This window comes from Pseudomonas parasichuanensis (assembly GCF_021601385.1).
Lineage (GTDB): Bacteria > Pseudomonadota > Gammaproteobacteria > Pseudomonadales > Pseudomonadaceae > Aquipseudomonas > Aquipseudomonas parasichuanensis.
Map to the genome: position 1 here is coordinate 1 of NZ_BQHO01000037.1, position 52110 is coordinate 52110.

Annotated in this window: 43 protein-coding genes; 17 read left to right on the forward strand and 26 right to left on the reverse strand. The window is 64.7% G+C overall.

The features are described 5' to 3' along the window. Both L6D77_RS23035 and L6D77_RS23040 read right to left on the reverse strand, forming a co-directional pair. A partial coding sequence (locus L6D77_RS23035; RefSeq protein WP_236170174.1) for a Zn-dependent hydrolase occupies nucleotides 1-1194 on the reverse strand: 1194 nt, incomplete at its 3' end. Between the two features lie 53 nt (nucleotides 1195-1247). Then, on the reverse strand, nucleotides 1248-2738 hold the full coding sequence (locus tag L6D77_RS23040) for an NCS1 family nucleobase:cation symporter-1 (protein WP_232885119.1): 1491 nt from the start codon (nucleotides 2736-2738) through the stop codon (nucleotides 1248-1250). A gap of 604 nt (nucleotides 2739-3342) precedes the next feature. Between L6D77_RS23040 and hydA the strand changes: the two genes are divergently transcribed. From hydA to preA, 3 genes are all read left to right on the forward strand, one after another. Further along, entirely contained in the window at nucleotides 3343-4782 is a 1440-nt protein-coding gene (gene hydA, locus L6D77_RS23045) for a dihydropyrimidinase (RefSeq protein WP_232885118.1), read from the forward strand. A gap of 183 nt (nucleotides 4783-4965) precedes the next feature. After that, the gene (locus L6D77_RS23050; RefSeq protein WP_232885117.1) at nucleotides 4966-6333 is read left to right on the forward strand and encodes an NAD(P)-dependent oxidoreductase; all 1368 of its coding nucleotides are present in this window, start codon (nucleotides 4966-4968) and stop codon (nucleotides 6331-6333) included. After that, nucleotides 6334-7608 (forward strand): NAD-dependent dihydropyrimidine dehydrogenase subunit PreA, encoded by a 1275-nt coding sequence (preA, locus tag L6D77_RS23055; RefSeq protein ID WP_232885116.1) that lies wholly within the window; start codon nucleotides 6334-6336, stop codon nucleotides 7606-7608. 237 nt (nucleotides 7609-7845) lie between these two features. Here preA and L6D77_RS23060 read toward each other — a convergent pair whose 3' ends face one another. The 3 genes from L6D77_RS23060 to L6D77_RS23070 all read right to left on the reverse strand — a co-directional run bounded on the left by L6D77_RS23060 (nucleotide 7846) and on the right by L6D77_RS23070 (nucleotide 9277). Next, nucleotides 7846-8088, reverse strand: a complete 243-nt coding sequence (locus L6D77_RS23060; RefSeq protein WP_232885115.1) for a hypothetical protein — start codon at nucleotides 8086-8088, stop codon at nucleotides 7846-7848. Between the two features lie 94 nt (nucleotides 8089-8182). Beyond that, nucleotides 8183-8710 (reverse strand): lactoylglutathione lyase, encoded by a 528-nt coding sequence (gene gloA / locus L6D77_RS23065; RefSeq protein ID WP_232885114.1) that lies wholly within the window; start codon nucleotides 8708-8710, stop codon nucleotides 8183-8185. A 207-nt stretch (nucleotides 8711-8917) separates the two neighbouring features. Further along, nucleotides 8918-9277 (reverse strand): histone-like nucleoid-structuring protein, MvaT/MvaU family, encoded by a 360-nt coding sequence (locus tag L6D77_RS23070; protein ID WP_232885113.1) that lies wholly within the window; start codon nucleotides 9275-9277, stop codon nucleotides 8918-8920. A gap of 356 nt (nucleotides 9278-9633) precedes the next feature. Here L6D77_RS23070 and L6D77_RS23075 point away from each other — a divergent pair, with 356 nt between their 5' ends. After that, nucleotides 9634-10923 (forward strand): OprD family porin, encoded by a 1290-nt coding sequence (locus L6D77_RS23075; RefSeq protein ID WP_232885112.1) that lies wholly within the window; start codon nucleotides 9634-9636, stop codon nucleotides 10921-10923. 63 nt (nucleotides 10924-10986) lie between these two features. Beyond that, a complete protein-coding gene (cobF, locus tag L6D77_RS23080) occupies nucleotides 10987-11736 on the forward strand; it encodes a precorrin-6A synthase (deacetylating) (protein ID WP_232885123.1) in 750 nt (249 codons plus the stop codon). Nucleotides 11737-11766: 30 nt separating this feature from the next. On the opposite strand, the gene L6D77_RS23085 is transcribed toward cobF, so the two are convergent. Together L6D77_RS23085 and L6D77_RS23090 are read right to left on the reverse strand one after the other, a co-directional pair. Continuing rightward, complete coding sequence (locus L6D77_RS23085; RefSeq protein WP_232885111.1) at nucleotides 11767-12981, reverse strand: glycosyltransferase; 1215 nt, start codon at nucleotides 12979-12981, stop codon at nucleotides 11767-11769. A gap of 115 nt (nucleotides 12982-13096) precedes the next feature. Beyond that, complete coding sequence (locus L6D77_RS23090; protein WP_232885110.1) at nucleotides 13097-13447, reverse strand: response regulator; 351 nt, start codon at nucleotides 13445-13447, stop codon at nucleotides 13097-13099. Nucleotides 13448-13707: 260 nt separating this feature from the next. Here L6D77_RS23090 and L6D77_RS23095 point away from each other — a divergent pair, with 260 nt between their 5' ends. The 5 genes from L6D77_RS23095 to L6D77_RS23115 are packed head-to-tail and all read left to right on the forward strand — an operon-like array spanning nucleotide 13708 to nucleotide 20216. After that, a complete protein-coding gene (locus L6D77_RS23095) occupies nucleotides 13708-17175 on the forward strand; it encodes a response regulator (protein WP_232885109.1) in 3468 nt (1155 codons plus the stop codon). Nucleotides 17176-17179: 4 nt separating this feature from the next. Next, nucleotides 17180-18001, forward strand: coding sequence for a CheR family methyltransferase (locus L6D77_RS23100; RefSeq protein ID WP_232885108.1), 822 nt, complete (start codon nucleotides 17180-17182; stop codon nucleotides 17999-18001). Beyond that, nucleotides 17998-18573 (forward strand): chemotaxis protein CheB, encoded by a 576-nt coding sequence (locus tag L6D77_RS23105; RefSeq protein WP_232885107.1) that lies wholly within the window; start codon nucleotides 17998-18000, stop codon nucleotides 18571-18573. The genes L6D77_RS23100 and L6D77_RS23105 overlap by 4 nt, the downstream gene beginning before the upstream one ends. Further along, nucleotides 18567-19793: a hybrid sensor histidine kinase/response regulator gene (locus L6D77_RS23110; protein WP_232885106.1), complete on the forward strand. Its 1227-nt coding sequence runs from the start codon at nucleotides 18567-18569 to the stop codon at nucleotides 19791-19793. Before L6D77_RS23105 ends, L6D77_RS23110 begins: the two co-directional genes overlap by 7 nt. 45 nt (nucleotides 19794-19838) lie before the next feature. Then, a complete protein-coding gene (locus L6D77_RS23115) occupies nucleotides 19839-20216 on the forward strand; it encodes a response regulator (protein ID WP_232885105.1) in 378 nt (125 codons plus the stop codon). A 157-nt stretch (nucleotides 20217-20373) separates the two neighbouring features. On the opposite strand, the gene L6D77_RS23120 is transcribed toward L6D77_RS23115, so the two are convergent. The 5 genes from L6D77_RS23120 to L6D77_RS23140 form a co-directional block, all read right to left on the reverse strand. Then, the gene (locus tag L6D77_RS23120) at nucleotides 20374-21105 is read right to left on the reverse strand and encodes a proteasome-type protease (RefSeq protein WP_232885104.1); all 732 of its coding nucleotides are present in this window, start codon (nucleotides 21103-21105) and stop codon (nucleotides 20374-20376) included. 69 nt (nucleotides 21106-21174) lie between these two features. Beyond that, nucleotides 21175-21972 carry a transglutaminase family protein gene (locus tag L6D77_RS23125; RefSeq protein ID WP_232885103.1) on the reverse strand — a complete coding sequence of 266 codons (798 nt, stop codon included), beginning with the start codon at nucleotides 21970-21972 and terminating at the stop codon, nucleotides 21175-21177. Continuing rightward, nucleotides 21969-22919: an alpha-E domain-containing protein gene (locus tag L6D77_RS23130; protein ID WP_232885102.1), complete on the reverse strand. Its 951-nt coding sequence runs from the start codon at nucleotides 22917-22919 to the stop codon at nucleotides 21969-21971. Before L6D77_RS23130 ends, L6D77_RS23125 begins: the two co-directional genes overlap by 4 nt. A gap of 3 nt (nucleotides 22920-22922) precedes the next feature. Next, nucleotides 22923-24332, reverse strand: coding sequence for a circularly permuted type 2 ATP-grasp protein (locus L6D77_RS23135; protein ID WP_232885101.1), 1410 nt, complete (start codon nucleotides 24330-24332; stop codon nucleotides 22923-22925). A 373-nt stretch (nucleotides 24333-24705) separates the two neighbouring features. Beyond that, a complete protein-coding gene (locus L6D77_RS23140) occupies nucleotides 24706-25410 on the reverse strand; it encodes a FadR/GntR family transcriptional regulator (protein WP_232885100.1) in 705 nt (234 codons plus the stop codon). Nucleotides 25411-25684: 274 nt separating this feature from the next. Here L6D77_RS23140 and L6D77_RS23145 point away from each other — a divergent pair, with 274 nt between their 5' ends. From L6D77_RS23145 to L6D77_RS23160, 4 genes are read left to right on the forward strand one after another with little or no spacing between them, the layout of a single operon-like run. Next, nucleotides 25685-26473 (forward strand): transporter substrate-binding domain-containing protein, encoded by a 789-nt coding sequence (locus L6D77_RS23145; protein WP_373870630.1) that lies wholly within the window; start codon nucleotides 25685-25687, stop codon nucleotides 26471-26473. Between the two features lie 9 nt (nucleotides 26474-26482). Continuing rightward, a complete protein-coding gene (locus L6D77_RS23150) occupies nucleotides 26483-27148 on the forward strand; it encodes an amino acid ABC transporter permease (RefSeq protein WP_232885099.1) in 666 nt (221 codons plus the stop codon). After that, nucleotides 27145-27795: an amino acid ABC transporter permease gene (locus tag L6D77_RS23155; protein ID WP_232885121.1), complete on the forward strand. Its 651-nt coding sequence runs from the start codon at nucleotides 27145-27147 to the stop codon at nucleotides 27793-27795. The genes L6D77_RS23150 and L6D77_RS23155 overlap by 4 nt, the downstream gene beginning before the upstream one ends. After that, nucleotides 27782-28510 carry an amino acid ABC transporter ATP-binding protein gene (locus tag L6D77_RS23160; protein ID WP_232885098.1) on the forward strand — a complete coding sequence of 243 codons (729 nt, stop codon included), beginning with the start codon at nucleotides 27782-27784 and terminating at the stop codon, nucleotides 28508-28510. The genes L6D77_RS23155 and L6D77_RS23160 overlap by 14 nt, the downstream gene beginning before the upstream one ends. Nucleotides 28511-28997: 487 nt before the next feature. On the opposite strand, the gene L6D77_RS23165 is transcribed toward L6D77_RS23160, so the two are convergent. The 3 genes from L6D77_RS23165 to mexE are packed head-to-tail and all read right to left on the reverse strand — an operon-like array spanning nucleotide 28998 to nucleotide 34843. After that, nucleotides 28998-30413: an efflux transporter outer membrane subunit gene (locus tag L6D77_RS23165; protein ID WP_232885097.1), complete on the reverse strand. Its 1416-nt coding sequence runs from the start codon at nucleotides 30411-30413 to the stop codon at nucleotides 28998-29000. After that, nucleotides 30410-33589, reverse strand: a complete 3180-nt coding sequence (locus L6D77_RS23170; RefSeq protein WP_232885096.1) for an efflux RND transporter permease subunit — start codon at nucleotides 33587-33589, stop codon at nucleotides 30410-30412. The genes L6D77_RS23165 and L6D77_RS23170 overlap by 4 nt, the downstream gene beginning before the upstream one ends. Before the next feature lie 12 nt (nucleotides 33590-33601). Next, nucleotides 33602-34843, reverse strand: coding sequence for a multidrug efflux RND transporter periplasmic adaptor subunit MexE (mexE, locus tag L6D77_RS23175; RefSeq protein ID WP_232885095.1), 1242 nt, complete (start codon nucleotides 34841-34843; stop codon nucleotides 33602-33604). Nucleotides 34844-35146: 303 nt separating this feature from the next. On the opposite strand from mexE, the gene L6D77_RS23180 reads away from it, so the two are divergent. After that, on the forward strand, nucleotides 35147-36328 hold the full coding sequence (locus L6D77_RS23180; protein WP_232885094.1) for an MFS transporter: 1182 nt from the start codon (nucleotides 35147-35149) through the stop codon (nucleotides 36326-36328). A gap of 107 nt (nucleotides 36329-36435) precedes the next feature. Here L6D77_RS23180 and L6D77_RS23185 read toward each other — a convergent pair whose 3' ends face one another. From L6D77_RS23185 to ppnN, 3 genes are all read right to left on the reverse strand, one after another. Beyond that, nucleotides 36436-37824: a sensor histidine kinase gene (locus tag L6D77_RS23185; protein WP_232885093.1), complete on the reverse strand. Its 1389-nt coding sequence runs from the start codon at nucleotides 37822-37824 to the stop codon at nucleotides 36436-36438. Continuing rightward, nucleotides 37802-38482, reverse strand: a complete 681-nt coding sequence (locus L6D77_RS23190; RefSeq protein ID WP_153787671.1) for a response regulator transcription factor — start codon at nucleotides 38480-38482, stop codon at nucleotides 37802-37804. The genes L6D77_RS23185 and L6D77_RS23190 overlap by 23 nt, the downstream gene beginning before the upstream one ends. Before the next feature lie 133 nt (nucleotides 38483-38615). Then, complete coding sequence (ppnN, locus tag L6D77_RS23195) at nucleotides 38616-39989, reverse strand: nucleotide 5'-monophosphate nucleosidase PpnN (RefSeq protein WP_125463733.1); 1374 nt, start codon at nucleotides 39987-39989, stop codon at nucleotides 38616-38618. A gap of 259 nt (nucleotides 39990-40248) precedes the next feature. Between ppnN and L6D77_RS23200 the strand changes: the two genes are divergently transcribed. After that, a complete protein-coding gene (locus tag L6D77_RS23200) occupies nucleotides 40249-40995 on the forward strand; it encodes an SDR family oxidoreductase (RefSeq protein ID WP_232885092.1) in 747 nt (248 codons plus the stop codon). A 1-nt stretch (nucleotide 40996) separates the two neighbouring features. Here L6D77_RS23200 and L6D77_RS23205 read toward each other — a convergent pair whose 3' ends face one another. From L6D77_RS23205 to L6D77_RS23220, 4 genes are all read right to left on the reverse strand, one after another. Continuing rightward, nucleotides 40997-43060: a PAS domain-containing protein gene (locus L6D77_RS23205; RefSeq protein WP_232885091.1), complete on the reverse strand. Its 2064-nt coding sequence runs from the start codon at nucleotides 43058-43060 to the stop codon at nucleotides 40997-40999. 54 nt (nucleotides 43061-43114) lie between these two features. After that, nucleotides 43115-44524 carry a GntR family transcriptional regulator MpaR gene (mapR, locus tag L6D77_RS23210; RefSeq protein WP_232885090.1) on the reverse strand — a complete coding sequence of 470 codons (1410 nt, stop codon included), beginning with the start codon at nucleotides 44522-44524 and terminating at the stop codon, nucleotides 43115-43117. Between the two features lie 55 nt (nucleotides 44525-44579). Then, nucleotides 44580-45989 (reverse strand): cytochrome c oxidase accessory protein CcoG, encoded by a 1410-nt coding sequence (gene ccoG / locus L6D77_RS23215; RefSeq protein WP_232885089.1) that lies wholly within the window; start codon nucleotides 45987-45989, stop codon nucleotides 44580-44582. Between the two features lie 120 nt (nucleotides 45990-46109). Then, entirely contained in the window at nucleotides 46110-46349 is a 240-nt protein-coding gene (locus L6D77_RS23220; protein ID WP_110994600.1) for a DUF3203 family protein, read from the reverse strand. A gap of 169 nt (nucleotides 46350-46518) precedes the next feature. Here L6D77_RS23220 and L6D77_RS23225 point away from each other — a divergent pair, with 169 nt between their 5' ends. Then, nucleotides 46519-47034, forward strand: a complete 516-nt coding sequence (locus tag L6D77_RS23225) for an MgtC/SapB family protein (protein WP_232885088.1) — start codon at nucleotides 46519-46521, stop codon at nucleotides 47032-47034. Between the two features lie 552 nt (nucleotides 47035-47586). Here L6D77_RS23225 and L6D77_RS23230 read toward each other — a convergent pair. The 4 genes from L6D77_RS23230 to mrdA form a co-directional block, all read right to left on the reverse strand. After that, nucleotides 47587-48486 (reverse strand): hydroxymethylglutaryl-CoA lyase, encoded by a 900-nt coding sequence (locus tag L6D77_RS23230; RefSeq protein ID WP_232885087.1) that lies wholly within the window; start codon nucleotides 48484-48486, stop codon nucleotides 47587-47589. 20 nt (nucleotides 48487-48506) lie between these two features. After that, nucleotides 48507-48908 carry a MerR family transcriptional regulator gene (locus tag L6D77_RS23235; RefSeq protein WP_232885086.1) on the reverse strand — a complete coding sequence of 134 codons (402 nt, stop codon included), beginning with the start codon at nucleotides 48906-48908 and terminating at the stop codon, nucleotides 48507-48509. A gap of 113 nt (nucleotides 48909-49021) precedes the next feature. After that, nucleotides 49022-49975: an endonuclease gene (locus tag L6D77_RS23240; RefSeq protein WP_232885085.1), complete on the reverse strand. Its 954-nt coding sequence runs from the start codon at nucleotides 49973-49975 to the stop codon at nucleotides 49022-49024. Nucleotides 49976-50136: 161 nt separating this feature from the next. Beyond that, on the reverse strand, nucleotides 50137-52029 hold the full coding sequence (gene mrdA / locus L6D77_RS23245) for a penicillin-binding protein 2 (RefSeq protein ID WP_232885084.1): 1893 nt from the start codon (nucleotides 52027-52029) through the stop codon (nucleotides 50137-50139). Nucleotides 52030-52110 lie beyond the last annotated feature (81 nt).

The following is a 52110-nucleotide window of genomic DNA, read 5'->3' on the forward strand; positions in this document are numbered from 1 at the left end:
GGCATTCTCGATCTCGTTATGACTGATCCCCCCCTCGCAAGGCACGAAAATCATCCCCGCCGGCCCAAGCTCCGCCAGGAAAATCGCGTCATGCCCGGCCCCACTGACGATATCCATGTGCGCCAACCCCAGCGCCGCCGCCGAATCACGCACGGCATCAACGCAGACAGGGTCGAAATACAAGGCCGGAAAATCGGCCGTCGGCGTCAGTTCGTAGCGCAAACCATGCTTGGCGACCGTAGCCTCGATCACCCCACGCACCTCGCCGATCATCGCGTCCAACTGCTCACCTTCCAAGTGCCGGAAGTCCAAGGTCATGCGCACCTCTCCGGGAATCACGTTGCGTGAGCCCGGATAAGCCTGCAGGCAGCCGACCGTACCGCAGGCATGGGGCTGGTGGGCGAGGGCGGTACGGTTGACCGCCTCCACCACCGCAACGGCGCCGACCAAGGCATCTTTACGCAGGTGCATGGGGGTAGGGCCGGCGTGGGCTTCGACGCCGCGCAAGGTCAGGTCGAACCACTTCTGCCCCAGCGCACCCAGCACCACCCCGATGGTCTTGCCTTGGTCTTCGAGGATCGGCCCCTGCTCGATATGCGCTTCGAAGTAAGCGCCCACCGGGTGCCCGAGCACCGCGCGCGGGCCGGCATAGCCGATGGCGTTCAGTGCTTCGCCAACACTGATGCCCTGGGCATCGCGCTTGGCCAGGGTGTCTTCAAGGGTGAACTTACCGGCGAACACCCCCGAACCCATCATGCACGGGGCGAAGCGCGAGCCTTCTTCGTTGGTCCACACCACCACCTCCAGCGGTGCCTCGGTTTCTACGCCCAGGTCGTTGAGCGTGCGGATCACCTCCAGCCCGGCCATCACCCCGAAGCAGCCATCGAACTTGCCACCCGTGGGCTGGGTGTCGATATGGCTGCCAGTCATCACCGGCGGCAGCTTGGGATTGCGCCCGGGGCGGCGGGCAAAGATGTTACCGACACCGTCGACCGTCACCGTGCAGCCGGCCGCTTCGCACCACTGCACGAACAGGTCGCGGGCCTGGCGGTCGAGGTCGGTCAGGGCCAGGCGGCATACGCCGCCTTTTTGCGTGGCGCCGAGCTGGGCGAGGTCCATCAGCGATTGCCACAGGCGTGCGCTGTCGATGTGGCGGTCGGTGGCGTGCAAGACGTCCTTGGCGGGCGTGCTCATGGGTATCTCCTCAGGCTGTTGTCATCGTTGTGGCTTGGCCCTGGCCTCATCGTTCAGGGCAACGGCTTGGCCAGCCGCGCCGGCCCGCGCACCGCCACGCCGCCCAGGGCGAAGTAGAGCCCGCCACCCAGCAACGAACCGGTGAACCAGCCGTAGTCGTAGAACCAGCTGAAACTGCTGTTGCCGATGGCCATCACGGTCAGCGCCACCGGCACGCCGAAGGCGGCGAAACCGGCCCAGTTCCACGCCGGGTACACGTCGTCGCGGTACAGCCCGGCCAGGTCCAGTTGCTGGCGCCGCACCAGGAAGTAGTCCACCACCATGATCCCGGCGATCGGCCCGAGCAGGCTGGAATAGCCCAGCAGCCAGTTGGAGTACACGCTCTCAAGGCTCAGGTCGGAGACGATCCAGCCAAGCTTCTTGAGCAGCTCGTGGCCCATCAGCGCCAGGCCGATGAAGCCGGTCAGCCATACTGCGCGGCTACGCCCGATCAGGCGCGGGGCGATGTTCTGGAAGTCGTTGGTGGGCGAGACGATGTTGGCCGCGGTGTTGGTCGATAGCGTGGCGATGATGATCAGCGCCATGGCCAGCGCCACCCAGCCCGGGCTCTGGATATGGCCGATCAGGCTGACCGGGTCGGACACCGTCTGGCCCACCAGCGAGGCCGAGGCGGCAGTCATGATCACCCCCAGGGAGGCGAACAGGAACATGGTCAGCGGCAGGCCGAAGATCTGCCCGAGGATCTGGTCCTTCTGGCTTTTCGCGTAGCGGCTGAAGTCGGGAATGTTCAGCGACAGGGTGGCCCAGAAGCCGACCATGGCGGTAAGCCCTGCGCAGAAGTAGCCGACCACGCTGGCGCCCTCGGGGCGTTTGGGCGGTTGTGCCAGCAACTCGGTCATGGACATGTGCGGCATCGCCCAGAACAACAGGCCGATACCCACCGCCACCAGCAGCGGTGCCGACAGGGTTTCCAGCCACTTGATCGACTCGGCGCCGCGCAGCACCACCCACAGGTTCAGCGCCCAGAACAGCATGAAGCCGATCACCTCGCCGGTGCCACCCAGCGCTTTCCATTCAGGGAACAGCGAGCCGAGGAACAGGTGGATGGCCAGCCCGCCAAACATGGTCTGGATGCCGAACCAGCCACAAGCCACCACTGCGCGGATCAGGCAGGGCACGTTGGAGCCGAAAATGCCGAACGACGAGCGCAGCAATACCGGGAAGGGGATGCCGTACTTGGTGCCGGGGAAGGCGTTGAGGGTGAGCGGGATCAGCACGATCAGGTTGGCCAGCAGGATCGCCAGCAACGCCTCGCCCACGCTCAGGCCGAAGTAGGCGGTGAGCACGCCGCCGAGGGTGTAGGTGGGCACGCAGATGGACATGCCCACCCACAGCGCGGTGATGTGCCACTTGTTCCAGGTGCGCTGGTGCACTTTGGTGGGGGCGATGTCGTGGTTGTATCGGGGGCTGTCGAGGACGTCGCTGCCGGCGTCGAGTTCGAACAGGCCATGCTGCTCGACCACTTGTGATCTGCTCTGTTGCATGGGGCCTTCTCCAGGGTGTTTTTCTTTTTGTTTGCTCATCGGGCTAATTCGATGGCCGGAGTACACACACCACCCGTACTGCACCTGCGGTCCGGCCATGGTGGTTGTGGCCGGGGTTACAACAAACGTGCCGGGTTGGACGTGGCCGTGCCCGGTTATCGCTGCTGACCGCAGGTAACTTGCTGACTTGCAAAAGCATTCCTGATTGCGGCTGGAACGAGCGAATACCTGCAACGCCGCCACAGGCCAACACACTGTGATTCAAAGCGGTGCGGCCCGGACTATCCGCTGCGAACCTGCGCCTCTCCAGCCGTTTTTTAAACAACTGAATTTGCGTAGAAAATCTTGACCAAATTTGCATCCTGTCAAGTGCGTCAAAATGGTGAAGGGCTGTTCCGTTTTGGTGATTCGCTAAATTAATTCATATAAATCAACGAGATAAAATTTTGAGTATTTGCATATATTTTTTCTTGATGAATGTCAGAACCGCAACTAGCCTCGATTCTTGTCAGGCCTGACAGGATTGAGTGAAGCCCGCAGGCACTGGCCCATGAAAATTCCAAGAACCGGCCAGATAGACCGGTCTGCCTGCGAGGAAGACGGCATGTCCCTGTTGATCCGTGGCGCCACCGTGGTTACCCATGAAGAAAGCTACCGCGCCGATGTGTTGTGTGCCGACGGCGTGATCCGCGCCATCGGTGAAAACCTCGACGCGCCCACCGATTGCCAGGTGCTCGATGGCAGCGGCCAGTACCTGATGCCCGGCGGCATCGACCCGCACACCCACATGCAGTTGCCGTTCATGGGCACCGTGGCCAGCGAGGACTTTTTCAGCGGCACCGCCGCGGGCCTGGCCGGCGGCACCACCTCGATCATCGACTTCGTCATCCCCAACCCGCAGCAGTCGCTGCTCGAGGCCTTCCACACCTGGCGTGGCTGGGCGCAAAAGAGTGCCTCCGACTACGGCTTCCACGTCGCCATCACCTGGTGGAGCGAGCAGGTCGCCGAAGAGATGGGGGAGTTGGTCAGCCAGCATGGGGTCAACAGCTTCAAGCACTTCATGGCCTACAAGAACGCGATCATGGCCGCCGACGACACCCTGGTGGCCAGCTTCGAACGCTGCCTGCAACTGGGCGCGGTGCCCACCGTGCATGCCGAGAACGGCGAGCTGGTCTATCACCTGCAGCGCAAGCTGCTGGCCCAAGGGCTGACCGGGCCCGAGGCGCACCCGCTGTCGCGCCCCTCGCAGGTTGAAGGCGAGGCCGCCAGCCGCGCCATCCGCATTGCCGAAACCCTCGGCACGCCGCTGTACCTGGTGCATGTGTCCAGCCGTGAGGCGCTTGACGAGATCACCTATGCCCGGGCCAAGGGCCAGCCCGTGTACGGTGAAGTGCTGCCGGGCCACCTGCTGCTCGACGACAGTGTCTACCGCAACCCGGACTGGGCCACCGCCGCCGGCTACGTGATGAGCCCGCCGTTCCGCCCGCGCGAGCACCAGGACGCACTCTGGGGCGGCCTGCAGTCGGGCAACCTGCACACTACCGCTACCGACCACTGCTGTTTCTGCGCCGAGCAGAAGGCCATGGGCCGCGACGATTTCAGCCGTATCCCCAACGGCACCGCCGGCATCGAGGACCGCATGGCGGTGCTGTGGGACGCTGGGGTGAACAGCGGGCGCCTGTCGATGCACGAGTTCGTCGCGCTCACCTCCACCAACACCGCGAAGATCTTCAACCTGTTCCCGCGCAAGGGCGCCATCCGCGTCGGCGCCGATGCCGACCTGGTGCTGTGGGACCCGCAGGGCACGCGCACCATCAGCGCCCAGACCCACCACCAGCGGGTCGACTTCAACATCTTCGAAGGCCGCACCGTGCGCGGCATCCCCAGCCACACCATCAGCCAGGGCAACGTGCTGTGGGCCGACGGCGACCTGCGTGCCGAGCCGGGGGCTGGGCGCTATGTGGAGCGGCCGGCGTATCCGTCGGTGTACGAGGTGCTGGAGCGGCGTGCCGAGCGCCAGAAGCCAACGCCGGTTCAGCGCTGAACCCATCGCCGGCAAGCCGGCTCCCACAGAATTAGTGCAGGCCTTGTGGGAGCCGGCTTGCCGGCGATTGGGGCGCAAAGCGCCCCCGATAACAACCCAGATATTCCTGTTGACTGCCATCCCCAAAACGGACGCGGCACCTGACCAGCGCCGCCTCCCATAAAAACGAGAGAGGCTACAACCGTGATCGACGCCCTGAACCATTTGCCGCGCCCTCGGGCCGGTGCCGACCAGTTGGCCGAGGCCTTCGGCGACCTTGCGCCCCCGCTCACCGCCCGCCAGGCTGCCGTTGAAAGCGCACGCTGCCTGTACTGCTACGACGCGCCGTGCGTCAACGCTTGCCCCAGCGAAATCGATATCCCCTCGTTCATTCACCGCATCAGCGACGAGAACCTGCAGGGTGCGGCCGAGCGCATCCTCTCGGCCAACATCCTGGGTGGCAGCTGCGCCCGGGTGTGCCCCACCGAGATCCTCTGCCAGCAGGCCTGTGTGCGTAACAACGCCCAAGAATGCGCCCCAGTGCTGATCGGCCAACTGCAGCGCTATGCCCTGGACAACGCCGGCTTCACCGAGCATCCGTTCCAGCGCGCGCCTGCCACCGGCAAGCGCATCGCCGTGGTCGGTGCCGGCCCGGCCGGGCTGTCGTGTGCCCATCGCCTGGCCATGCACGGCCACGACGTGGTGATCTTCGAAGCGCGGGAGAAAGCCGGCGGCCTAAACGAATACGGCATCGCCCGCTACAAGCTGGTGGACGACTACGCCCAGCGCGAAGTGGATTTTCTGCTGGGCATCGGTGGCATCGAGATTCGCCACGGCCAACGGTTGGGTGGCAACCTGTCGTTGACCGAGCTGCACAGCCAGTACCACGCCGTATTCCTTGGCCTGGGGCTCGATGCCGTGCGCCAGCTGGGGCTGACCGATGAAGAAGCCCCTGGCCTGCTGGCCGCCACCGAGTACATCCGCGAACTGCGCCAGGCCGACGACCTCAGCCAACTGCCGTTGGCCGACCGCTGCCTGGTGATCGGCGCCGGCAACACTGCCATCGACATGGCGGTGCAGATGAGCCGCCTGGGCGCGCGCGACGTCAACCTGGTGTACCGCCGGGGCGAGGCCGACATGAGCGCCACGGGCCACGAGCAGGAGATCGCCAAACACAACCAGGTGCGCCTGCACACCTGGGCACGGCCGGATGCCGTGCTGCTCGATGACACGGGCCGGGTGCGCGGGATGCGCTTCGTGCGCACCCAACTGCTGGATGGCCGCCTCAACGACACCAGCGAGACCTTCGAACTGGCCGCCGACGCCATCTTCAAGGCCATCGGCCAACGCTTCGACGACGCCAGCCTCAGCGACCCGCTGGCCGCGCAACTGGCCCGCGATGGCGAACGCATCCGTGTCGACGCGCACCTGCAGACCAACCTGCCGGGCATCTATGCCGGCGGCGACTGCACCGCCCTGGGCCAGGACCTCACCGTTCAGGCCGTGCAGCACGGCAAGCTGGCCGCCGAAGCCATCCATGCCCAACTCATGCTCAATGTGGAGGCTGCGTAAATGGCCGACTTGTCCATCGTGTTCGCCGGCATCAAGGCGCCCAACCCCTTCTGGCTGGCCTCCGCGCCACCCACCGACAAGGCCTACAACGTGGTCCGCGCCTTCGAGGCGGGGTGGGGCGGGGTGGTGTGGAAAACCCTCGGCGAGGACCCGGCGGCGGTCAACGTGTCGTCGCGCTATTCGGCGCACTACGGCGCCAACCGCGTGGTGCAGGGCATCAACAACATCGAGCTGATCACCGACCGTTCGCTGGAGATCAACCTGCGTGAAATCACCCAGGTGAAGAAGGACTGGCCCGACCGGGCCCTGGTGGTGTCGCTGATGGTGCCGTGCGTCGAGGAGTCCTGGAAGTTCATCCTGCCACTGGTGGAGGCCACAGGCGCTGACGGCATCGAACTCAACTTCGGCTGCCCCCACGGTATGCCCGAGCGCGGCATGGGCGCTGCCGTGGGCCAGGTGCCGGAATACGTGGAGATGGTCACCCGCTGGTGCAAGATCCACTGCTCGTTGCCGGTGATCGTCAAGCTCACGCCGAACATCACCGACATTCGCCAGTCGGCGCGGGCGGCCCATCGCGGTGGCGCGGACGCGGTCTCGTTGATCAACACGATCAACTCCATCACCAGCGTCGACCTTGACCGTATGGTCGCCCACCCGATCGTTGGCGATCAGAGTACCCACGGTGGCTATTGCGGTTCGGCGGTCAAACCCATTGCCCTGAACATGGTTGCCGAGATCGCCCGCGACCCTGAGACCCGTGGCCTGCCGATCTGCGGTATCGGCGGTATCGGCAACTGGCGCGACGCCGCCGAGTTCATGGCCCTGGGCAGCGGCGCGGTGCAGGTGTGCACGGCGGCGATGCTGCATGGTTTTCGCATTGTCGAGGACATGCAGGACGGCCTGGCGCGCTGGATGGACCAGCATGGCCATCACAACCTGGAGGCCTTCCGTGGCCAGGCGGTGGGGCATACCACCGACTGGAAGTACCTGGACATCAACTACAAATCGGTGGCGCATATCGACCAGGCGGCCTGCATCGGCTGCGGGCGTTGCCATATCGCCTGCGAAGACACCTCGCACCAGGCCATCGCCAGCACGCTCAAGGCCGACGGCAGCCACGCCTACAGCGTGATCGAGGAGGAGTGCGTGGGCTGCAACCTGTGCCAGATCACCTGCCCGGTGGAAAGCTGTATCGACATGCAGGCGCAGGACACCGGCAAACCGTACATGAACTGGACCCAGGACCCGCGCAACCCCTACCGTGAGGTGAGTTGAACTGGGTCTGAAACTGTAAGGGGCTAGCACATCCACTGTAGGAGCGGCCTTGTGCCGCGAAAGGGCCGCAGCGCTGCCCCAGGATTTCAGGGAGCAAGCTGAAATCGCCGGGGCCGCTTTGCGGCCCTTTCGCGGCACAAGGTCGCTCCTACAGAAAGCTGCGCAAGACAGTAGCTTGCACATGGGCCGTGCGTGCCGTTGTGGGTGGGCTGCACAACCGCCCTGGATGCGCCAGTCTTAGAATGCCTTGTGCCCGTTATCCAGCTGTTGGTCCACCAGCGCCCGGCCATGGGCCAGCGACACATGCTGGGCGTTCTCCAGGTCGGCGAAGAATTTCATCGGCATCGACAGGCGCCTGCTGGTATGCCCGCCTGGGTCGGTAATCAGGCAGCCGGCGGCATAGGGCAGGAGGGAGTCGGGGTGGGGCATCACACTGGCGGTGATGATGTGATCGCGGTATTCACAGTGAAGGGTTTGCATCGTCCTTACCTCGCTGTGGCTATGGAAGGGTTACTTCCATATACCACGGCGAGGGGCCGGGAGTTCCCGGCCCGACGAGCGCGAGCCTCGTCTGTCAGCCTTGCAGTGCGGTCGGCTGGATGACTTCGACCCAGTAACCATCGGGGTCTTTGACGAAGGCCAGGTGGTTCATGCGGCCATCGGCCAGGCGCTTCTGGAAGGGCACGTCCAGCGCCTCGAAGCGCGCGCAGGCAACGCGCACGTCCGGCACCGAAATGCAGATGTGGCCAAAGCCGCGCGGGTCGGTGTTGCCGTTGTGGTAGGCGAACTCAGGGTCGTTCTCGGTGCCGTGGTTGTGGGTCAGCTCGAGCACGCCAGGGATCGACTTCATCCACTGGTGGCGCTCGGCGTCATCGGCCGGGATCAGCGCCGGGTCCACCAGGGCCAGGAAGTACAGGCTGAAGGCCGCTTCCGGGAAGTCGCGCTTGTCCACCAGGCGAAAGCCCAGCACACGGGTGTAGAAGTCCAGCGACTTTTCGATGTCCTTGACCCGCAGCATGGTGTGGTTGAACACGAAACGGGCGGTGGCGGTGTCTGGCTGGGCGGTGACGCCGGGCAGGGTGTGCAGATCGTGCAGGCTCATGGGAACTCCAGAATCAGGGCCTAAATACAGACGGGCATGATACGGCAGTCAGCCTCGAGCGCAAACGAAAGCGCCCTGCACGAGTGCAGGGCGCCGGAATTTAGAGGCCCGCATGTGCGGGCGCGTGATGGGGTCGCTAGTCCTTTAGCTGGTTCGATACTGTTACAGCGCTTGTGAAAAATGTGTGAAGCCAGCGTTGATATTTCATCAGCGAACCCAGCTTTCCACGGTCTGTGCGCCGTATTGTTCCTTCCAGGCCTTCAGCCCACGGTGGTTGCCGCCTTTGGTTTCGATCAGCTCGCCAGTGTGGGGGTTTTCGTACACCTTCACCACACGGGGGCGGCGTTGCTGTTTGGCGGCAACTGCCGGCGCTCGCGCGGTCGCTTTAGGGTCAAGAATCGCGATGATGTCGCGCAAATTCTTGTCATAGCTTTTCATCAGGCCGACTAGTTTCTGCTCGAATTCGATTTCGCGTTTGAGGCCGGCATCCTTTTTTAGCGCTTCCAGTTGTGCCATCTGTTCCTGTAGCGCTTTTTCGGCAGCACGAAACTCTGCAAGTCTGGACACTGTCATCACTCCTGTAAGTCTGCCGTGGCATGGCGTAACGAACATGGAAGTCACACTAGACGCCGGCCACGCGGGTGGGTATTGCTGTTCGCTGTTAGTGAGTGTAGTAGTCGCGGGGCAGAGGGTAAACAGCAAACTTTCAATTGATTATCGGGGAACTTTGCAGCTTTTTCGCAACCGCTTTGAAATGGCTTCAAGAGCGGCTCCTGCCCGCGCTAGACCATGGTCCAATGGTGCATGCCAGAGCCTTCGGGGCAAAATTGGCGATGATGGTCGAAATCTGTTCGTTCATCGCGTAGTGCCGGTGCAGGTGGCTGCCCGGATTGTTTTTTGCCTTACTCTGGATGTTCCCTCGCATGTTTGCCCCTTTTCCTCTCGCCCCCGGGCGCAGTGTTGCCGGCTTGTTCTTGCTGTGCGTCGGTGTCAGTGCCCAAGCCGCCGGTTTTGTTGAAGACAGCAGTGCCAAGATCGAAGCGCGCAATGTCTATTTCAACCGTGACTTCCGTGATGGTCACAGCAGTTCCAGCCAGGGCGCGTCAAAGCGCGAAGAGTGGGCGCAAGGGTTCATCCTCAATGTCCAGTCCGGTTATACCCAAGGCCCGGTAGGGTTCGGGGTGGATGCCTTGGGGATGGTCGGGTTCAAACTGGATTCCAGCCCGGCTGACAGTAACAGCGGGCTGCTGCCATCGTCCGGGCATGACCCGCGCCACGCTGCCGACCAGTACGCCAAGATGGGGATTGCCGGCAAGGTGAAAGTCTCCGAGACCGTGCTCAAGTATGGTTCGATGATGCCGGACGTCCCCTTGCTCAAGTACAACGATGGCCGTCTGTTGCCGACCATGTTCCACGGTGCCTGGCTCACCTCCGAAGAGGTGCGTGACCTCAAGTTCACCCTGGCGCGCCTGAACCAGTACACCGCGCGGGACTCGACCGACCGCCAGGACATCCGCGTGCACTGCAAGAACAAGCGCTATGCCTGCGATATCGAGGCTGACCATTTCGACCTGGGTGGTATCGACTACCGCTTCAACGAACGGGTCAGCGCCCAGTACCAGGTATCCAGGCTTGAGAACATCTACCGTCAGCACTTCCTCGGCCTGGTCGCCAGCCAGCCGCTGCAAGTCGGTACGCTGTCGGCCGACCTGCGCCTGATCAAGAGCGATGACATCGGCAACGCCCGCGCCGGCAACATCGACCACCGCGCCTTCAGCGGCATGCTCGGCTACAGCCTGGGCGGCCATAAGCTCAGCGCCGGCTGGCAGCGCATGTATGGCGAAAGCGCCATGCCGTACCTCGACGGCACCAACCCGTACCTGGTCAACTACGCCCAGGTCAACGACTTCGCCGCCGCCCAGGAGCGTTCCTGGCAACTGCGCTATGACTACGACTTCAAGGCCATCGGCGTTCCCGGCCTGACCTTCTTTACCCGCTACATCAACGGCGACAACATCAAGGTGCCGGGCAGTACTGCCGAAGGTAAAGAGTGGGAGCGCGACACCGAACTCAAGTACCAGGTGCAAAGTGGCACGTTCAAGGACGTCAGCGTTCGCTTGCGAAACTCCACTTATCGCAGCAACTACGAGAAATGGGCGCGGGACATGGACGAGACGCGGGTGATCGTCAGCTACAACTTCTCGGTGTTCTGAGGGCCTTTGCCAAATGCTGGTGGTCATCCGAGAATGACCACCAGCATCCAGGCAGGGCAGGTGATGAAGCAACTTTTGTTGATTGGTATCGGCCCCGGCGACCCGCGCCAGGTTACTTATGAAGCCGTCGAGGCCATGGGCCGCGCCACGGTGTTCTTCGTGCTCGACAAGGGTGCGGAAAAAGACGAACTGGTGCGTTTGCGCAAAGCCATCCTCGAACGCTACCTGCCCGCTGGTGGTTACCGTCTGGTGCAGGTCGAAGACCCGCAACGCGATGCCCAGGCGACGGACTACGTTGGTGCCGTGCACGACTGGCATGTGCGGCGTGCCGCGTTGTATGCCCGGCTGATCGAAGACGAACTAGGCGCCGATGATGTCGGCGCCTTCCTGCTGTGGGGCGAGCCAGCGCTCTATGACAGCACCTTGCGTATTATCGACCTCGTACGTCAGCGCGGCCCTGCGCTGGCGCTGCAGGTGATTCCCGGCATCAGCAGCATCCAGGCCCTGGCGGCCAGGCATCAGGTGCCCCTCAATCGCATCGGCGAACCCCTCACCGTGCTGCCGGGCCGTCGCCTGGCCGAGCAGGCACGGATCGACAACGTGCTGGTGATGCTCGATGGCCAGTGTGCGTTTGCCACACTGGAGGATCCGCAGCTGACGATCTACTGGGGAGCGTACCTGGGCACGGCCGACGAGTTGTTGATCGCCGGGCCGTTGCAACAGGTCAAAACGCAGATTCTCGAGGTGCGAGAACAGGCCCGGCGGCGCAAGGGCTGGATCATGGACACCTACCTGTTACGCCGCGAAGCCTGAGGCTGTGCTGCCTCGTCGCCAGGCAACCCGTTACCGGCGTTCGCGCCGCAACATCGCCCCGACGAAGTTGTACAGCCGCTGTTCGTGCCTATGCAGGAGGCTGTGTTCGATGCGCCCGAGCAGCACGGTTGCATGCCGCTGGCGGTCGAAGCGGGCCATGAGCAGCGGCCAGCAGGCGTCTTGCGCCCGCTGCCATTGCGCCTCGTCGCTATACAGCTGTGCAGCCACCTTGGCCAGCCCTTCGGCGGTGTCGGCGATGCTGCCCGGCCAGGGCTGTTGCCCTTGTATGCCCTCGGCGCCGATCGGAGTGGTCACGCTGGGCGTGCCATGGCGCAGGGCATCGAGCAACGCGCCTTCAATGCCCGCGCCGGATCGCAGTGGCGCCAGGCACACGCGCGCGCCGGCCAACAGCGCCCCGGCGCATGCCGTCTCGCCCATCACATGCAAACCCTGCTCCGGCGCATGCAAGGCCATGCTCTTGGCAGACGGGTTGGTACCGTAGAGGTGCAGCTGCGCTTCAGGCAGCTGGCGGCGCAGCACCGGCCAGAGGTTGTGCCTGAGCCACAACAGCGCGTCATGCTGGGCCGCCGAGGCGAAGTCGCCCAGGCTGACGAAGTGCTGGCGCTCGGCGAACGGGCGCAAGGTAGCAGCTGGCTCGACCATCGGCGGGCAGTAATGCAGCAGGAACTCCGGCACGCCGAAGCCGTTGACCAGCAGATCGAGCTCGGCTTGCGAGGTGAGCAGCGTCAAGTCGCAGCGCCAGATGGCCGCCAGTTCGCGTTGAGTCAGGTCGAGCGGCGCCATTTGCCGGTACAGCTCGGGGCCGCTGGTGGCGAACAGGGCGCGGAAGTCGTTGGGGTCGAGGCCTTCGATCAGGCGCCGGCGCAGCAGTTGCTGGCGCGCCTCGCGCAGGCTTTGCAGGCCGTCGGTCAGCAGCACACGCAGGGCCTGCGGGATGTGTTGGGTGACCTGGCTGGCGTAGCGTTCTTCGCTGGTGAAACTGTCGAACAGCACCACATCTGCGGTCTGGCGGGCGAAGAGGCTCGCGTTATCGGTGCTGATGTGTTGCTCGAGCACGCCCAGTGCGACGAGGTCGGCCTTGCGCTCGCCGGTTTGGGCCGCGCTGGCGAAGGTGACTTGCCAGCCGCGGGCCAGGAACGTTTGGAGAATCTGCTGCAGGTGCTGGCCGGCGCTGCAGGCCTGCTGCTCGGGCCAGCGGTGGCTGAGGACCAGGAGGTGGGGCATGGGAGAGGGCCTTGGGGCAAAGGGCGCTATTTAAGCATATGGGGATGGGGTGGACTGTCATGAGTATGACGGGCGAGCGGCTGCGCCTGTCACGGCGAGCACCTCGTGACCCACCTCACCCCGCCCCAAGAATCTCCCGCACCTTGTCCCGCAACTGATCGATGCTGAACGGCTTGCCAATCATGTGCATGCCTTCGGGCACATTCACATTCTCGGCATAGCCACTGGCGAACAGCACAGGCAGCAACGGCCGCAGCTCAAGGGCCTTGCGCGCCAGTTCTTCACCGCGCATGTCGGGCAAACCCACATCGGTCATCATCAATGCCAGCGATTGCCCGGCATCTTCAAGAACCTTCAGCGCTGCAGCGGCATTTTCCGCCTCGATGGCTTTGTAGCCCAGTTCGTCGAGCACATCGACGATCAACATACGTACGATGTCGTCGTCTTCGACTACCAGAAGGTACATGGTGTGGGTCCTGTTTCGCGGAATGGGTTTCTACTCTGTGCCCTCGGCAGGGGTAGAAGTTCCCCCAGCTTAACGGCGCATGCAATCAGATGGAACGATTGGCGCACAGCGCCTTCAAATACTGGCTAAATGCCCTGCCAGAACCGCCAAAGCTGGTTAGACTCGCAGTATTCCCGGTCGGTGTGGCGCAGGGTCTTACACTTGCAGGATGTAGCCGCCAGCACTGTTCAATGGACTTTTTTTCGCTCGGGCCTTATCCCATGATTCAAACAGCCTCGATGGATCAACGCAGCTTTCGCAAGCTGCTCGCCCGCAACGTCGGCCTGCCGCTGGGCGTCGGGCTGCTGGGCGCAGTAGCGTTTGTGGCGGTGATCAACTACCTGCTCTCGGCCATGCAATGGGTCGAACACACCGATCGGGCGATCGGCAACGCCAACGAAACGGTCAAGCTGTCGATCGACATGGAAACCGGCATGCGCGGTTACCTGCTGACCGGCGAAGAGCGTTTTCTCGACCCCTATGAGGTGGCCAAACCGCGCATTTTCAGCAGCCTGGACAGCCTGAAGGCGCTGGTGGCAGACAACCCGCAACAGGTCGAGCGGATCGAGCGGCTGATCGCTCTGCAACGGGAGTGGAACAACTTTGGCGGCGAGATGATCAGCCTGCGCCGTAACAAAGGTGACTATCAGCTGCCGATCGGCACCGGCCGTGGCAAGCGCATCACCGACGAGATCCGCAAGGAGTTCGACAGCTTCATCAGCACCGAGCAGCAGCTGCGCATGGCGCGCAACGAGAAGGTCAGCACGGTCACCGTCACCGCCATCTCGGCCTTCGTGCTGTTCATCGTCGCCCTCAGCGGGCTGCTTGCCTACCTCGGGCGCCGCGACCTGCTGAGCCTGTCTGCAAGCTACGCCGATAACCTGCAGGCCCAGCAGCGCTCTGCCCAGGGCCTGGAGCACCAGGCCTGGCTGCGCGCCGGGCAGACCCAGCTGGGCGAACAGATGATGGGGCAACTGACACTGCCGATGCTTGGTGACAACATCCTGCGTTGTTTCGCCGGCTACCTGGGCAGCGTGGTCGGTGCCCTCTATGTGCGTGACGAGCACGGGCACCTGGTGCGGGTGGCCAGCTACGGCCTGGATGCCGAGCAGCAAGGCAAGGATCAGGTGCTGGGGGAGCATGGCGGCCTGCTGGCCCAGGCCGTGATGCAGGGGCGGCTGATTCGCCTGGATGACTTGCCCGAGGATTACTACCAGCTCAGCTCCGGCCTGGGCCGTGGCTTGCCGCGCAGCGGCCTGCTGATGCCCGCCCGGGATGATGGGCGCATCAATGGGATCCTGGAAATCGGCTTCCTGCGCCCCTTGAACGACCGGGATGTCGAGCTGCTCGAGCGTGTGGCCGAGAACATCGGCATCTCCATCGAGAGCGCCCGCTACCGCCAGCGCCTGCAGGAAGTGCTGGCCGAGACCCAGCAGCTCAACGAGGAGCTGCAGGTCCAGCAGGAAGAGCTCAAGTCCGCCAACGAAGAGCTCGAAGAACAGTCGCGGGTGCTCAAGGAATCCCAGGCCTACCTGGAGACGCAACAGGCGGAGCTGGAGCAGACCAACGAACAACTGGCCGAGCGCACCGACGCCCTGGACCGCAAGAACAGCGAGCTGAACCAGGCCCAGGTCGAGCTGCAGGCGCGCGCCGACGACCTGCAGCGCTCGAGCAAGTACAAGTCGGAATTCCTCGCCAACATGTCCCACGAGCTGCGCACGCCGCTCAACAGCTCGCTGATCCTGGCCAAGCTCCTGGCCGAGAACGGCGAGGGCAACCTCAGCCAGGAGCAGGTCAAGTTCGCCGAGTCGATCTACTCGGCCGGCAACGATTTGCTCAACCTGATCAACGACATCCTCGACATCGCCAAGGTCGAGGCCGGCAAGCTTGAAGTGCGCGCCGAAACCACCCCGCTGGAGCGCCTGGTCGAAGGCCTGAAGGGCATGTTCCTGCCATTGGCCCAGGACAAGGGCCTGGACTTCCAGGTACAGCTCGAACAGCCCCTGCCGGCGACACTGTTCACCGACCGCCAGCGCCTGGAGCAGATCCTCAAGAACCTGCTGTCCAACGCCGTCAAGTTCACCGAGCGTGGCCAGGTGAGCCTGCGCATCAGCCACCAGGTGGGCATGGGCATCGTGTTCGCCGTGCGCGACACCGGCATCGGCATTGCCGCCGACCAGCAGCAGGCGATCTTCGGCGCCTTCCACCAGGTCGACGGCACCAGCAACCGCCGCTATGGCGGCACCGGGCTGGGGCTGTCGATCTCCCGCGACCTGGCCCACCTGCTCGGCGGGCAGATCAGTGTGGATAGCAGCCCGGGGCAGGGCAGCGTGTTCAACCTGATCCTGCCCGAGCGCTACGAGCCCTCGGGCGAGCAGAAAGAGGTGCACAGCCTGCGCCCGGCGGTCGACGAACTACCCCCGGCGCCGCAGGTGGTGGCCCCGGCGCGTGCCGAACGGCAGGCCCCCGCGTTCACCGACGACCGCGAACTGGCGCCGTTCAGCAACCGCTGCATCCTGGTGGTCGAGGACGAACCGAACTTCGCCCGCATCCTCTACGACCTGGCCCACGAACTGGGCTATAGCTGCCTGGTGGCGCAGAGCGCCGACGAAGGCTTCGAACTGGGCGCCCAGTACCTGCCCGACGCCATCCTGCTGGACATGCGCCTGCCCGACCATTCCGGGCTCACCGTGCTGCAGCGCCTCAAGGAACAGGCCGGCACCCGGCATATCCCGGTGCACATCATCTCGGTGGAAGACCGCGTCGAGGCGGCCATGCACATGGGCGCGGTAGGCTACGCGGTAAAACCCACCAGCCGCGACGAGCTCAAGGCGGTGTTCGCCCGCCTGGAGGCCAAGCTCACCCAGAAGCTCAAGCACATCCTGCTGGTGGAGGACGACGACCTGCAGCGCGAGAGCATCGCCCGCCTGATCGGCGACGACGACATCCAGATCACCGCCGTGGCCCTGGCCCAGGACGCCCTGGCGCTGCTGCGCGAGAACATCTACGACTGCATGATCATCGACCTCAAGCTGCCCGACATGCTCGGCAACGAGCTGCTCAAGCGCATGACCGCCGAGGACATCCGCAGCTTCCCGCCGGTGATCGTCTACACCGGGCGCAACCTCACCCGTGAGGAAGAGGCCGACCTGCTCAAGTATTCGCGCTCGATCATCATCAAGGGCGCACGCTCGCCGGAGCGCCTGCTCGACGAAGTCACGCTGTTCCTGCACAAGGTCGAGTCGCAGCTGTCCAACGAACGCCAGCGCATGCTCAAGACCGCGCGCAGCCGCGACAAGGTGTTCGAGGGGCGCAAGATCCTGCTGGTGGACGACGATGTGCGCAACATCTTCGCCCTCACCAGCGCCCTGGAGCACAAGGGCGCCATCGTCGAGATCGGCCGCAACGGGCGTGAAGCCATCGAGGCGCTCGAGGCCAACGACGACATCGACCTGGTGCTGATGGACGTGATGATGCCGGAGATGGATGGCTATGAAGCTACCCGGCTGATCCGCCAGCAGCCGCGCTGGCGCAAGCTGCCGATCATCGCCGTGACCGCCAAGGCGATGAAGGACGACCAGCAGCGCTGCCTGCAGGCCGGCGCCAACGATTACCTGGCCAAACCGATCGACCTGGACCGCCTGTTCTCGCTGATCCGCGTGTGGCTGCCGCAATTGGAGCGAATTTGACATCTTGACCAGTGAACGCAACACCGACATTGAAATCCGGCTGCTGATCGAGGCGATCTACCTCAAGTACAGCTACGATTTTCGCGATTACTCCGGCGCCTCGATCAAGCGCCGGATCCTGCACGCCCTGCGCCAGTTCGATTGCCGCACGGTGACCGCGCTGCAGGAGCGCGTGCTGCACGACCCGGGCATGTTCATGGAGCTGCTGCAGTACCTGACGATTCCGGTCAGCGAGATGTTCCGCGACCCCGGGCATTTCCTGGCGCTGCGCAACGAAGTGGTGCCGCTGCTGCGCACCTGGCCCTCGATCAAGATCTGGATCGCCGGTTGCAGCACGGGCGAGGAGGTCTATTCCATGGCCATCCTGCTGCGCGAGGAGGGCTTGCTGGAGCGCACCATCCTGTATGCCACCGACATCAACCCCCACTCGCTGGAACGCGCCAAGCAGGGCATCTATTCGCTGCCGAGCATGCGCGAGTATGCAGAGAACTACCGCAAGGCCGGCGGCCGGCGCGACTTCGCCGAGTACTACACCGCCGCCTACGGCAACGCCATCATGGACAGCAGCCTGCGTGACAACGTGACCTTCGCCGACCACAGCCTGGCCACCGACAGCGTGTTTTCCGAGACCCAGCTGGTGTCGTGCCGCAACGTGCTGATCTATTTCAACAAGACCCTGCAGGACCGCGCCCTGGGGCTGTTCCACGAGTCGCTGTGCCACCGTGGCTTCCTGGTGCTGGGCAGCAAGGAGTCGGTGGATTTCTCGGCCTACAGCGACGGTTTCGAGCCGCTGGTACGGCCTGAACGGATCTACCGCAAATCATGAACGGCGTGCGTGCGGTGGTCATCGGCGCCTCGGCGGGCGGCGTCAGTGCGCTGTTCAGTGTGCTCGGCGCGTTGCCGGACGGTTTCGCCATCCCGGTGCTGTGCGTGCTGCACCTGCCGGACAACCGCCACAGCCAGCTGGCCGAAGTGCTGCAGCGCCGCCTGCGCCGCCCGGTGCGCGAAGCCTGCGACAAGGCGCGCATCGAGGCGGGGCTGATCTATGTCGCCGGGCCCCGCTACCACCTGTCGGTGGAGCAGGACCTGACGCTGTCCCTCAGCCAGGAAGAACCGGTGCATTTTTCCCGGCCGGCCATCGATTACCTGTTCGCCTCGGCGGCAGATGCCTACGGCCCGGGCCTGCTCGGTATACTGCTGACCGGTGCCAACGAAGACGGCGCCCGCGGGCTGTTGCAGATCAAACAAAGCGGTGGCCGGACCGTGGTCCAGGACCCTCGCGATGCACAGGTCGCGCTGATGCCGGAGGCCGCCCTGGCCCTGCACAGCCCCGACCATATCCTTTCCCTGAGCGGTATCGGGCAGTTGCTCGCCACCTTGGAACCCCGCACATGTTAAGCAACATCACCGCCAAACTGCTGATCGTCGATGACCTGCCGGAAAACCTGCTGGCCCTCGACGCCCTGATCCAGGGCAACGACCGCGAAGTCCATCAGGCACAGTCGGCGGAGCAGGCCCTGTCGTTGCTGCTCGACCATGAATTCGCCCTGGCCATCCTTGATGTACAGATGCCCGGCATGAACGGCTTCGAGCTGGCCGAGCTGATGCGCGGCATGGAGAAGACCCGCAACGTGCCTATCGTCTTCGTCAGCGCCGCCGGGCGCGAGATGAACTATGCGTTCAAGGGTTACGAAAGCGGTGCGGTGGACTTTCTGCACAAGCCGCTGGATACCGTCGCGGTGAAGAGCAAGGTGTCGGTGTTCATCGACCTGTTCCGCCAGCGCAAGGCCCTCGACCGCCAGCTGCAGGCGCTGGAACGCAGCCGTGCCGAACAGGAGCAGTTGCTGGCGCAATTGCAGGTGGCCCGCGGTGAGCTGGAGCATGCGGTGCGCATGCGCGACGACTTCATGTCGATCGTCTCCCACGAAGTGCGGACCCCGCTCAACGGCCTGATCCTCGAAACCCAGCTGCGCCGCATGCACCTGTCGCGCGGCAACCTGGCAGCGTTCAGCGAAGACAAGCTCAAGGCCATGGTCGAGCGTGACGAGCGGCAGATCAACAGCCTGATCCGCCTGGTCGAGGACATGCTCGATGTGTCGCGCATCCGCACCGGCAAGCTGTCGATCCGGCCCAAGGCATTCGACCTTGGTCAGCTGGTGCAAGGCCTGGTGCAGAACTTCAGCGCCCAGGCCGGCGCCCTGCAGACCCATATCGAACTGCAGCGCTGCCAGGCCCTGCATGGCGAGTGGGACGAGTTCCGCATCGAGCAGGTGCTGGCCAACCTGTTGTCCAATGCCTTGCGCTACGGCGAACGCAAACCGGTGCAGGTGCGCTTGTACGAAGACGGCGGCATGGCCTGTGTGCAGGTGCAGGATTCAGGCATCGGCATCAGTGCGCAGAACCAGCAGCGGATCTTCCAGCAGTTCGAGCGTGTCGCCGCCCAACAGGCCAGTGGCGGGCTTGGGCTGGGGCTGTACATTTCCGAACAGATCGTGCTGGCCCACGGCGGGCGGATCCAGGTCGACAGCAGCGAAGGCAGCGGTGCCACCTTCAGCGTCTACCTGCCGCTGCCGCAGGTGCAGCAGCAAAGTGACCACACACAGGCAACCTCGGCGTAGTGCCGGGGTCTGATAGCCATCTGAGTTGAATGTGAAGGCGTAGTCATGAGCGAAGATGCACAAGATGTCGTATTGATCGTCGAAGACGAACCGGCGATCCGCATGATCCTGCGCGATTACCTGGCGGGCGAGGGTTACCACGTGCTGGTGGCCGAAGACGGCGAGCAGGCGTTCGCGATCCTGGCCAGCAAACCGCACCTGGACCTGATGGTGACCGATTTTCGCCTGCCAGGCGGCATTACCGGGGTGGAGATTGCCGAGCCTGCGGTGAAGTTGCGGCCTGACCTGAAGGTGATCTTCATCAGTGGCTACCCGGCGGAGATCCTCGAGTCCGGCAGCCCGATCGCGCGCAAGGCGCCGATACTGGCCAAGCCGTTCGACCTGGATACGCTGCATGAGCAGATTCAGGCGTTGTTGCGTTAGGAGCAGGTTTTGCATCTGGCGTGAGGTTGCCGGGGCCGCGCTGCAGGCCTTTCCGGCCGGTCCGGCGCCCCGGCAAGGCCGCTCCTACAGGGGACCGCGTACACCTGTAGGAGCGGCCTTGTGCCGCGAAAAGGGGCGCAAAGCGCCCCCAGCAGTATCACCCCATATACTCCCCAGGCGGCGCCGGCAACTCGGCCAGCAAATCCCGCAATCCCGCACACCACTGCCTGCGAATCTGGCTGTAGTAAGGATCATCCTGGGTAATGCGATAACTCTGCGTCGGCCCGAACGCATCCTTGCGATACACCAGCAAGTCCAGGGGCATGCCCACCGACAGGTTGCTGCGAATGGTCGAGTCGAACGAAATCAACCCGCAGCGCAATGCCTCGTCCAGTGAAGTGCGGTAGGTCAGGTTGCGGTCGAGGATCGGCTTGCCGTACTTGCTTTCGCCCAGTTGCAGGAACGGCGTGTCTTCGGTGGCCTGAATGAAGTTGCCTTGCGGATACACGCTGTAGACCCCCATGGGCCCGCCGGCAATCTGCCCGCCCACCAGCAACGAGCAACTCAGGTCGACCTTGCTCGCCAGCTTGCTGCGGTCCCGGGTGACTACCTCGCGAATGGTTTCGGCCACCAGCACGGTGGCGTCATACAGTGTGCGCACGTTCAGCAGATGGCTGCCCGTGCCGTTGCAACGCTGGCGCAACAGGTTGACCACCGATTGCGAGGTGGCCAGGTTGCCCGCGCTCTGCAGGACGATCAGCCGCTCGCCGGGGGTGCTGAAAATGAACAGTTTGCGAAAAGTCGAGATCTGGTCGATCCCGGCATTGGTGCGCGAATCGGAGACAAACACCAGCCCGTCGGCCAGGTGCATGGCCACGCAGTACGTCATGTGGTTTACCTGTGTGCGTTGAATGACCCCCGGCGTCACTGCGACGACGGGGGCGGTGTGGGTCTTGCCTTACTGTTGCTGCCCCTGCGGCAGCGACCGGACCTGGACCTGCGCCAGCATCGATTCGGTCCCGCCACCCCGGCGCATGCCGCGTACCGGGCAGGCGTCGAGGTAGTCCAGGCCCACCGCCAGTTTCAGATGGCGATCGGGGCGGGCCAGGCGGTTGGTCACATCGAAGCTGTACCAGCCATCATCCAGCCAGGCCTCGGCCCAGGCGTGGCTGGCCAGGTGGCTGGCATCCTCGGTGCACAGGTAGCCGGACACGTAGCGTGCCGGGACCCCCAGGCTGCGGGCGCAGGCGAGAAACGCATGGGTGTGGTCCTGGCACACGCCCATCCCGGCGGCGAAGGCCTCGGCGGCGCTACTGTCGACCGCCGTCGCACCTGGGCTGTACGGCATGCGCTCGGCCAGCCCTTCCATCAGCGCGATCAGCGCGGCACGGTCGCGGCGGCTGCCGCAGTGTTGCCTGGCAAAGTCGAGCAGCGCTTGGTCGGCCAGGGTCAGGCGGCTGGTGCGCAGGAAGGGCAAGGGCGACTGGCTGTCGTGCTCGACTTCGAGTGTCGGGTCGATCTCGACCTGGCCCTTGGCGCACAGCGCCAGGGCGCTATGGGGCTCTTCCAGGGTCAACACATGCAGCACGTTGCCGTAGGGGTCGAGCTGGCTGCGCACCGACTTGGGCATCTGCACCTGCCAGGCGAGGATCTGCTGGCGGGCATTGCTCTGCGGCGTCAGGCGCAGGAACTGGATGCTGGCGCTCACCTGGTCGGCATAGGTGTAGCGGGTGTCGTGGTGGATGGCGAGCTTCATACGACCTCCAGGTAGGAGTGGTGAACGGTCTGGCTGAGCTGGCGAATGCGCTCGATGAAGTCGGTCAGCCACGGGTGCAGGCCGGCTTCGAGGATTTCGTCGATGCCGGTGTAGCGCAACCGTGCATTGAGCTCGGCGGCCATGCGCTGCGAGGCCCGGCCACTGGTGCTGGGCAGGCCGGCGAGGATATGGTCCAGCTCCTCGATGCAGGCATGCAGCGAGCGCGGCACATCGGCGCGCAACAGCAGCAGCTCCGACACCTGGCGTGCGCTGGGCGCGTTGCGGTAGATCTCGTTGAACGCCTCGAACGACGACAGCGCGCGCAGCAGGGCGCTCCACTGGTAGTAGCCACGGGCCGAATGGTCACTGACCTCGTCCGATGCCTCGCCGAACATTTCGTAGCGCACATCCAGCAGGCGCAGGGTGTTGTCCGCCCGCTCCAGGAAGGTGCCCACGCGGATGAAACAGTAGGCGTCGTTGCGCATGATGGTGCCGGCCGTGGCGCCGCGGAACAGGTGCGAGCGTTCCTTGACCCAGTCGCAGAACTGGCTCATGCCGTAGCGCGCCAGGCCGTTGCTGGCGATGTTGCGCATCTCCAGCCAGGTGGCGTTGATGTTCTCCCACATGTCGGCGGTGATCCGCCCGCGTACCGCATGGGCATTGGTGCGCGCCGCCTGCAGGCAGCAGTAGATGCTGCCGGGGTTGGTCTCGTCGAAGGCGAAAAAGTGCAGCATGCGCGCGGTGTCGAGCGCGTCGTGGCGCTGGTTGTAGTCATCCAGGGTGCCGGCCGCCAGCAACGACATGGCCAGCTCGGCGCGGCCGTCGCTGCGCCCGGCCTGGGGCATCAGCGACAGCGAATAGCTGACTTCGAGCATGCGCGCCAGGTTCTCGGCGCGCTCCAGGTAACGGGACATCCAGTAGAGGTCCGAAGCGGTTCTTGAAAGCATGTGTCAGTCCTCCACTACCCAGGTGTCCTTGGTGCCGCCACCCTGGGACGAGTTCACCACCAGCGAGCCTTCGCGCAGCGCCACCCGGGTCAGGCCGCCGGGGACCAGGCGGGTTTCACTGCCCGACAGCACGAACGGGCGCAGGTCGATATGGCGCGGGGCGATGCCGTTCTCGACGAAGGTCGGGCAGGTCGACAGGCACAGGGTGGGTTGCGCGATGTAGGCCTCGGGGCGGGCCTTGAGGCGCGCGCGGAAGTCTTCGATTTCCGCCGCCGTGGCCGCCGGCCCGACCAGCATGCCGTAGCCGCCGGAACCCTGGGTTTCCTTGACCACCAGCTCCGGCAGGTGGGCCAGTACGTGGGACAATTCCTTGGGGTTGCGGCACTGCCAGGTCGGCACGTTGTTGAGGATCGGCTCCTCGTCGAGGTAGAAGCGGATCATCGCGTCGACATAGGGGTAGATCGACTTGTCGTCGGCAAGCCCGGTGCCCACGGCATTGGCCAGCACCACGTTGCCCGAGCGGTAGGCCGCGATCAGACCGGGCACCCCCAGCATCGAGTCGGGGGTGAACGACAGCGGGTCGAGGTAGGCGTCGTCGAGGCGCCGGTAGATCACGTCCACCTGCTTCGGGCCTGCGGTGGTGCGCATGAACACATGGTCGTCGCGCACGAACAGGTCGGCGCCTTCCACCAGTTCCACGCCCATTTCCCGGGCCAGGAACGCGTGCTCGAAGTAGGCGCTGTTGAAGCGGCCCGGGGTCAGCACCACGGCGGTGGGGTTGTCCAGCGGGCTGGCGCTCTTGAGGGTGTCGAGCAGCAGGTTGGGGTAGTGGTCGATGGGCGCCACCCGCTGGCTGGCGAACAGCTCGGGGAACAGGCGCATCATCATCTTGCGGTCTTCGAGCATGTAGCTCACGCCGCTGGGCGTGCGCAGGTTGTCCTCGAGTACGTAATAGCTGCCATCGCCGTCACGCACCAGGTCGACCCCGGCGATGTGGGCGTAGATATCGCGGTGCAAGTCCAGGCCTTGCATGGCGATCTGGTAACCCTCGTTGGCCAGCACCTGCCCGGCCGGGATGATGCCTTGCTTGAGGATGCGCTGGTCGTGGTAGACGTCGGCCAGGAACAGGTTCAATGCCTGCACCCGCTGGATGCAGCCACGCTCCACCTTCTGCCATTCGCTGGCCTTGATGCTGCGGGGGATGATGTCGAAGGGGATCAGGCGCTCGGTGCCCTGTTCGTCGCCGTACAGGGTGAAGGTGATGCCGGCGCGGTGGAACAACAAGTCCGCTTCGCGTCGGCGCTGCGCCAGCAGCTCGGGCGGGGTATCCGCCAGCCAGCGGGCGAACGGCTGGTAATGGGGACGGCAGGCACCGTCGGCGTCATACATTTCATTGAAAAAAGCTCGGGACATACCGCACTCCTTGCCGCACTAACCCGCGGCATATTCCTGCAACTTGGCTATTTCACGATGCGAGATCCTGCGAGCGATATTGGGTTCTGGTTTTTATCGGCACCTCAGTGTGCGTTGACAACTTCCTGCTGCGCGTCGAACGGGCGATGCGTTGCGCAGGTGGAGAAAGTCTTTGCAATGGAAGTGCCGGAATTTCAATACGCCGTGAATCAGCTGATTATTTTTAAAAACAATCGCGGGCGCGCTTTATTTATTCAATAAAGCGACGGTTTTGGCCTGGGTGAGCTTACGACCTGCGCAGCAGGCCCGCGCCAAAACAGGGCGCTGCACGGTAGCGCTGGTTTTTTTGAACCAAGACGGGGAGGGCGGCCGCTCAGACGGAAAATACGATCCCGGTGCGCAGGGAGGCACTGCGGATATGTGCCTGCATTGCTTTCTGGGCGGCGGGTGCAGAATGCCTGGCCAGCGCGCTGAGGATCTTCTTGTGCTCTTTGAAGGTTTCCATGGCCCGTTCCGGGCGAATGAATGGCAACTTCTGGCTTTCTATGTAAATGGCCTCGCTGGCCATGACGATCTGCAGCATCGCCAGGTTGCCACTGGCTTCGAGAATGCGCCGATGAAACTCGAAATCCAGGCGCGCCGCGGCTTCGAAGTTGCGCGCCTTCAATTCGATGCCCATGGCTTCGACATTCTCCGCCAGTGCATCGAGCGCCTCGGTGGTCAGGCCATTGGCGGCCTGGCCCGCGGCAAAGCCTTCGAGCACATAGCGCAACTGGAAGGTATCGGCGGCCGATACCTGGGCATCGAACGGCCAGGCGAACCCCGAAGCCGCCGCAGGCGGTTCAGCTGGCGGTGCTTTGACGAATACCCCTTTGCCCGGCTGCACGCTGACCACACCCATGGCACTCAAGGACGACAAGGCCTCACGCAGTGACGCGCGGCTCACCCCCAGGTTTTGCGCCAGTTCGCGTTGCGCGGGCAGGGCGTCGCCCGGCTGGTATTCGCCCTCGTCGATCAGGCGCTGGATGGCCTGCAAAGCAAGTTCGGGAACGGCGCCGCGAAGGGGGGCATCGAGCATCGGTACAGACCCATCCAATCAAAGAAGCTGCCGTTTTACGACGTTCTTCACTGTGCACGCAAGTTTGGCCCTGTGCTGGTGCAAGGGCTCGGGTGCTGCCATTTAACGGGGATTTTTGTTCGGGTTACCGGGCCGTAAGACGCTCAACTGTTCAGACCAGTAATACCGCCAAGCACAAGGCCTGCAGCGCAATTGCCCGGTTTTTGGAGCGTTATGGCACGTCGGCTGCAAGGGTTCAGCAAACACCAGCCCATCGCCACCCGAGGTCTTGACCATGAACAACCTGCGCAAATGCCTGCTGGCCACACTGCTGTGTGGCGGCGCCCTGATGCAACCCGTCGCCCACGCCGACACCCTCAGCGACATCAGCCAGCGCGGTGTGCTGAAGGTCGCCGTGCCCCAGGACTTCCCGCCGTTCGGTTCGGTTGGCCCCGACCTGAAACCGCGCGGCCTGGACATCGACACGGCGCAGCTGTTGGCCGACAAACTCGGGGTGAAACTGGCGCTGACCCCGGTCAACAGCACCAACCGCATCCCGTTCCTCACCACCGGCAAGGTCGACCTGGTGATCTCCAGCCTGGGCAAGAACCCCGAGCGCGAGAAGGTGGTGGACTTCTCCAAACCCTACGCGCCGTTCTACCTCGGCGTGTTCGGCCCCGAGGGCAGCAGCATCGACACCCTCGAAGCACTCAACGGCAAGACCATCAGCGTCACCCGTGGCGCCATCGAAGACATGGAACTGAGCGCGGTGGCCCCGCAAGGCGCGACCATCAAGCGCTTCGAAGACAACAACTCGACCATTGCCGCCTACCTGTCCGGGCAGGTCGACCTGATCGCCAGCGGCAGCGTGGTGATGTCGGCCATCGCCGCGAAGAACCCGGCCAAGGTGCCGGTACTCAAGCTCAAGCTCAAGGACTCGCCGGTGTACGTGGGCATGGCCAAGGAGCAGCCGGCGCTGCGCGCCAAGGTCGATGAAATCCTGGTGCAGGCCAAGGCCGACGGCAGCCTGGGGCGCAATGCCGAGAAGTGGCTCAAGCAACCGTTGCCCGCCGATTTCGAGTGACCCTGAACGATGGCCTATCAATTCGATTTCGCCGCCGCCCTGCAGCAGGGCGACCTGCTGCTCAAGGGCGCGCTGTTCACCCTTGAACTGACCGTGATCGGCACCCTCGCAGGCGTTGCCCTGGGCATCGTCGGCGCGGTGGTGCGGGCCTGGCAACTGCGGCCGTTCAACTGGCTGTTCGGGGTGTATGTGGAGCTGATCCGCAACACGCCCTTCATCGTCCAGCTGTTCTTCATCTTCTTCGGCTTGCCGGCCCTTGGCGTGCGCATGACCGAATGGCAGGCGGCCGTGCTGGCCATGGTGATCAACCTCGGCGCCTACTCCACCGAGATCATCCGCGCCGGCATCCAGGCCATCCCGCGCGGGCAGCTGGAGGCCGCCTCGGCGTTGGCGATGACGCGCTTCGAAACGTTCCGCCATGTGATCCTGCGCCCGGCCTTGGCCAAGGTGTGGCCGGCGCTGTCGAGCCAGATCGTCATCGTCATGCTGGGGTCGGCGGTGTGTTCGCAGATCGCCACCGAAGAGTTGTCGTTCGCGGCCAACTTCATTCAGTCGCGTAACTTCCGTGCGTTCGAAACTTACTTGTTCACCACTTTGCTGTACCTGGCCATGGCCATTGGCGTGCGGCAATTGCTGAACCTGTTCGGCCGGCGCGTGATCGTGGGGAGACGCTGATGGATTTCACCTTGTGGGACATCGTGCGCAACCTGCTCACCGGGTTGCAATGGACCTTGTTGCTGTCGCTGGTGGCGTTCGTCTGCGGCGGCGCCATGGGCCTGTTGATGCTGCTGGCGCGGATCAGCGACAACGCTCCTGTGCGGTTGGCGGCCCGTGGCTACATCGAGCTGTTCCAGGGCACGCCGCTGCTGATGCAACTGTTCATGGTGTTTTTCGGCATCGCCCTGTTCGGCATCGACGTATCTGCCTGGGCGGCGGCGGCAGTGGCGTTGACGCTGTTCACCAGTGCGTTCCTCGCCGAAATCTGGCGGGGCTGCGTGGAGTCGATCCCGCGTGGGCAGTGGGAGGCCAGTGCCAGCCTGGCGCTCAGCCGTGGCGAGCAGCTGCGCCATGTGGTGCTGCCCCAGGCCCTGCGCCTGGCCGTGGCGCCGACCGTGGGCTTTTCGGTGCAGGTGGTCAAGGGCACGGCGGTGACCTCGATCATCGGCTTCACCGAGCTGACCAAGACCGGCGGCATGCTGGCCAACGCCACCTTCGAACCGTTCCTGATCTACGGCCTGGTGTCGCTGGGCTATTTCATCCTGTGTTTTCCACTGTCGCTGGGTGCCCGCCACCTGGAGAGGAGGCTGCATGCCGCTGGTTAGCGTTTCTGCGTTGCACAAGTACTACGGGGACAACCACGTGCTCAAGGGGGTCGACCTGCGCATCGAGGAAGGCGAAGTGGTGGCGATCATCGGCCGCAGCGGCTCGGGCAAGAGCATCCTGCTGCGCACGCTGAACGGGCTGGAATCGATCAATGACGGGGTGATCGAAGTCGATGGCGAGTACCTGGATGCGGCCCGCGCCGACTTGCGCAGCTTGCGCCAGAAGGTCGGGATGATCTTTCAGCAGTTCAACCTGTTCCCGCACCTGAGCGTGGGCGAGAACGTGATGCTGGCGCCGCAGTTGGTGAAGAAGACGCCCAAGGTCGAGGCCCGGGAGCTGGCGCGCAAGATGCTGGAGCGGGTAGGGCTCGAGGCCAAGTTCGATGCCTACCCGGACCAGTTGTCCGGTGGCCAGCAGCAGCGCGTGGCCATTGCCCGGGCGCTGGCGATGTCGCCCAAGGTGCTGTTGTGCGACGAGATCACCTCGGCGCTCGATCCGGAGCTGGTCAGTGAAGTGCTCAGCGTGGTGAGAGGGCTGGCCAAAGAGGGCATGACCTTGGTGATGGTCACCCACGAAATGCGCTTTGCCCGGGAGGTGGGCGACAAGCTGGTGTTCATGCACCAGGGCAAGGTGCATGAGGTGGGTGATCCGAAGACCTTGTTCGATGCGCCGAAGACACCGGAGCTGGCGAATTTTATTGGCAGTGTGGGGTAGTAGTGCCTGCCCTTAGATTGCATTAGGGCCACCAGGTGTATGGCTAGAGGTTTGCAGCGCCTATGAGATCGAGCGCCGCCCGCGCGGCGCATCGCTGGCAAGCCAGCTCCCACATTTATTTCGGGCCAGTCACTCCTGCAAGGTCATCACTGTACGCCTTGTTGGCCCGACTCGATTTCGAGGTGGGCATTGCCGGCCCCTCACAAGGCTTGAGACATGCACCAAGGCGTGCAGCGGTACCTTCACAGGAGTAATTGGCCCGAAATAAATGTGGGAGCTGGCTTGCCAGCGATGCGCCGCGCGGGCGGCGCTCGATCTCAAGAGCGCTGCAAAACCATCGGCAAGCACCTAGTGGCCCTCACCCAATCCCCCGACATGCATCTGTTGGCCATTCAAACCCCCACAAAAAAGCCCCGACAACCAAGGCCATCGGGGCAAACGGTTGGGGGAGGATCCAACCAAAGGAGCTTTCAATTCATCACGTCACTCAGCGCGTACTGGCCACCACCTCCGGCTGCCAGCCACCCCCCAGGGCCTTGTAGATCGCCACGATGCCGCTGTACAACTCGACCTCGCCCTGGGCCTGGGCGTCTTCGGCGCTCAGGCGTTCGCGCTCGGCATCGAGCAGCACCAGGTAATCCACCGTGCCTTCGCGATAGCGCACCGAGGCCAGCTCGGCGGCCTTGCGGCTGGCATCGCTCTGGCGCATCAAGGCCAGTAAACGCTGCTGGCGCTTGCCGTAGTCGCTGAAGGCGTTGGCCGACTCTTCCAACGCCAACAACACCTGCTGCTCATAGTTGGCCAGTGCGCCATCGGCATCAGCCTTGGCGCCGCGCAGGCGGGCACGCACGCTGCCCAAATCAAATGCCGCCCAGGTGATGCTCGGGCCCAGCGCCCAGGCGTTGGAGGCGGCCGAGCCGATCTGCGAGCCACGCGCGGCGGTGAAGCCAAGGAAGCCGCTGAGGCTTACCCGTGGGAACAGGTCGGCGGTGGCCACGCCCACATTGGCGGTGGCCGCGGCCAGCTGGCGTTCGGCGCTGCGGATGTCCGGGCGGCGGCGCAGCAGCTCGCCGGGGTCGCCCACCGGCAGGGCCTTGGCGATGGCCGGCAGGGCCTTGGGCGACAGGTCCACGGTCATCGCGTCCGGGCGCTGGCCGAGCAGGGTGGCGATGCGGTTCTTGGCCCGCACCTGCACCGCCTGCAACTGCGGCACGGTGGCTTCGACGCCGGCCAGGCGGGCGTCGGCGCGCACCACGTCGAGCTCGTTGCCGACCCCGGTGTCACGCAGGGTCACGGTAATGTCGCGCGATTGCTGCTGGGTCTTGAGGTTGGCCACGGCGATCTGCTCGCGCAGCTGGGCGCCGCGCAGTTGACCGTAGGCATCCACCAGCTCGGCAATCAGGCTGACCTGCAGCTGTTGCAGATCGGCCTCGGCGGCCGCAGCCTGCGCATCGCTGGCTTCGATCTGGCGCTGGATACGGCCGAACAGGTCGAGCTCCCAGGCCATGTCCAGGCCCAGGTCGTAGCGCTCGCTGTTGACCCGGCGCTCGGTCTGGCCGGGGATCTGGCCCTTGCCCAGGTCGCTGCTGGCGCGGCTGGTGACCACCGGCAGCTGGTCATTGGCGGCGTCGTCGCGGATCGCCCGCGCCGCTTTCAAGCGGGCGAAGGCGATGCGCAGGTCGCGGTTGCCGTCCAGCGAGGCTTGCACCAGCTGGTTCAGCACCGGGTCGTCGAACTGCTTCCACCACACGCTTTCGAAGCGGCTGCGGTCGAAGGCCTTGGCTTCAAGGCCGCTGTCGAGCTTGGCCGGCTCCGTGGCCGGGGCCTTGTAGTCCGGGCCCACGGCGCAGGCCGCCAGGGCCAGCGCCAACAGGCTCGGGGTCAGGGGTTTGAGCAGGTTCATGCATGGTTCTCCAGCGGCAGTGCGCGCTCGGCCTTGCGGGCCTGGCGACGCTCGACGAAGCGGCGGATCAGGAAGAAGAACACCGGGGTCAGGAACAGGCCGAACACAGTCACGCCGATCATCCCCGAGAACACCGCAACACCCATGGCGTGACGCATTTCCGAGCCGGCACCGGAGCTGAACACCAGCGGCACCACACCCATGATGAAGGCGATCGAGGTCATCAGGATCGGCCGCAGACGCAGGCGGCAGGCTTCCAGTACCGCGGCCAGCGGGTCGAGGCCCTTGGCCTGTTCATCCTTGGCGAACTCGACGATCAGGATCGCGTTCTTGCACGCCAGGCCCACCAGTACGATCAAGCCGATCTGGGTGAAGATGTTGTTGTCGCCACCGGAGACGATCACGCCGGTGATGGCCGACAGCAGGGTCATCGGCACGATCAGGATCACCGCCAGCGGCAGGCTCCAGCTTTCGTACTGGGCCGCCAGCACCAGGAACGCCAGCAGCACGCACAGCGGGAACACGAACAGCGCGGTGTTGCCCGAGAGGATCTGCTGGTAGGTCAGGTCGGTCCACTCGAAGGTCATGCCGTTGGGCAGCTCTTCCTTGAGCAGCTTCTCGATCGCCGCCTCGGCCTGGCCGGAGCTGTAGCCAGGGGCTGCGGCACCGTTGATCTCGGCGGTGATGAAGCCGTTGTAGTGCATCACGCGGTCAGGCCCCGAGGTGTCGCTGACCTTGAGGAAGGTCGCCAGCGGGATCATCTCGCCCAGGTTGTTGCGCACCTTCAGCTGGCCGATCTGCTCGGCATCGAGGCGGAACTGCTGCTCGGCCTGGACGTTGACCTGGTAGGTGCGGCCAAAGCGGTTGAAGTCGTTGGTGTACAGCGAACCCAGGTAGACCTGCAGGGTGTCGAAGATATCGGTGATCGCCACGCCGTGGGTCTTGGCCTTTTCGCGGTCGATGGCGGCATCGACCTGGGGCACGTTGACCTGGTAGCTGGTGAACAGGCCCGCCAGCTCCGGCACGTTGTGGCTCTTGGCGATGATGTTCTGGGTTTCCTTGTACAGCGCTTCGTAGCCCAGGTTGCCACGGTCCTCGATCTGCAGGCGGAAGCCGCCGATGGTGCCAAGGCCTTGTACTGGCGGTGGCGGGAAGATCGCGATGTAGGCGTCCTGGATATCGGCGAACTGGGCGTTCAAGGCTGCCGCGATGGCTGCCGCCGACTGGCTCGGGTCCTTGCGCTCGTCAAACGGCTTGAGCGGGGTGAACACGATGCCGCTGTTGGGGCTGTTGGTGAAACCGTTGATCGACAGGCCTGGGAAGGCCACGGAGTCGGCCACGCCCGGTTGCTTGAGGGCGATCTCGCTCATGCGCTTGATCACAGCCTCGGTGCGGTCGAGGCTGGCCGCGTCCGGCAGCTGGGCGAAGGCCACCAGGTACTGCTTGTCCTGGGCCGGGACGAAGCCGGTCGGGGTGGTCGAGAAGCCCAGGTAGGTCAGGCCCATGAGGCCTGCGTAGACGAACAGGGCGATGCCGCTGGAGCGGATGACCCGGCGCACGCCACCGACATAGCCGTGGCTGGCGCGGTCGAAGAAGCGGTTGAACGGGGCGAACAGCCAGCTGCCCAGCAGTTTTTCCAGGAACCGCGAGAAACGGTCCTTGGGTGCGTGGTGGTCCTTGAGCAGCACGGCGGCCAGGGCCGGCGACAGGGTCAGCGAGTTGAACGCCGAGATCACGGTGGAGATGGCGATGGTCAGGGCGAACTGCTTGTAGAACTGCCCGGTAAGGCCCGAGATGAACGCCGCTGGCACGAACACGGCGCACAGCACCAGCGCCGTGGCGATGATCGGCCCGGTCACTTCGCTCATGGCTTTTTGCGTGGCTTCGAGTGGTTTGAGGCCCAGCCCGATGTTCCGTTCGACGTTTTCCACCACCACGATGGCGTCGTCCACCACGATACCGATGGCCAGCACCAGCCCGAACAGCGACAGCGCGTTGAGCGAGAAGCCGAACAGGTGCATCACCGCGAAGGTGCCGATCAGCGACACCGGCACGGCCAGCAGCGGGATGATCGAGGCGCGCCAGGTCTGCAGGAACAGAATGACGACCAGCACTACCAGGATCAGCGCTTCGAACAGGGTGTGCACCACCGCTTCGATGGAGCCACGGACGAACACCGTCGGGTCATAGACGATGCTGTAGTCCATGCCTTCGGGGAAGTCTTTCTTCAGCTCGGCCATCTTCGCCCGCACTTCGTCGGAGATCTCGATGGCATTGGAGCCCGGGCGCTGGAAGATCGGGATGGCCACGGCCGGCTGGTTGTTCAGCAGCGAGCGCAGGGCGTACTGGCTGGAGCCGAGCTCGACCCGGGCGATGTCCTTCAGGCGCGTGATTTCGCCGTCGGCGCCTGCGCGGATGATGATGTTTTCGAACTCTTCCTCGTTGACCAGGCGGCCCTGGGTGTTGATCGACAGCTGGAAGCTGGTGGAACCGGGGGCGGGCGGGGCGCCCAGCTGGCCGGCGGCGACCTGGCGGTTCTGTTCGCGGATCGCGGCCACCACGTCGCTGGCGGTCAGGTTGCGTGAAGCGGTCTTGTTCGGGTCGAGCCATACCCGCAGCGAGTAGTCGCCCATGCCGAACAGCTGCACGTCACCCACGCCGCCCAGGCGAGCCAGCTCGTCCTTGATGTTGAGGATGGCGTAGTTGGACAGGTAGAGCATGTCGTAGCGGTTATCCGGCGAGGTCAGGTGCACGACCATGGTCAGGTCGGGCGAGGCCTTGTCGACGGTGATACCGATACGCGTCACTTCCTCCGGCAGCTTGGGCTGGGTACGGGTCACGCGGTTCTGCACCTGCACCTGGGCGTTGTCCAGGTCGGTGCCCAGGGCGAAGGTGATGGTCAGGGTGAGCTTGCCGTCGGCGGTGGACTGCGAGGACATGTAGAGCATGTTCTCGACACCGGTGATGGCCTGCTCCAGCGGTGCGGCGACGGTTTCGCCGATCACCTTGGGGTTGGCGCCGGGGAAGTTGGCGCGCACCACCACGGTGGGCGGCACCACTTCGGGGTATTCGCTGATCGGCAGCTGGAACAGCGAGATCGAGCCCGCGATCAACAGCACCAGCGACAGCACCGCGGCGAAGATCGGCCGGGTAATGAAGAATTTCGAGAAGTTCATCGGTGTTGTCCCTTAACCGCGTGGCGCTTGGGCGCTGGCGACTTTGACGTTGGCACCCGCTACCTTCGGCGCCGGGTTGCTGGCCTCCAGGGCCTGGCGCTGCTGGGCGAGGGCGGCGAGGGTCTGTTCGCTGGCCATCTGGGTTTCTTCCGGGGTGACGGGCGAGCCAGGCCGCACGCGCTGCAGGCCCTTGACCACGATACGGTCGTCCTTGCCCAGGCCGCTGCGCACGATGCGCAGGCCTTCGAGCTTGGGCCCCAGTTCCACGGCGCGGTAGGCGGCCTTGTTGTCCTTGTCCATGACCAGCACGAATTTCTTGCCAAGGTCGGTGCCGACTGCTTCGTCGTTGATCAGCACGGCGTCGTACTGGGCGCTGCCGACCAGCTTCAGGCGCGCGTACAGGCCGGGGGTGAACTGGCCGTCGCGGTTGTCGAACACGGCGCGGCCACGGATGGTGCCGGTGCGCGGGTTGACCTGGTTGTCGACGAAGTTCATCTGGCCCAGGTGCGGGTTGCCGGTTTCGTTGGTCAGGCCCAGGTACACCGGGGTGCTCTGGCCGCGCTGGCCGTCACGCGCCAGCTGGGTGTACTTGAGGTACACGCGCTCGTCGGCGTCGAAGTAGGCGTACACCTTGTCGGTGGAGACCACGCTGGTCAGCGGGGTGACATCGGCGCTGACGATGTTGCCGGCGGTGAACTGGGCGCGGCTGACGCGGCCGCTGATCGGTGCGGTGACGCGGGTGAAGCTCAGGTTCAGGCGGGCCAGGTCCAGTTGTGCCTGGATCGCATCGACCCCGGCACGGGCTTCGGCGGCGGCGCTGCTGCGCGACTCGGCAAGCTCGGCGGAGATCGCGTTGCTGTCGCGCAGGCGCTCGCCACGGCGGGCTTCGTTGGCGCTGCGGATGGCGGTGGCCTTGGCCTGTTGCACCTGGGCTTCGAGGCGGCGCACTTCAGCCTGGAACGGGCGTGGGTCGATCTGGAACAGCAGGTCGCCTTTCTTTACCTGGGCGCCTTCGGTGAAGGCCACCAGGTCGATCTGGCCAGAGACCCGTGGGCGCACCTCGACGGTTTCCGGCGCTTCCAGGCGGCCGGTGAACTCGTCCCATTCGTTGATCGGCTGCTCGATCACCTTGGCGACGCTGACCTTGGGCGCGGCGGGAGCCTGCATGGCGTCTGGGGTGCGGCCACAGGCGCTGAGCACCACCACTGCCAGGGCAGCGAGGGGGAAGCGCAAGGGTTTGAGTGAGTGATCCATGGAGTACTCCGCCAATGTATTAGTAGTGGGCGGAGTGTGAGTGCGTTGCGCGCGACGCACGAATCGAATGCAGCGAAGGTTATTATCACGGGCAATGATATGACGTTCGTCAGTATCGATATGGGGCATGATTGCCTGTGCCCGGCAAGTATCGCTTGCTCCGGCCTCATCGCTGGCAAGCCAGCTCCCACAGGGACGGCGCTGGCCATGAGGATGGCGCGGTACATGTGGGAGCCGGCTTGCCGGCGATGAAGGTGACGCCGTCGTAGAAGTCGCTCAACCCTGTTTCAACAAGGTCCCGTTGTGAATTCCACTGTTCGCGTTCCCTCCAACCTTTCCATCATCTGGCTCGGCGTACTGCAGATCCTGGTCTGGGGCGGCTCGTTCTTCCTGATGGCGGTGATGGCCGCGCCGATCAGCCGCGATACCGGCTGGCCCAGCCAGTGGGTGTACGGCGCGCTGTCGCTGAGCCTGTTGGTCTCGGCATTGCTGGCGCCGTTGTCCAGCCGACTGATCGCCCGATACGGCGGGCGCCCGCAGCTGGCCGCCAGCGGCGCGGTGGTGGCGCTGGGGCTGCTGTTGATGGCCGCCAGCCACAGCCTGGGGGTGTTCCTGCTGGCCTGGGCGGTAATCGGCGTGGGCATGGCCATGGGCTTGTACGAGGCGCTGTTCGCCACCCTTGGGGGGCTGTACGCCGGAGGCGCGGGTCGGGCGATCACCGGGGTGACGCTGATTGCAGGTTTTGCCTCGACGCTGTCCTGGCCCACCGTGGCGCTACTGATTGAACAGCTGGGCTGGCGCCAGGCCTGCGTGCTGTATGCCGTGGTGCTGTTGCTGGTGGTGGCGCCGCTGTACTGGAAAGTACTGCCGCCCGGCGGCCAGCTTGTCGGGCACAAGGCACAGGCAGGCGAGGCGGGCGAGGGTATCGATCGGTGGTTATACCTGTTGCTGACGACGATCTTCGCCATCGGCGCGATCATCATGACGGCGATTGCCGTGCAACTGGTTTCGGTATTGCAGGGCATGGGGCATTCGCTGGCGGCGGCCATTGGCCTGGCGGCGATGCTCGGGCCTAGCCAGGTGGCCTCGCGGGTGCTGCAGATCCTGGTGGGTAAGCGCCATCCGGTGTGGACGGCGTTGGCCTGGACCAGCCTGGTGCTGGCGGGGCTGTTGCTGGTGACCTTCGCCCCGGCGGCGACGGCAATCGGCCTGCTGGTTTTCGGTTGCGGCAACGGCTTGCGGGCCATCGTGCGTGGCCTGTTGCCGCTGGCGATGCTGCCGCCAGCGCAATACGTGCTGCTGATGGGGCGCATGTCGCGGCCGGCGTTGATCGGCCAGGCGTTGACGCCGTTGGTGGGCGGTTACCTGTTCGAGCACCTGGGGGCGTATGGGGTGTTGTATAGCCTGATCGGGTTGGCGCTGGTGAATCTGTTGCTGGTTGGGCAGGTGCTTCGCCGGGTGCGGGCAGGGGCGCGGTCTGTGTAGGAGCGGCCTTGTGCCGCGAAAGGGCCGCAAAGCGGCCCCAGGATATCAGCTTCACCTCATCGACCGCTGGGACCGCTGTGCGGCCCTTTCGCGGCACAAGGCCGCTCCTACAACGGCCCTGCCAGCGGGCAGTGCAGCACCAGCCTGGCGCCGCCCAATGGGCTGGCATCCACCTGCAGGCCAAACCCGTGCAGGTCGACAATCGCCGCGACTATCGACAGGCCCAGGCCAAAGCCGGCATGGCGATGACCTTCCTCGCTGCGGTAGAAACGCTTGAGCACCGCTTCGCGTTCGTCGGCTGGAATCCCCGGGCCGGTGTCTTCGACGGCAATCTGCACGCCACGTTCGTCCTGGCTGGCGGCAATCCGCACCTGGCCACCCTCGGGGGTGAACTTGATGGCATTGCCCACCAGGTTGGCCAGGGCTTCGAACAGCAGCTCGCGGTCGCCATGCAGCGCAGCCAGTTGCGCAGGTTGTTCAAGGCTCAGGCGAATGCCGACGTCTTCGGCCAGCGGCAGGTAGAAGTCATGCAGTTCTACCAGCAGCGCGTGCGGGTCGAGCTGGACGAAGCCGGCGCGGCGCTGGCGGTCTTCCAGTTCACTGATGCGCAGCAAGCCACGAAAGCGCGCCATCAGGGTGTCGGTTTCGCCGATCGCCTGGTCCAGCGCCTCGCCTTCGGGCGAATCGGTGCCGCTCTGCTGGCGGATGCGATAGAGCTGGGCGCGCAGGCGGGTCAGCGGGGTGCGCAGGTCATGGGCGATGTTGTCGCACACGCCTTTCACTTCATGCATCAGGCGCTCGATGCGGTCGAGCATGGCGTTGACGATGGCGGCCAGCATGTCCAGTTCGTCGCGGCGGGCTGACAGGGGCAGGCGGTGGGTGAGGTCGCCGGCCACGATCAGGTCGGCCTGGGCCTGGATCGCGCGGATGCGCTTGAGCGGGCGGCGGCGCAGCAGGTACCAGCCGGCAAAGCCCGGGATCAGGGTCAGCGAGATGCCCCACAGCAGCGCATGCAGGATGATCCGGGTGACCACGAACAGCGAGCCGTTGTCGCGCACCAGCACCAGCCAGCGGCCGTCCTGCACCCGGATCGCCACGGCGTCGCAGCTATCGCGCGGCAGGTGTGGGTCGTCGGCGTCGAGGCAGCGCTTGAGCTCATGGATCTTGCCGTCCAGGCCCAGCTCCGGCGGGATGCTGCGGATGCGCCCGCCAATCGGGTTGAGCTGCGGGTCGAACAGGCCGTAGGCATCGAAGCTGCGTTCCTCGAAGGCCTGGCTTGCGATCAGCGCGTCGTCCAGCTGCTTGCCGCTCATGTGGGCGAACAGGTGCTGGCGCTGCATCATCGAGTGGCGGGTGAGCTTGTTCAGGTAGCTGGAGACCTCGAAGTACAGCACCCCCATGAGGATGCTGCTCCAGGCGACGAAGAGGAAGCTGTACAGCGCCAGCAGGCGGCTGGTGGACGAGCTCCAGCCCTTAGACGGGTTCGGCAATGGCATAGCCGGAGCCCCGCACGGTACGGATCAGCGGGGTCTGGCCGGGGGAGTCGATCTTCTTGCGCAGGCGGCCGATGTGCACGTCGATCAGGTTGGTGCCCGGGTCGAAATGGTAACCCCAGACTTCCTCGAAGATCATCATCCGGGTGATCACCTGGCCGGCATGGCGCATCAGGTATTCCAGCAGCTTGTATTCGGTGGGCAGCAGGTTCAGCGCCTGCTCGCCACGGCGCGCTTCATGGCTGATCAGGTCCAGCTCCAGGTCAGCGACCTGCAGGCGGGTCTGGGTCATGGGCGTGCTGTTGCGGCGCAGCAGCACTTCGACACGGGCGGCCATCTCGTCGGAAGCGAAGGGTTTGGTCAGGTAGTCGTCACCGCCGGCACGCAGGCCGCGCACCCGCTCGTCGACATCGGACAAGGCGCTGATCATCAGGATGGGGGTGGCGATCTTCAGGTTGCGCAGGGTGGTGACGATGGTCAGGCCGTCCACCTCCGGCAGCATGCGGTCCAGGGTGATCAGGTCGTAGCCCCCGGCGATGGCTTTGGCCAGGCCTTCGCGGCCATTGTCGGCCCAGTCCACGTCAAGGCCGTGGCTGGAGAGTTCGGCGACGATTTCCTGGCCGGTGACGGCGTCGTCTTCAATGGTCAGTACGCGTGGCATGCGGGTTCCTGGGCGCAAAGGGGATGACTGATTGTGCCAAAGAATAGACAAACGGCGATTTAAGAAAAATTCATCTGCGCCAGGGAACCTGGCCTGAAAGCAGCCGGGGCCGCTTGCGCGGCCCCGGTTGTTTTCAGCTCACCACCTGGTAGCACGGCACATAGGCCGCGCCGCCCGGCAGCTTCATGCGGTGCTGGTCGACGAATGCCTGCAGCAGGCGGCCCAGCGGGTCGAGGATCGCCGCGTCGCCGCGGATCTGGTACGGCCCGTGTTCTTCGATCAGGCGGATGCCCTTGTCCTTGACGTTGCCGGCGACGATGCCGGAGAACGCCCGGCGCAGGTTGGCGGCCAGCTCATGGGGCGGCAGGTCGCGGCGCAGGGCCAGGTTGGCCATGTTTTCGTGGGTGGGGTCGAACGGATGCTGGAAGCCTTCGGCGATCTTCAGCAGCCAGTTGAAGTGGAACGCATCGTTGCGCTCGCGGCGGAACTGCTTGACCGCCTTGAGCCCCTCGACCATCTGCCGGGCCACTTCGGCCGGGTCGTCGATGATGATCTGGTAGTGGCGCTGCGCGGCCTCGCCGAGGGTGGCGCCGACGAAGGCGTGCAGTTGCAGCAGGAACGCCTCGGCGCTGCGCGGCCCGGTGAGGATGACCGGGAAGGGCAGCTCGTGGTTGTCCGGGTGCATGAGGATGCCGAGCAGGTAGAGGAACTCCTCGGCGGTGCCGGCGCCGCCGGGGAAGATGATGATGCCGTGGCCGACGCGGACGAAGGCTTCAAGGCGCTTCTCGATGTCTGGCAGGATCACCAGCTCGTTGACGATCGGGTTGGGCGCCTCGGCGGCGATGATGCCCGGTTCGGTCAGGCCCAGGTAACGGCTGCCGTGCATGCGCTGCTTGGCGTGGGCGATGGTCGCGCCCTTCATCGGGCCTTTCATCACGCCTGGGCCGCAACCGGTGCAAACGTCGAGTTTGCGCAGGCCCAGCTCGTGGCCGACCTTCTTGGTGTACTGGTATTCCTCGCTGCTGATCGAGTGGCCGCCCCAGCACACGACCATTTTCGGCTCGACGCCGGGGCGCAGGGTGCGGGCGTTGCGCAGCAGGTGGAAGACGTAATCGGTGAGGCCTTGGGAGCTCTCCAGGTCAATGCGCTGGCTGGCCAGCTCGCTTTCGGTGTAGACGATGTCGCGCAGGGCGCTGAACAGCATTTCGCGGGTGCTGGCGATCATCTCGCCATCGACGAAGGCATCGGCCGGGGCGTTGAGCAGCTCGAGGCGTACGCCGCGGTCCTGTTGGTGAATGCGCACCTCGAAGTCCTTGTAGGCCTCGAGGATGGTCTTGGCATTGTCGACATGGGCGCCGGTGTTGAGGATTGCCAGGGCGCACTGGCGGAACAGGGTGTAGAGGCTGCCGGTACCGACTTCGCTCAGTTGCTGGACTTCACGTTGCGACAGGGTCTCCAGGCTGCCTTTGGGGCTGACGGAGGCGTTGATGACATTGCGTTGGGGCATCTAAGTCTTTCCTGTGCGGGTAAAACATCCTTCTTGGACAACACCATACAAGCAAATGTGCGGGGTAACGAGGGGGGCAGTGAAAAAGGCCGCCCATAGGCTAATGCCAGTCAGTTAACGCTTTATCGCTATTTTGGGGGCCGCAGGGCGGCCCCAATTGGCTTAACTGACTGGTATTTGCCCATGGGCCGTCACCATTGCCCCGCCCAACGCTTTTCCCCTAATCTCGTAGGCCTTTTCCAGTCATCCGGACCGATTCATGGACAAGGTCATCGTCATCACCGGCGCCAGCCGGGGCATCGGCGCCGCCACCGCGTTGCTGGCGGCGCAACAGGGTTACCGTATCTGCATCAACTACCACGCCGACGACCAGGCTGCCGAAGCGGTGCTGGCGCAGGTTCGCGCGCTTGGTGCCAGCGCCATTGCGGTGCGTGCCGATGCCAGTGTCGAGGATGAGGTGGCGCAGCTGTTCCTGCGCGTCGACCATGAACTCGGCCCGGTCAGCGCACTGGTCAACAACGCTGGCACCATCGGCCAGCAGAGCCGGGTCGAGGAGATGTCCGAGTTCCGCCTGCTCAAGGTGATGAAAACCAACGTGGTCGGGCCGATGCTGTGCGCCAAGCACGCACTGCTGCGCATGTCGCGCCGCCACGGCGGGCAGGGCGGGGCGATCGTCAATGTGTCGTCGGTGGCCGCGCGCCTGGGCTCGCCCAACGAATATGTCGACTACGCCGCGTCCAAGGGTGCGCTGGACACCTTCACGGTCGGCCTGGCCAAGGAAGTGGCCGGCGAGGGTGTGCGGGTCAACGGGGTGCGCCCCGGCTACATCCACACTGGGTTCCACGCCCTGAGCGGCGACCCGGACCGGGTCGCCAAGCTCGAGCCCGGCCTGCCTATGGGGCGTGGTGGTCGGCCTGAGGAAGTCGCCGAAGCGATCCTGTGGTTGCTGTCGGACAAGGCGTCCTACTCCACAGGCAGCTTCATCGACCTGGGCGGCGGGCGCTGAGTCAGCCGAGCGCGAGCAGTTCAGCCACTTTGTCGGCAATATCGCCGAGTTCGAACGGCTTGAGCAGCACCGCCGTGCGCGGCGGCAGCACGCCGTCGCTGTGCGCCGCACTTTCGTCGTAACCGGTGATGAACAATACCGGTAGATCTGCATGCCGGGCACGGCACGCCTGCGCCACCTGGCGGCCGTTGAGGCTGCCGGGCAGGCCGATATCGCTGATCAGCAAGTCCGGCAAGAGCCCGTGGGCCATGGCCTCGAGGGCTTGTGCGCCGTTCTCCACGCTGTGCACCTGATGGCCGAACTCTTCGAGCACTTCGCCGATCACCAGGCGCAAGGCCGCCTGGTCCTCGACCAGCAGGATCAGTGCGCCGTGGTGGTTAGCCCGGTCGCCAGGCTTCTCTCGCTGCTCGTTCGCCGCAGGCGCTGCGAAATGCCGTGGCAGGTAGAGTTCGACCAGCGTGCCCGCCCCCGGTTTCGAGTGGATCTGCAGCTGGCCACCAGACTGACGCACGAAACCGTAAGCCATGGACAACCCGAGCCCAGTGCCCTGGCCCAGGGGCTTGGTGGTGAAGAACGGGTCGATGGCACGCTCCGCCACCTCCAGGGGCATGCCACGGCCGTTGTCGCGCACGCTCAGGCACAGGTACTCGCCGGCGGGCAGGTCGAGCAGGGCGGCACGTTCCTCGTCGAGTAGCTGATTGGTACAGTGGATGTCGATCAAGCCGCCGGCCGGCAGGGCGTCGCGGGCGTTGATGCACAGGTTGAGCAGAGCGCTCTCCAGCTGCGGCGGGTCGATGAAGGTCGGCCACAGGTCATCGGCACAGTGGACATTGAGCTGAATGGCCGGGCCAACGCTGCGGCGGATCAGTTCTTCCATCGTCTGCACCAGCGCACCCACCGCAGTCGCCTGGGGCATCAGGGTCTGGCGCCGCGAGAACGCCAGCAAGCGATGGACCAGCGCCGCAGCGCTGCGGGCCGAATTGCTGGCGGTGTCGAGCAGGCCGGGGATTTCATCCGGGCGCGACTGTTCCAGGCGCTGGCGCACCAGCTCCTGGGCGCCGAGGATGCCGCCCAGGAGGTTGTTGAAGTCGTGGGCGATACCGCCGGTGAGCTGGCCCACCGCTTCCATTTTCTGCGCTTGGCGCAGGGCCTCCTCGGCCTTGAGCAGTTGCTGCTGTTCGAATACCCGCTCAGTGACGTTGTAGGCGAACAGGTGGGCACCGACGACGCTGCCCGAGGGGGCGCGCATTGGGCTGAAGTGCAACTCGAAATAGTTCGTCTGCGCGCCTTCAGGGAAGGCGCTGGTCTGCACGTAGGTTTCCCCGGCCAGGGCGCGCCGCCACAGGCGCAGGCTTTCGGCCAGGCTATCGGGGTGCTCGCGCATCAACTCCGCCAGGCTGTCACCCACATGCGGCGTCTTGCCGAACAGGCGTTGAAAGTCCCGCTGGGCCTGCTGGTTGATGGCCAGCCAGCGCAAGTCGGTATCAAGCACATGCACGTTGGCCACGCTGCGCTCGACCAGTTCGGCGAACAGCCCGCGCTCGGCCAGTGCCGCGCTGACCCGTTGTTCGAGTTGGTCATTGAGCTGCTGCAGGGCATCCTCGGCGCGGCGGCGCTCGGTCACGTCCTTGAACAGCACTGCCACCTGGCGTTTCTCGGCGGGCTCTATGCGGAAGGTGGTTACCGACAGCACATGCCCGGTGGCCACCAGTTCCTGTTCGAACTGCAAGGGTTGGCCAGTGCGCAGCACCTCGCCGTAGCGGGCGACCCAGTCATCGGCTTCATCCGGCACCATCTCGCGTAGCTTCTGCCCGACCACGTTGGGGATGCCGGCGTGGCGGGCGTAGGCGGCGTTGGCGAGGATGTGCACGTAGTCGCTGAGCGGGCCGTGCGGGCCATCGAAGAACTCGATGACGCAGAAGCCTTCGTCCATGGTGTCGAACAGGAACCGATACAGATCGTCATCGGCTTGCGCTTGCTGCTCGAGGCGCGCTTCAAGTACGGCGTTGCGTTGGCGCAGCGCCTGCAGCTCTCGCTGCAGGGCGGGCAGGTTGCGGTCGGGCATGCAGGTGTCCAGCGTCGGGCTTGGCGCCACTGTAGCTTGCCGGCCCGCGCGCCGCTAGAACGAACGCACGATGCGCCCGAGGGTCTCCATGGCCTGTTCCGCGCCATCGCCCCAGGGGCTGCCGTAGTTGAGGCGGATGCAGTTACCAAAGCGCCGGGTTGGCGAGAAGATCGGCCCCGGGGCGATGCTGATGCCTTGCGCCAGCGCCATGTGGAACAGCTTCAGCGCGTCCATCTGCTCGGGCAGTTCCAACCACAGGAAGTAGCCGCCGGAGGGGTGGCTGACCTGTGTTTGCGCCGGGAAGTGCCGGGCGATGGCCGCCAGCATGTTGACCTGCTGGCCCTCCAGGGCGTAGCGCAACTTGCGCAGGTGGCGGTCGTAGCCGCCGTGCTGCAGGTAATCCGCAATCGCGGCCTGGGCCGGCATCGAAGCGCACAGCGAAGTCATCAGTTTGAGTCGCTCGATCTTCTGCGCGAAGCGCCCGGCGGCCACCCAGCCGATGCGATAGCCCGGGGCCAGGCTCTTGGCGAACGAGCCGCAGTGCATCACCAGGCCCTCGGTGTCGAAGGCCTTGGCCGGCTTGGGCGCCTGCTGTGCGTAGTACAGCTCGGCGTAGACGTCGTCTTCGATCAGTGGCACCTGGTGGCGGCGCAGCAGTTCGACCAGTTCCTGCTTCTTCGCCTCGGGCATGCTCGCGCCCACCGGGTTCTGGAAGTTGGTCATGCACCACACGGCTTTCACCGGGTGCTGGTCCAGGGTGCGCGCAAGCACCGCCAGGTCCATGCCTTCGCGCGGGTGTACCGGGATTTCCACGGCCTTGAGCTTGAGGCGTTCGAGCACCTGCAGGCAGGCATAGAAGGCCGGTGCCTCGATGGCCACCAGATCACCCGGTTGGGTCACGGCCTGCAGGCACAGGTTGAGTGCCTCCAGCGCGCCGTTGGTGATCAGCAGCTCTTCCATTGGCAGCATCAGCCCACCAACCATGTAGCGCAGGGCGATCTGCCGGCGCAGCTGCGGGTTGCCCGGCGACAGGTCGGTGACCACCATGCGCGGGTCCATCGCCCGGCTCGCGCTGGCCAGCGAGCGGGACAAGCGTTGCAGGGGGAACAGCGTGGGGCTGGGGAAGGCCGAGCCGAACGGCACGGTGTGCGGATCCTTGATCGAGTCGAGGATCGAGAACACCAGGCCGCTGACGTCCACGTCAGTGGACTCGGTGGCTTGCGCCTGCACTTGGGGTTCGTTGAATGGGCGCGGGGCATGGGCATTGACGAAGTAGCCCGAGCGCGGCCTGGCGCGGATCAGGCCGCGGCGTTCCAGCAGGTAATAAGCCTGGAACACCGTGGACGGGCTGACCCCGTGAGTCTGGCTGGCATAGCGTACCGAGGGCACCCGCTGGCCGGGGCCAAGCACCCCGGTGCGGATCAGTTCGGCAATGTCGTCGGCGAAGCGTTCATAGCGTTTCATGGTGTTCTGCACGGGCAAGGTAAAGGGCAGTGTAAGGGTTTATCTGTTCATCTGTTCATCGGTTCATTGGTGCGACGAAGCGGCTGTGGGCAATGCTGCGCACCCCAGGCTGGTCGCTGTCCTGGAGCTCGAAGGTCAGCTCCTGCGAGCTGCTGCTCGGGCGGTCGGCCAGCAGTGCCACCGACACCGGCAGCTCGCTCATCTCGCCGGCGGCGATGCTGAACTCGGTGCGCCCGTGCAGCTCGAAACCGTCGGCGTCGACCAGGCGCAGGCGATAGTGCTGCGGCTCGCTGGTCTTGTTGATGATCTTGAGCAGGTAGATGTTCTCGATCTGGCCCTGGGCGTTCTCGCGGAACAGGCCGCGGTCCTTGATCACGTCCATCGACACCATGGGGCGCAGTTGCAGGGCCACGACCAGCGCGCCGATCATCACCACCAGCGCCGCGGCGTAGCCCAGCAGGCGTGGGCGTAGCCAGTGGGTGGTGCCGCCTTGCAGGTTATGCTCGGACTTGTAGCCGATCAGGCCGCGGGCATAGCCCATCTTGTCCATGACCCCGTCACAGGCGTCGATGCACGCGGCGCAGCCAATGCAACCCATCTGCAGGCCGTCGCGGATATCGATGCCGGTGGGGCAGACCTGCACGCACAGGGTGCAGTCAATGCAGTCGCCCAGGCCTTGCTCGCCAGGGATGCTGCCTTTCTTGCGCGGGCCACGGGCTTCACCGCGGCTGGGGTCGTAGGCCACCGCCAGGGTGTCCTTGTCGAACATCACACCCTGGAAGCGCGCATAGGGGCACATGTGCATGCACACCGCCTCGCGCAGCCAGCCGGCATTGATGTAGGTGGCGGCGGTGAAGAACAGCACCCAGAACAGCGCCGCGCCGCCCAGTTCCAGGCTGAACAGCTCGGCGGCCAGCGGGCGGATCGGGGTGAAGTAGCCGACGAAGGTCAGCCCGGTGAGCAGGCCGATGGCCAGCCACAAGGTGTGTTTCAGGCTGCGCCGGGCGAGCTTGTTGACGCTCCAGGGGGCGGCGGCGAGCTTGATGCGCTGGTTGCGGTCGCCTTCACAGACCTTTTCGCACCACATGTACAGCCAGGTCCAGGTGCTCTGCGGGCAGCTGTAGCTACACCACACGCGGCCGGCGAACACGGTGATGGCGAACAGGCCGAAGGCGCAGATGATCAGCAACGCCGAGAGCAGGATGAAATCCTGCGGCCAGAACGTCGCGCCAAAGATGTGGAACTTGCTGTCGGCCAGGTCCCACAGTACGGCCTGGCGGTCGTCCCACTGCAGCCAGGCGGTGCCGAAGAACAGCAGGAACAACGCGCCGGCAAAGGTAATCCGCAGGTTGCGGTAGAAGCCGCTGAAGCTGCGGGTGTGGATGCCGCCGTCCGGCTGGCTTTTGCTCTTGTTGACGGCGGCGGGGGCAATCTCGATGACTCGGAAGGGGATTCTGTCACTCATGGTTCATCGCTCATCAGGCCTCGATCAGGCCAGGGCACTATGGCCCCCCATCTGTTTGCAGCACAGACTCAGCTATGGCGATAAAAACCGTATCAGATTCCCCTCAAATGCCCCGAGGCCCTAGATTACCGAGCCTGGAACGCTGGCCTTCAGATGCCTGCGGCTATCCACCGCACCTGCGACGGTCAGTGCATCGGCTTCGGCTTCGGTGATAGGCACGCGTTCGCCCGCCAGGATCGCCACCGACATACGCAGCTGTTCGTCGGTGACGATCTCGATCTCGGGGCCGGTGCCTTCCAGGCGGATGTGGTCGCCAATCAGGGTGCAGTGGCGGGTGGTTTCGTCGACTTCGATGGGCATGGCCTGGTCCTCCTCGGGCGGTTACAGGGTGTGACCGCAGGCCGGGCGTTGATGCTGCACCTTTCTGCCCGGTGGCACTCCGGGCTGGTTGTGTGGTCAGCTCAAGTAAGGGCCGCATGACGGGGTAGCGGGCTTGCCCCGCGATGCGGCCAGTGCAGGAGAACAACCGATGGAAACGATCTTTTCGACCATCAAGTCCGAATTCGCCGACATCACCGACGAACAGGAGATCACCCGCATTCTCGTGCGCCTGCTGATGGCCGCGGTGCTGGGCGCGGTGCTGGGCTTCGAACGGGAAAGCAAAGGCAAGGCGGCCGGGGTACGCACGCACATGCTGGTCTCCCTGGGCGCGGCGCTGTTCGTGCTGGCCCCGAGCATGGCCGGGGCCGACGAGCAGGCGCTGAGCCGGGTGATCCAGGGCATCGTCGCGGGTATCGGGTTTCTCGGTGCGGGTACCATCCTCAAGGGCCACGGCCAGGACACCAGCCATGTGAAGGGCCTGACCACCGCCGCTGGGCTGTGGATGACCGCCGCCATCGGCACGGCCGCCGGCATGGGGCGCGAGGCCACGGCGCTGCTCAGCACGGTGCTCGCGCTGTTGGTGCTGGGCACGATGCCGCTGCTGGTGGACAAGGTAGAGGGCGCGGGCGAGGAGAAAAACGAGGAGGAGGGCAGGAAGCACTGAGGGGAGCCGAAGCTCCCCTCATAAGCGTTGTTGCCTGCTCTTTTTTTATTATTGGAGACGGGCCTGTTGTTGTTTTTGTCGGCTTTTGTCTCGGTACTGCGGGGCCCCTAACCAGGGCCAAGAGCAAACGTATTTTTTTGAGCGCTGACCTGCGTTCATGCAACGTGTGTGATCCAACCGTGACTGTCGCTACCTTCAGGTAGTTTTATTGTTCTGTGTCAGGCTGCGGGGCTTTTCTGCGAAAGCTTCCCTGGAAAGCACGTCGACTCCAAAAAAATCTGCTTGCTACGCTTCTGCCGTGTTGTTCTTGTTATGTCAGAACCGTTTCATGTTGTTTTTATTAGGTGTCGCTGTTTTTTTGTTCTTGTTGTGCCAGAGATATAGCAGGTGCCGTGCCAACTTTTTAAAACCCTTTAAAATCAATGGCTTGGCTATTTTCGCAAAAATCGGGCACCTGAAATTTTGTCGATTTGTTTCCCTGTTACCCGATTTTTTGCTGCCAGCGGTGTGGGCGGTAACACTCCACCCACACTCATGTGACACCGGTGTGACTCAGCCTGCGCTACGCGCCCGCGCCACTCGCGAACCGGTAGTGCGGCCCAGTACCTCGCTGATACGCAGGCCTGCGGCGATCAGGCGGTCGAGGTCGATACCGGTATCGATGCCCAGGCCTTGCAGCAGGTAGAGCACGTCTTCGGTGGCGACGTTACCGGTGGCGCCCTTGGCGTACGGGCAGCCGCCCAGGCCCGCGACCGAGCTGTCGAACACCGCGATCCCTTCGAGCAGGCTGGCGTAGACGTTGGCTAGCGCCTGGCCGTAGGTGTCGTGGAAGTGCCCGGCCAGTTGCTCGCGTGGCACCTGCCTTGCGACCACCTCGAACAACCGGCGCGTATCGCCGGCTGTGCCGGTACCTATGGTGTCGCCCAGCGAGACCTCGTAACAACCCATCTCGTGCAGGGCACGGGCCACCGGCGCGACCTGCTCGGCGCTGACCGGCCCTTCATAAGGGCAACCCAGCACGCAGGACACGTAACCGCGCACCCGTACCCCCTGCGTGCGCGCGGCCTCGATGATCGGTTCGAAGCGCTTGAGGCTGTCGCTGATCGAACAGTTGATATTGCGTTGGGAGAAGGCCTCGGAAGCGGCGGCGAACACCGCCACCTCCTTCACGCCCGCCGCCAGGGCATCCTCGAAGCCGCGCAGGTTGGGTGCCAGCGCCGCGTAGGTAACACCTGCGCGTTGCTGGATACCGGCGAACACTTCGGCGGAACCGGCCATCTGCGGTACCCACTTGGGCGAGACGAAGCTGCCCACTTCGATGTAGGAGAGGCCGGCATCGGTAAGGTCGTCGACCAGCCGCACCTTGTCGGCGACGCTGATGGGCTGGGCTTCGTTCTGCAGGCCGTCGCGGGGGCCGACTTCGACCAGGCGGACATTCTTGGGCAATGACATGGCGGGCTTCCTGTGGCGGATCAACGGTGAGGGTGCTGCTGGTTCAGGGTGGCGGCCAGGGCCTGTTCGCAGCGCTCCTGGGCGGTGTCCAGCTCCAGGTGCATCTGCTGGATGTCGAGCATTTGCTGCTCCAGCTGGGCACGGCGTTCGGCAATTTTGCCGAGCATGCTGTTGAGCTGCTTGAGGTTGCCGCCCGTGGGGTCGTACAGCCCGATCAGTTCGCGACACTCGGCCAGCGAGAAGCCGATGCGCTTGCCGCGCAGGATCAGCTTGAGGGTGACCTTGTCACGGGCCGAGTAGATGCGCTCCAGGCCACGACGCTCGGGGCTGAGCAGGCCCTGCTCCTCGTAGAAGCGGATGGCGCGGGTGGTGATGTCCAGCTCGCGGGACAGGTCGGAGATGCTGTAGGTCTGGCTGGTCATGCTGATGCTCGGGGGGTGGGATCAGCGTTAACCTAAAGTGAGCTTGACGTAAACGTCAAGCTGAAACCGCTCCAGGCTCCCGGCAGTCGATGTGCCAGGAGCCTGTGCAGGTGCTACTTGCAGTTACCGGCTTTGCGGTAGCCGGCCGCCTGCGCCGCGGCTTCGGAGTCGAATGCCACCTGGTTCTTCGCCGCTACCTGCGCGTACCCCGGGCAGCCACTGGCCAGGTGGTAGACCTGGCTGTTGCGGTTGCCCAGCACGGCGCCCTGCGCCGCCGTGCTGGCCGCGCTGGCTTTGGCAGGTTGTGCGGCAGCGGTCACCACCGGAGCGGCGCCTGCTGGCTTGTAACCCGGTGTCCAGCTGCGCTCACCGGTCACGAACGGATTGGAATGGCCCATCACCGCCGCGATGCGGCGGTCACGCTCCTTCTCCCAGGGCGTTACCGGGTACTGCTTGTCCCATGCCATCAGCAGCTGTTGCTGTTGGCGTGACATGCTCAGCTGGTAGCGGTCGAACATGTAGAAGGTGGTGCGTGCCACCAGGCCTTTGACTTCATTGCGCGGTTCGGCGGCTTTCTGCTGGAAATCGATTTTTGTGGTGCACTGGCCGTACTGTGGGGCAACGCCTGCGGCCATGCCGTAGTTGAAGTTGCTGCGGTCGCCGTTTACCTCGCCCACGGCCGGATAGAGGTTGAACAGGTCGGCTTCCATGGCGCGGAACACGGGGTCCTTGTCGACGCAGGCTTCGCGGCCGCCGTTCTGCCAGCACTGGCGCTGGTGGCCGAAGGTCCAGGCCGGGACGATGTGTTCCCACTCGGTGCGCTCGGCGCGGCTTTGCTGCTTGCGGGTTTCATAGCCGCAGGAGGCCGCGTCGACGCGCCCGCCGGACTTGCCGACCCAGGTCCATTTGCAGCCACAGTACAGGTCGCCCTGGGCGCTGTTGGCCTGGTCGAGGTAGACCTTCTGCTTGGCGATGACCTTGGCTTCGGTGAAGGTGGCCGGCGGGGTGGCGAAGGCGGGGGGGATGAGGGCAAGGCACAGGGATGCTGCGTACAACAGTCTTTTCATGAAAGGGAAAATCGCAGTCGGAAAAATCGCGATTATACGCAGGAACGCTTTGTTTTCATGGGCTTGCGCGTGTCGAATGGGATTTCTTTCATGATTGGCGGGCTTCATCGCCGGCAAGCCGGCTCCCACATCATGGGCTTGCTCGCCCCCTTGTAGGAGCGCTAGGTGTGCGGCACACCGGCCTGCGCGGCGTTGCCCGCGTACTGCGCCTTCAGGTGCCCTTGTTCATCCAGCAGGTAGGCGTCCATCACCTCACGCACCACCGGGCCTGCCACCCGCCCACCGGCCTCGCCGTTCTCGATCATCACCGCCACCACCATGGCCGGGTGGTCGGCTGGGGCGAAGCCGACGAACAGGGCGTTGTCCCGGTGGCGTTCCAGGGTCTTGTTGCGGTTGTAGCGCTCACCCTGCTTGATCGCCACCACCTGCGCGGTGCCGCTCTTGCCGGCGATACGGTACTGGGCCCCGGCGGCGGCGGCGCGGGCGATGCCGCGGGCATCGTGCATGACCATCTGCATGCCCTGGTTGACCTGGTCCCAGGCGCGTTTGTCGTGCAGCACGATGTCTGGCATCGGGTTGGGGTCGATGGGCGTCTGGCCGCCGATGGTCATCGCCAGGTGCGGGCGGTGCCAGGCGCCCTTGCTGGCCAGCAGGCTGGTGGCCTGGGCCAGCTGCAACGGGGTGACCTGCATGTAGCCCTGGCCGATGCCAAGGATCAGCGTCTCACCGGGGAACCAGGCCTGGCGGCGGGTGGCGCGCTTCCAGGCTTGCGACGGCATCAGCCCGGGCGCTTCCTCGAACATGTCCAGCGAGACTTTCTGGCCCAGGCCGAACTCGGCCATGTAGTCGTGCAGCCGATCGATGCCCAGCTTGTGGGCCAGGTCGTAGAAGTAGGTGTCGTTGGAACGCATGATCGCGGTGTACATGTCCACCCAGCCATCACCGCTGTGGTTCCAGTTGCGGTACTTGTGGTCGTAGTTGGGCAGTTCGTAGTAGCCGGGGTCGAACACCCGGCTGCCAGGGGTGATCACACCGCTGTCCAGGCCGGCGATGGCCACCTCCGGCTTGACGGTTGAGCCGGGGGCATACAGGCCACGCAGCACGCGGTTGAACAGCGGCCGGTCGATCGAATCGCGCAGCGCCGAGTACTGCTTGAAACTGATGCCCTTGACGAACAGGTTGGGGTCGAAGCTGGGGTTGCTGACCATCGCCAGCACGTCGCCGTTGGCCGGGTCCAGCACCACCACCGCGCCACGCCGGTCACCCAGGGCCTTTTCCGCGGCCTGCTGCAGGTGGGCGTCCAGGCTCAGCACGATGGACTTGCCCGGCACCGGGTCGTGGTGGCGCAGCACCCGCATCACCCGGCCCTGGGCGTTGGTCTCGACCTCTTCGTAACCGACCTGGCCGTGCAGTTCGTGCTCATAGAAGCGCTCGACGCCGGTCTTGCCGATCGACTGGGTCCCCCGGTACTCGGTGTTGTCGAGGGTCTTGGCCTCTTTCTCGTTGATCCGCCCGACATAGCCCACCGAATGGGCGAAGTGCTCGGCCAGCGGGTACTCGCGGATGAACTGCGGCTCTACCTCCAGCCCCGGTAGGCGGAACTGGTTGACGGCGATCAGGGCGATCTGCTCTTCGCTCAGGCCGACCATCAATGTGACCGGCTCAAACGGTTTGCGTCCCCGGCGCAGGTCCTTGTCGAACTGGTGGCGGTCGTCCTCGCCGAGGCTGAGGATCTGCGCCAGCGCGTCGAGCACCTTGGCCGAATCGCCGGCTCGTTCGCGGGTCATGGTCAGGTTGAAGCTGGGCTTGTTGTCGGCCAGCACCACGCCGTTGCGGTCATAGATCAATCCGCGCTCGGGCGGGATTGGCAGCACGTGCACGCGGTTGTTTTCCGACACCGCGGTCTGCTGGTCGTGCTGTACCACCTGCAATACATAGAGCCGGCCTACCAGCACCGACACCAGGCTGGCGACCAGCAGGGCGCAGGCCAGCAACCGGCGATTGACCAGGTGCTTTTCTTTCTCGTGGTCCTTGAGGGGGATGGGTTGTGGCATGGGCGGTGACGGGTCGGTCTGGGCGGTACGTGCGGGGCGGCGATGCTACGCGGGCGGGCGGCGAGGCTCAAGGCGGGGGCT

Bases quoted from the DNA above. Each gene is read 5' to 3' on its own strand.
- L6D77_RS23145 (WP_373870630.1), top strand. From the start codon at position 25,685: ATGAACAACCTGCGCAAATGCCTGCTGGCCACACTGCTGTGTGGCGGC.
- L6D77_RS23230 (WP_232885087.1), bottom strand. From the start codon at position 48,486: ATGTCATTGCCCAAGAATGTCCGCCTGGTCGAAGTCGGCCCCCGCGAC.
- L6D77_RS23225 (WP_232885088.1), top strand. From the start codon at position 46,519: ATGGAAACGATCTTTTCGACCATCAAGTCCGAATTCGCCGACATCACC.
- mapR (WP_232885090.1), bottom strand. From the start codon at position 44,524: ATGAAACGCTATGAACGCTTCGCCGACGACATTGCCGAACTGATCCGC.
- mexE (WP_232885095.1), bottom strand. From the start codon at position 34,843: ATGGATCACTCACTCAAACCCTTGCGCTTCCCCCTCGCTGCCCTGGCA.
- L6D77_RS23200 (WP_232885092.1), top strand. From the start codon at position 40,249: ATGGACAAGGTCATCGTCATCACCGGCGCCAGCCGGGGCATCGGCGCC.
- L6D77_RS23085 (WP_232885111.1), bottom strand. From the start codon at position 12,981: ATGCCCCACCTCCTGGTCCTCAGCCACCGCTGGCCCGAGCAGCAGGCC.
- L6D77_RS23240 (WP_232885085.1), bottom strand. From the start codon at position 49,975: ATGAAAAGACTGTTGTACGCAGCATCCCTGTGCCTTGCCCTCATCCCC.
- L6D77_RS23095 (WP_232885109.1), top strand. From the start codon at position 13,708: ATGATTCAAACAGCCTCGATGGATCAACGCAGCTTTCGCAAGCTGCTC.
- L6D77_RS23220 (WP_110994600.1), bottom strand. From the start codon at position 46,349: ATGCCCATCGAAGTCGACGAAACCACCCGCCACTGCACCCTGATTGGC.
- L6D77_RS23185 (WP_232885093.1), bottom strand. From the start codon at position 37,824: ATGCCATTGCCGAACCCGTCTAAGGGCTGGAGCTCGTCCACCAGCCGC.
- gloA (WP_232885114.1), bottom strand. From the start codon at position 8,710: ATGAGCCTGCACGATCTGCACACCCTGCCCGGCGTCACCGCCCAGCCA.
- L6D77_RS23170 (WP_232885096.1), bottom strand. From the start codon at position 33,589: ATGAACTTCTCGAAATTCTTCATTACCCGGCCGATCTTCGCCGCGGTG.
- L6D77_RS23130 (WP_232885102.1), bottom strand. From the start codon at position 22,919: ATGCTTTCAAGAACCGCTTCGGACCTCTACTGGATGTCCCGTTACCTG.
- L6D77_RS23160 (WP_232885098.1), top strand. From the start codon at position 27,782: ATGCCGCTGGTTAGCGTTTCTGCGTTGCACAAGTACTACGGGGACAAC.
- preA (WP_232885116.1), top strand. From the start codon at position 6,334: ATGGCCGACTTGTCCATCGTGTTCGCCGGCATCAAGGCGCCCAACCCC.
- cobF (WP_232885123.1), top strand. From the start codon at position 10,987: ATGAAGCAACTTTTGTTGATTGGTATCGGCCCCGGCGACCCGCGCCAG.
- L6D77_RS23150 (WP_232885099.1), top strand. From the start codon at position 26,483: ATGGCCTATCAATTCGATTTCGCCGCCGCCCTGCAGCAGGGCGACCTG.
- L6D77_RS23125 (WP_232885103.1), bottom strand. From the start codon at position 21,972: ATGAAGCTCGCCATCCACCACGACACCCGCTACACCTATGCCGACCAG.
- L6D77_RS23105 (WP_232885107.1), top strand. From the start codon at position 17,998: ATGAACGGCGTGCGTGCGGTGGTCATCGGCGCCTCGGCGGGCGGCGTC.
- L6D77_RS23115 (WP_232885105.1), top strand. From the start codon at position 19,839: ATGAGCGAAGATGCACAAGATGTCGTATTGATCGTCGAAGACGAACCG.
- L6D77_RS23090 (WP_232885110.1), bottom strand. From the start codon at position 13,447: ATGTACCTTCTGGTAGTCGAAGACGACGACATCGTACGTATGTTGATC.
- L6D77_RS23110 (WP_232885106.1), top strand. From the start codon at position 18,567: ATGTTAAGCAACATCACCGCCAAACTGCTGATCGTCGATGACCTGCCG.
- ccoG (WP_232885089.1), bottom strand. From the start codon at position 45,989: ATGAGTGACAGAATCCCCTTCCGAGTCATCGAGATTGCCCCCGCCGCC.
- L6D77_RS23235 (WP_232885086.1), bottom strand. From the start codon at position 48,908: ATGACCAGCCAGACCTACAGCATCTCCGACCTGTCCCGCGAGCTGGAC.
- L6D77_RS23075 (WP_232885112.1), top strand. From the start codon at position 9,634: ATGTTTGCCCCTTTTCCTCTCGCCCCCGGGCGCAGTGTTGCCGGCTTG.
- L6D77_RS23040 (WP_232885119.1), bottom strand. From the start codon at position 2,738: ATGCAACAGAGCAGATCACAAGTGGTCGAGCAGCATGGCCTGTTCGAA.
- ppnN (WP_125463733.1), bottom strand. From the start codon at position 39,989: ATGCCCCAACGCAATGTCATCAACGCCTCCGTCAGCCCCAAAGGCAGC.
- L6D77_RS23190 (WP_153787671.1), bottom strand. From the start codon at position 38,482: ATGCCACGCGTACTGACCATTGAAGACGACGCCGTCACCGGCCAGGAA.
- L6D77_RS23120 (WP_232885104.1), bottom strand. From the start codon at position 21,105: ATGACGTACTGCGTGGCCATGCACCTGGCCGACGGGCTGGTGTTTGTC.
- L6D77_RS23165 (WP_232885097.1), bottom strand. From the start codon at position 30,413: ATGAACCTGCTCAAACCCCTGACCCCGAGCCTGTTGGCGCTGGCCCTG.
- hydA (WP_232885118.1), top strand. From the start codon at position 3,343: ATGTCCCTGTTGATCCGTGGCGCCACCGTGGTTACCCATGAAGAAAGC.
- L6D77_RS23135 (WP_232885101.1), bottom strand. From the start codon at position 24,332: ATGTCCCGAGCTTTTTTCAATGAAATGTATGACGCCGACGGTGCCTGC.
- mrdA (WP_232885084.1), bottom strand. From the start codon at position 52,029: ATGCCACAACCCATCCCCCTCAAGGACCACGAGAAAGAAAAGCACCTG.
- L6D77_RS23205 (WP_232885091.1), bottom strand. From the start codon at position 43,060: ATGCCCGACCGCAACCTGCCCGCCCTGCAGCGAGAGCTGCAGGCGCTG.
- L6D77_RS23140 (WP_232885100.1), bottom strand. From the start codon at position 25,410: ATGCTCGATGCCCCCCTTCGCGGCGCCGTTCCCGAACTTGCTTTGCAG.
- L6D77_RS23060 (WP_232885115.1), bottom strand. From the start codon at position 8,088: ATGCAAACCCTTCACTGTGAATACCGCGATCACATCATCACCGCCAGT.